The 55,558-nt window shown below is 58.2% G+C and carries 51 protein-coding genes and 1 riboswitch (1 of these 52 cut by a window edge); of the genes, 18 read left to right on the top strand and 33 right to left on the bottom strand.

Going from position 1 to position 55,558, the window contains the following annotated elements; all coding sequences use genetic code 11:
• Positions 1-354: 354 nt before the first annotated feature.
• On the top strand, positions 355-2,571 hold the full coding sequence (gene cobN, locus ACVWXE_RS06400) for a cobaltochelatase subunit CobN (RefSeq protein WP_457489870.1): 2,217 nt from the start codon (positions 355-357) through the stop codon (positions 2,569-2,571).
• 205 nt (positions 2,572-2,776) lie between these two features.
• Here the strand turns inward: cobN and ACVWXE_RS06405 are convergent, their stop codons facing one another.
• On the bottom strand, positions 2,777-3,100 hold the full coding sequence (locus tag ACVWXE_RS06405; protein ID WP_011431969.1) for an RNA recognition motif domain-containing protein: 324 nt from the start codon (positions 3,098-3,100) through the stop codon (positions 2,777-2,779).
• A gap of 224 nt (positions 3,101-3,324) precedes the next feature.
• Positions 3,325-6,063: a valine--tRNA ligase gene (locus tag ACVWXE_RS06410; RefSeq protein ID WP_457385622.1), complete on the bottom strand. Its 2,739-nt coding sequence runs from the start codon at positions 6,061-6,063 to the stop codon at positions 3,325-3,327.
• Positions 6,064-6,229: 166 nt separating this feature from the next.
• Between ACVWXE_RS06410 and ACVWXE_RS06415 the strand changes: the two genes are divergently transcribed.
• A complete protein-coding gene (locus ACVWXE_RS06415; RefSeq protein WP_457388260.1) occupies positions 6,230-6,880 on the top strand; it encodes a hypothetical protein in 651 nt (216 codons plus the stop codon).
• A 61-nt stretch (positions 6,881-6,941) separates the two neighbouring features.
• Here the strand turns inward: ACVWXE_RS06415 and ACVWXE_RS06420 are convergent, their stop codons facing one another.
• Positions 6,942-7,754 (bottom strand): phosphatidate cytidylyltransferase, encoded by an 813-nt coding sequence (locus ACVWXE_RS06420; RefSeq protein WP_457489871.1) that lies wholly within the window; start codon positions 7,752-7,754, stop codon positions 6,942-6,944.
• A 326-nt stretch (positions 7,755-8,080) separates the two neighbouring features.
• Between ACVWXE_RS06420 and pdhA the strand changes: the two genes are divergently transcribed.
• Both pdhA and ACVWXE_RS06430 read left to right on the top strand, forming a co-directional pair.
• Positions 8,081-9,082: a pyruvate dehydrogenase (acetyl-transferring) E1 component subunit alpha gene (gene pdhA / locus ACVWXE_RS06425; protein ID WP_414409499.1), complete on the top strand. Its 1,002-nt coding sequence runs from the start codon at positions 8,081-8,083 to the stop codon at positions 9,080-9,082.
• Positions 9,083-9,338: 256 nt separating this feature from the next.
• The gene (locus ACVWXE_RS06430; protein WP_457489872.1) at positions 9,339-10,925 is read left to right on the top strand and encodes an NAD(P)H-quinone oxidoreductase subunit 4; all 1,587 of its coding nucleotides are present in this window, start codon (positions 9,339-9,341) and stop codon (positions 10,923-10,925) included.
• Between the two features lie 204 nt (positions 10,926-11,129).
• Here ACVWXE_RS06430 and ACVWXE_RS06435 read toward each other — a convergent pair whose 3' ends face one another.
• Positions 11,130-11,309: a hypothetical protein gene (locus tag ACVWXE_RS06435; protein ID WP_011431964.1), complete on the bottom strand. Its 180-nt coding sequence runs from the start codon at positions 11,307-11,309 to the stop codon at positions 11,130-11,132.
• Positions 11,310-11,659: 350 nt separating this feature from the next.
• On the opposite strand from ACVWXE_RS06435, the gene ACVWXE_RS06440 reads away from it, so the two are divergent.
• The gene (locus tag ACVWXE_RS06440) at positions 11,660-12,283 is read left to right on the top strand and encodes a hypothetical protein (RefSeq protein WP_457489873.1); all 624 of its coding nucleotides are present in this window, start codon (positions 11,660-11,662) and stop codon (positions 12,281-12,283) included.
• A 453-nt stretch (positions 12,284-12,736) separates the two neighbouring features.
• Here ACVWXE_RS06440 and ACVWXE_RS06445 read toward each other — a convergent pair whose 3' ends face one another.
• The 4 genes from ACVWXE_RS06445 to argC form a co-directional block, all read right to left on the bottom strand.
• Positions 12,737-13,861, bottom strand: a complete 1,125-nt coding sequence (locus ACVWXE_RS06445; protein WP_457489874.1) for an FtsW/RodA/SpoVE family cell cycle protein — start codon at positions 13,859-13,861, stop codon at positions 12,737-12,739.
• Positions 13,806-15,248, bottom strand: coding sequence for a UDP-N-acetylmuramoyl-L-alanine--D-glutamate ligase (murD, locus tag ACVWXE_RS06450; RefSeq protein WP_457489875.1), 1,443 nt, complete (start codon positions 15,246-15,248; stop codon positions 13,806-13,808). The genes ACVWXE_RS06445 and murD overlap by 56 nt, the downstream gene beginning before the upstream one ends.
• A 299-nt stretch (positions 15,249-15,547) precedes the next feature.
• Positions 15,548-16,969: a hypothetical protein gene (locus ACVWXE_RS06455; protein WP_457385612.1), complete on the bottom strand. Its 1,422-nt coding sequence runs from the start codon at positions 16,967-16,969 to the stop codon at positions 15,548-15,550.
• Positions 16,970-17,007: 38 nt separating this feature from the next.
• Entirely contained in the window at positions 17,008-18,114 is a 1,107-nt protein-coding gene (argC, locus tag ACVWXE_RS06460; RefSeq protein WP_011431956.1) for an N-acetyl-gamma-glutamyl-phosphate reductase, read from the bottom strand.
• A 231-nt stretch (positions 18,115-18,345) separates the two neighbouring features.
• On the opposite strand from argC, the gene ACVWXE_RS06465 reads away from it, so the two are divergent.
• Positions 18,346-18,630 (top strand): hypothetical protein, encoded by a 285-nt coding sequence (locus ACVWXE_RS06465; RefSeq protein ID WP_011431955.1) that lies wholly within the window; start codon positions 18,346-18,348, stop codon positions 18,628-18,630.
• A gap of 136 nt (positions 18,631-18,766) precedes the next feature.
• Here ACVWXE_RS06465 and ACVWXE_RS06470 read toward each other — a convergent pair whose 3' ends face one another.
• A complete protein-coding gene (locus ACVWXE_RS06470; RefSeq protein ID WP_457385633.1) occupies positions 18,767-19,495 on the bottom strand; it encodes a 2-phosphosulfolactate phosphatase family protein in 729 nt (242 codons plus the stop codon).
• Positions 19,496-19,511: 16 nt separating this feature from the next.
• Positions 19,512-20,285: an ABC transporter permease gene (locus tag ACVWXE_RS06475; protein ID WP_414350495.1), complete on the bottom strand. Its 774-nt coding sequence runs from the start codon at positions 20,283-20,285 to the stop codon at positions 19,512-19,514.
• Positions 20,286-20,347: 62 nt separating this feature from the next.
• Here ACVWXE_RS06475 and purS point away from each other — a divergent pair, with 62 nt between their 5' ends.
• Both purS and purQ read left to right on the top strand, forming a co-directional pair.
• A complete protein-coding gene (purS, locus tag ACVWXE_RS06480; RefSeq protein WP_457395695.1) occupies positions 20,348-20,605 on the top strand; it encodes a phosphoribosylformylglycinamidine synthase subunit PurS in 258 nt (85 codons plus the stop codon).
• A 115-nt stretch (positions 20,606-20,720) separates the two neighbouring features.
• Entirely contained in the window at positions 20,721-21,398 is a 678-nt protein-coding gene (purQ, locus tag ACVWXE_RS06485; RefSeq protein WP_457489876.1) for a phosphoribosylformylglycinamidine synthase subunit PurQ, read from the top strand.
• 17 nt (positions 21,399-21,415) lie between these two features.
• On the opposite strand, the gene ACVWXE_RS06490 is transcribed toward purQ, so the two are convergent.
• The 3 genes from ACVWXE_RS06490 to psbB form a co-directional block, all read right to left on the bottom strand.
• The gene (locus tag ACVWXE_RS06490; RefSeq protein ID WP_457388270.1) at positions 21,416-21,826 is read right to left on the bottom strand and encodes a response regulator; all 411 of its coding nucleotides are present in this window, start codon (positions 21,824-21,826) and stop codon (positions 21,416-21,418) included.
• Positions 21,827-22,225: 399 nt separating this feature from the next.
• Entirely contained in the window at positions 22,226-22,324 is a 99-nt protein-coding gene (locus tag ACVWXE_RS06495) for a photosystem II reaction center protein T (RefSeq protein WP_011431949.1), read from the bottom strand.
• A gap of 106 nt (positions 22,325-22,430) precedes the next feature.
• The gene (psbB, locus tag ACVWXE_RS06500; protein ID WP_457395691.1) at positions 22,431-23,963 is read right to left on the bottom strand and encodes a photosystem II chlorophyll-binding protein CP47; all 1,533 of its coding nucleotides are present in this window, start codon (positions 23,961-23,963) and stop codon (positions 22,431-22,433) included.
• Positions 23,964-24,325: 362 nt separating this feature from the next.
• Here psbB and ACVWXE_RS06505 point away from each other — a divergent pair, with 362 nt between their 5' ends.
• Together ACVWXE_RS06505 and psbM are read left to right on the top strand one after the other, a co-directional pair.
• Positions 24,326-24,622 (top strand): 2Fe-2S iron-sulfur cluster-binding protein, encoded by a 297-nt coding sequence (locus tag ACVWXE_RS06505; RefSeq protein ID WP_414350488.1) that lies wholly within the window; start codon positions 24,326-24,328, stop codon positions 24,620-24,622.
• Positions 24,623-24,708: 86 nt separating this feature from the next.
• The gene (psbM, locus tag ACVWXE_RS06510) at positions 24,709-24,816 is read left to right on the top strand and encodes a photosystem II reaction center protein PsbM (RefSeq protein ID WP_071818137.1); all 108 of its coding nucleotides are present in this window, start codon (positions 24,709-24,711) and stop codon (positions 24,814-24,816) included.
• A 136-nt stretch (positions 24,817-24,952) separates the two neighbouring features.
• Here the strand turns inward: psbM and ACVWXE_RS06515 are convergent, their stop codons facing one another.
• The 5 genes from ACVWXE_RS06515 to tnpA all read right to left on the bottom strand — a co-directional run bounded on the left by ACVWXE_RS06515 (position 24,953) and on the right by tnpA (position 28,917).
• Positions 24,953-25,339, bottom strand: coding sequence for a VOC family protein (locus ACVWXE_RS06515; RefSeq protein ID WP_414355356.1), 387 nt, complete (start codon positions 25,337-25,339; stop codon positions 24,953-24,955).
• A gap of 206 nt (positions 25,340-25,545) precedes the next feature.
• On the bottom strand, positions 25,546-26,913 hold the full coding sequence (gene thiC, locus ACVWXE_RS06520; RefSeq protein WP_414384177.1) for a phosphomethylpyrimidine synthase ThiC: 1,368 nt from the start codon (positions 26,911-26,913) through the stop codon (positions 25,546-25,548).
• Between the two features lie 5 nt (positions 26,914-26,918).
• Positions 26,919-27,019, bottom strand: a riboswitch (TPP riboswitch).
• A gap of 76 nt (positions 27,020-27,095) precedes the next feature.
• The gene (locus ACVWXE_RS06525) at positions 27,096-27,869 is read right to left on the bottom strand and encodes a DUF1995 family protein (RefSeq protein ID WP_457489877.1); all 774 of its coding nucleotides are present in this window, start codon (positions 27,867-27,869) and stop codon (positions 27,096-27,098) included.
• A 40-nt stretch (positions 27,870-27,909) separates the two neighbouring features.
• The gene (locus ACVWXE_RS06530) at positions 27,910-28,374 is read right to left on the bottom strand and encodes a GUN4 domain-containing protein (protein ID WP_457489878.1); all 465 of its coding nucleotides are present in this window, start codon (positions 28,372-28,374) and stop codon (positions 27,910-27,912) included.
• A gap of 102 nt (positions 28,375-28,476) precedes the next feature.
• The gene (gene tnpA, locus ACVWXE_RS06535; protein ID WP_457489879.1) at positions 28,477-28,917 is read right to left on the bottom strand and encodes an IS200/IS605 family transposase; all 441 of its coding nucleotides are present in this window, start codon (positions 28,915-28,917) and stop codon (positions 28,477-28,479) included.
• Between the two features lie 57 nt (positions 28,918-28,974).
• Here tnpA and ACVWXE_RS06540 point away from each other — a divergent pair, with 57 nt between their 5' ends.
• Positions 28,975-30,219, top strand: coding sequence for an RNA-guided endonuclease InsQ/TnpB family protein (locus ACVWXE_RS06540; protein ID WP_457489880.1), 1,245 nt, complete (start codon positions 28,975-28,977; stop codon positions 30,217-30,219).
• A gap of 35 nt (positions 30,220-30,254) precedes the next feature.
• Here the strand turns inward: ACVWXE_RS06540 and ACVWXE_RS06545 are convergent, their stop codons facing one another.
• The 3 genes from ACVWXE_RS06545 to ACVWXE_RS06555 form a co-directional block, all read right to left on the bottom strand.
• A complete protein-coding gene (locus ACVWXE_RS06545; RefSeq protein ID WP_414343588.1) occupies positions 30,255-30,782 on the bottom strand; it encodes a hypothetical protein in 528 nt (175 codons plus the stop codon).
• 345 nt (positions 30,783-31,127) lie between these two features.
• Positions 31,128-33,080 carry a bifunctional metallophosphatase/5'-nucleotidase gene (locus tag ACVWXE_RS06550; RefSeq protein WP_457489891.1) on the bottom strand — a complete coding sequence of 651 codons (1,953 nt, stop codon included), beginning with the start codon at positions 33,078-33,080 and terminating at the stop codon, positions 31,128-31,130.
• A 212-nt stretch (positions 33,081-33,292) separates the two neighbouring features.
• Complete coding sequence (locus ACVWXE_RS06555) at positions 33,293-33,646, bottom strand: MGMT family protein (RefSeq protein ID WP_414329999.1); 354 nt, start codon at positions 33,644-33,646, stop codon at positions 33,293-33,295.
• A 62-nt stretch (positions 33,647-33,708) separates the two neighbouring features.
• On the opposite strand from ACVWXE_RS06555, the gene ACVWXE_RS06560 reads away from it, so the two are divergent.
• The 3 genes from ACVWXE_RS06560 (at position 33,709) to ndk (ending at position 35,479) form a co-directional block, all read left to right on the top strand.
• A complete protein-coding gene (locus ACVWXE_RS06560) occupies positions 33,709-34,221 on the top strand; it encodes a hypothetical protein (protein WP_011431939.1) in 513 nt (170 codons plus the stop codon).
• 49 nt (positions 34,222-34,270) lie between these two features.
• Positions 34,271-34,942 (top strand): HupE/UreJ family protein, encoded by a 672-nt coding sequence (locus ACVWXE_RS06565; protein ID WP_011431938.1) that lies wholly within the window; start codon positions 34,271-34,273, stop codon positions 34,940-34,942.
• 87 nt (positions 34,943-35,029) lie between these two features.
• On the top strand, positions 35,030-35,479 hold the full coding sequence (gene ndk, locus ACVWXE_RS06570; RefSeq protein ID WP_457489881.1) for a nucleoside-diphosphate kinase: 450 nt from the start codon (positions 35,030-35,032) through the stop codon (positions 35,477-35,479).
• A gap of 130 nt (positions 35,480-35,609) precedes the next feature.
• Here ndk and darG read toward each other — a convergent pair whose 3' ends face one another.
• From darG to ACVWXE_RS06605, 7 genes are all read right to left on the bottom strand, one after another.
• Entirely contained in the window at positions 35,610-36,680 is a 1,071-nt protein-coding gene (gene darG / locus ACVWXE_RS06575) for a type II toxin-antitoxin system antitoxin DNA ADP-ribosyl glycohydrolase DarG (RefSeq protein WP_457489882.1), read from the bottom strand.
• A 13-nt stretch (positions 36,681-36,693) separates the two neighbouring features.
• The gene (gene darT / locus ACVWXE_RS06580) at positions 36,694-37,344 is read right to left on the bottom strand and encodes a type II toxin-antitoxin system toxin DNA ADP-ribosyl transferase DarT (protein ID WP_457489883.1); all 651 of its coding nucleotides are present in this window, start codon (positions 37,342-37,344) and stop codon (positions 36,694-36,696) included.
• A 48-nt stretch (positions 37,345-37,392) separates the two neighbouring features.
• Positions 37,393-38,766, bottom strand: a complete 1,374-nt coding sequence (locus tag ACVWXE_RS06585; RefSeq protein WP_457489884.1) for an ABC transporter ATP-binding protein — start codon at positions 38,764-38,766, stop codon at positions 37,393-37,395.
• A gap of 28 nt (positions 38,767-38,794) precedes the next feature.
• Positions 38,795-40,522 (bottom strand): ABC transporter permease, encoded by a 1,728-nt coding sequence (locus ACVWXE_RS06590; protein WP_457489885.1) that lies wholly within the window; start codon positions 40,520-40,522, stop codon positions 38,795-38,797.
• A 67-nt stretch (positions 40,523-40,589) separates the two neighbouring features.
• On the bottom strand, positions 40,590-40,880 hold the full coding sequence (locus ACVWXE_RS06595) for a DUF7219 family protein (protein ID WP_414398879.1): 291 nt from the start codon (positions 40,878-40,880) through the stop codon (positions 40,590-40,592).
• An 82-nt stretch (positions 40,881-40,962) separates the two neighbouring features.
• A complete protein-coding gene (locus tag ACVWXE_RS06600) occupies positions 40,963-41,691 on the bottom strand; it encodes a hypothetical protein (RefSeq protein WP_457489886.1) in 729 nt (242 codons plus the stop codon).
• A gap of 808 nt (positions 41,692-42,499) precedes the next feature.
• Positions 42,500-43,948 carry a carotenoid oxygenase family protein gene (locus ACVWXE_RS06605; RefSeq protein WP_457489887.1) on the bottom strand — a complete coding sequence of 483 codons (1,449 nt, stop codon included), beginning with the start codon at positions 43,946-43,948 and terminating at the stop codon, positions 42,500-42,502.
• 166 nt (positions 43,949-44,114) lie between these two features.
• Here ACVWXE_RS06605 and ffh point away from each other — a divergent pair, with 166 nt between their 5' ends.
• Genes ffh through ACVWXE_RS06620 form a run of 3 tightly spaced genes read left to right on the top strand, consistent with a single transcriptional unit; the run spans position 44,115 to position 47,156 of the window.
• Positions 44,115-45,578 (top strand): signal recognition particle protein, encoded by a 1,464-nt coding sequence (ffh, locus tag ACVWXE_RS06610; protein ID WP_414398875.1) that lies wholly within the window; start codon positions 44,115-44,117, stop codon positions 45,576-45,578.
• Between the two features lie 9 nt (positions 45,579-45,587).
• Positions 45,588-46,046, top strand: a complete 459-nt coding sequence (locus ACVWXE_RS06615; protein WP_414342486.1) for a tRNA (cytidine(34)-2'-O)-methyltransferase — start codon at positions 45,588-45,590, stop codon at positions 46,044-46,046.
• A gap of 48 nt (positions 46,047-46,094) precedes the next feature.
• Positions 46,095-47,156, top strand: a complete 1,062-nt coding sequence (locus ACVWXE_RS06620) for a histidinol-phosphate transaminase (protein WP_457394778.1) — start codon at positions 46,095-46,097, stop codon at positions 47,154-47,156.
• Between the two features lie 27 nt (positions 47,157-47,183).
• Here ACVWXE_RS06620 and ACVWXE_RS06625 read toward each other — a convergent pair whose 3' ends face one another.
• Genes ACVWXE_RS06625 through ACVWXE_RS06635 form a run of 3 tightly spaced genes read right to left on the bottom strand, consistent with a single transcriptional unit; the run spans position 47,184 to position 51,957 of the window.
• A complete protein-coding gene (locus ACVWXE_RS06625) occupies positions 47,184-51,320 on the bottom strand; it encodes a hypothetical protein (RefSeq protein WP_457489888.1) in 4,137 nt (1,378 codons plus the stop codon).
• A gap of 55 nt (positions 51,321-51,375) precedes the next feature.
• Positions 51,376-51,666, bottom strand: a complete 291-nt coding sequence (locus ACVWXE_RS06630; RefSeq protein ID WP_457489889.1) for a 2Fe-2S iron-sulfur cluster-binding protein — start codon at positions 51,664-51,666, stop codon at positions 51,376-51,378.
• Between the two features lie 15 nt (positions 51,667-51,681).
• Positions 51,682-51,957, bottom strand: a complete 276-nt coding sequence (locus ACVWXE_RS06635; protein WP_414408606.1) for a (2Fe-2S)-binding protein — start codon at positions 51,955-51,957, stop codon at positions 51,682-51,684.
• 287 nt (positions 51,958-52,244) lie between these two features.
• Between ACVWXE_RS06635 and ACVWXE_RS06640 the strand changes: the two genes are divergently transcribed.
• Entirely contained in the window at positions 52,245-52,697 is a 453-nt protein-coding gene (locus tag ACVWXE_RS06640) for an Hsp20/alpha crystallin family protein (RefSeq protein WP_011431920.1), read from the top strand.
• Here the strand turns inward: ACVWXE_RS06640 and ACVWXE_RS06645 are convergent.
• Both ACVWXE_RS06645 and argZ read right to left on the bottom strand, forming a co-directional pair.
• Entirely contained in the window at positions 52,644-53,510 is an 867-nt protein-coding gene (locus tag ACVWXE_RS06645) for an SAM hydrolase/SAM-dependent halogenase family protein (RefSeq protein WP_414351982.1), read from the bottom strand. The genes ACVWXE_RS06640 and ACVWXE_RS06645 overlap by 54 nt on opposite strands.
• A gap of 68 nt (positions 53,511-53,578) precedes the next feature.
• Positions 53,579-55,558 carry the 3' portion of a bifunctional arginine dihydrolase/ornithine cyclodeaminase gene (gene argZ, locus ACVWXE_RS06650; protein ID WP_457473555.1) on the bottom strand. 153 nt of this gene lie beyond the right edge of the window, so 1,980 of the gene's 2,133 nt are visible here — the last part of the coding sequence; the start codon falls outside the window, past its right edge; the stop codon is at positions 53,579-53,581.

Below are 55,558 nucleotides of genomic sequence, written 5' to 3' on the forward strand. Positions count from 1 at the left end.
TCCGTCCCGCTAACGCGAATGGAAACAAACAGAATGCTATCGCTGCATAGTTGAACAGTGATGTTCAGCAGTGTTCAGCGTAAATGTATCAGCCTACGGTTCGCATTCAATCGAGTGGGCTCGCCAGTTCGGAACTCCTGCGAATGAGGTGGCTGACTCTATTGCTGTCGATCGCGCCAGCGGTGCGGAGCACTTTCGCGCCAGCGGTGCGGAGCACTTTGGACAGGGCAATGCTTGGGTAGCGGGAACCACTACGGGAGCCCTTCCTGACCAGTTGAGCGCTGGGAGCTGGGGTGCTTCTGTGCTTCAAGTACAGTCGCTAAGCCTGAGCTTCCTTCTCTTGGGAGAGCGGCCATGCACCGAATAGCTGCTTTGCCAGGGGGATGGGATCCCACCCAGTCCGGGGTCATTTTCCTGGAGCAGGATCCTGCTCCCATTGTTGTTCTCTCGGCAGCCGATACGGACCTGACGGCTTTGAGCGCGGCCATCCGTCTTTTGCCCCAAGACTTTCCGGCCATACGGGCAGCTAATCTGCTGCAGTTGCAACAGCCCCTCAGCCTGGATGACTACGCCGAGAAGGTGCTGCGGCAGGCCCGGCTAATCTTGATCCGCCTGTTGGGGGGGAGATCCTACTGGAGCTATGGCCTGGAGGTGGCCAAGCAGGTGGCAGCCGAGGAGGGATGCACCCTGATCGTCATTCCTGGGGACGATCGCCCCGACTGGGATTTGGTGAGCCATTCCACTGTGCCCCTGGCGGTGGCGGATCGGGTGTGGCGGTACTGGCTGGAGGGGGGAGCGGAGAATGTGGCTGCCTGTCTGCTGTTGCTGGCTAGGGAGTTTCTGGGGGGCCAATATTCGGTGCCGGATCCTCAAGTGCTGCCTCGTCTAGGGATCTATCAACCCCCCATAGCTCCGCTGGCGGATCCCCAAGCTCCCAAGGTGGGGATTTTGCTCTACCGAGCCCATGTTCTGGCGGGGAATACAGAGCCGGTGGATCAATTGGCAAAAGCCTTGGTGGAGCGGGGGCTGCAGCCTCTGTGCCTTTACACCTACAGCCTTCAAGATCCCGACTTGCCCCAGGCCATTCGGGATCACTTTGGCAGCCAGATTGACCTGTTGCTCAACACCACCAGCTTTTCTCTGGCGCGGTTGGACAGCCACCAGCCCGACGTGAGGCTGTGGCAGGAGTTGGATGTGCCTGTTTTGCAGGTAATCCTCAGCGGTGGATCCCGGCAGAGCTGGGAGAACTCCACGCGAGGACTGGGAGCGCGGGATCTGGCCATGAATGTGGCTTTGCCGGAGGTGGATGGGCGCATCATCAGCCGCGCCGTTTCCTTCAAGGCGGTTCAACAGCGGGATCCCCACTTGCAAACGGAGGTGGTGGCCTACGTGGCTGTGCCGGATCGGGTGGAGTTTGTAGCCGATTTGGCGGCCAACTGGGTGAAATTGCGGCGTACCCCCCCTTCCCAGCGGCGACTGGCTTTGATCCTGGCCAACTACCCCAGTCGGGACGGGCGACTGGCCAATGGGGTGGGTCTGGATACCCCTGCCAGTTGTGTGGAAATTCTCAAAGCTTTGGCGGGAGCTGGCTACTCAGTAGATCCCCTGCCCCAGACTGGAGATGAACTCATCCATTGGCTAACCGAAGGCCAGACCTACGACCCCTTGGGATCCCTGCGCCCGGCTCGGCAATGCCTTTCTGCTGCCCTTTATCGAGAGTGGTTTGCCCGCTTGCCTGAGCCCATCCAGACCGACCTCGTCCGGCAGTGGGGGGATCCGCCCTCTCGAGATATTCCCGTGGTGGGACTGCAGTTAGGGCAGGTGTTTGTAGGCATTCAGCCCCCGCGAGGCTATGACCGGGATCCGTCCTTGAACTACCATGCCCCGGATCTGGTGCCCCCCCATGAGTACCTGGCTTTTTACCTGTGGCTGCGGCAGGTCTTCGCCGTTCAAGCGGTGGTGCATGTGGGCAAGCACGGCAACTTGGAATGGCTGCCTGGCAAGGGATCCGCCCTTTCCGCCACCTGCTACCCGGAGGTTGCTCTGGGGCCAATGCCCCACTTCTACCCCTTCATCGTCAACGACCCAGGAGAGGGATCCCAGGCCAAGCGGCGAGCCCAGGCAGTGATTATCGACCACCTCACCCCGCCCCTTACCCGCGCCGAGCTGTACGGCCCCCTGGCGGATTTGGAACGGCTGATGGATGAGTACGTGCAGGCCCAACAGTTGGATCCCAGTCGTTGTCCCCTGATTCGCGCCCAGATTCAGGAGCTGGTTCGAGCCGAGCATCTAGACCAACAGTTCAACCTGGAAAAAGAAGAAGATTGGAATCGCCTGGATGGCTATCTCTGCGAGCTAAAAGAATCCCAGATTCGCGATGGGCTGCACATCTTTGGCCGGATCCCTGCCGGTGAGCAGCTTGTTGATCTGGTGGTAGCCCTGGCCCGCTACCCTGGCCACGGGCAACTGGGGATTACTCAGGCCATTGCCCGCGATTGGGGATGGGATTGGGATCCCTTGACCGCCGACCTGACAGATCCTTGGCCAGAGGGATCCCCGAACTCGCCGTAACCCAAGCCAAGCGTTTTATTTTCCTCTCTCAGGGAGCAAGGAAGAATCTTAAGAGTAAGAGGAGTTGATCGGGATCCCTCATCAACTCCTCTGTTGGAACAATGGAAGCAGGCTAGAGAAACAGCTGGATCCCGGAATCGTAGCCCAAGACCGGCTCGCGCCTAGGTGCCCCCTGGCCAGCTACCGGGAAGCCCTAGCGGGCGTTTCAATAGCGAGATTGAAAACTCCGCCGCCGCTCGCCGCCACTGTTCGCGTTACCAGAGCGGAAACCTGAGGTGGGGCGTTCTTCCCGGGGACGAGCTTTGTTCACCTTGAGGTCGCGCCCCATCCATTCTGCCCCATCCAGAGCAGCAATGGCAGCCTGCTCCTCTGCTTCAGAGCTCATTTCCACAAACCCGAAGCCTCGAATGCGGCCTGTCTCGCGGTCAGTGGGGATCTGCACCCGCTTCACAGAACCGTACTCAGCGAAAACAGCGGTCAAATCCGCTTCTGTCACCTTAAAGGAAAGGTTGCCAACATAAATCGACATAGACGATCTCCGAAAGAGAGAGTAACAAAGGGTGAGATGTTCGGAGAGCCGTCTGCCAATACAAAACGTGAAAATCCGTCAAGACTAGAAGAAACGAGCACTACAACCGACAACGATCTCGTCCCCTATCCTAACACAGAAGTAGGGGCTCGCCACTCCGATTTTTCCAAATCCTGGGAAGATTGCCTTCATCACCCCGCCGCTCTGCCTGCGCTGATACCATCTCAGCCCAGCTTCTCCAGCCTGGATCCCAGCAATCTCATCTGGGCTTCCAGCTCCGCCAGTTGTTCCTGACTGGCTTGCACCACTTCAGGGTTGGCCCGGTTGAGAAAATTGGGGTTCTCTAGGCGAGCGCGGATCCCTTGGGCCTCTTTTTCCAGTTTGGCCAGGTCTTTTTGCAGCTTGGCCCGCAGCGCTTCCACATCCACCAGTCCTGCCAAGGGCATCAGCACCTGCACCGTGCCCACCACTGCAGCCGCCACCTGCTTGGGCTCCGTGGCCAGGGATCCCGTAATCTCCAAAGCCTCGGCCTTAACCAGATCCCGGATATAAGCTTGGGCAGCCGTCAGGATCCGCTGCTCGGCGGGATCGGTAGTGAGCAAAAGGGCCCTGATGGTCTGATGGGGCTTGAGGCCGGTTTCTGCCCGCAGGTTGCGCAGGCTGGTAATGGTTTGGATCACCAAGCCAAACTCCCGCTCCAGTTGGGGGTCGATCCAGGTGGGATCCGGGGTGGGATAGGGCTGCACAGAGATGGAAGTGGTTTGATTGACCTGGGTGAGAAGCTGCCAGATCTCCTCGGTGATGTGGGGCATCCAGGGGTGCAGCAGTTTGAGAATGGTTTCCAAAACGATGGCCAGCACCTGCTGCGCTGTGCGCTTGGAAGCCAAGTTTTCTCCCCGCAGCCGGGGCTTGACCAGCTCGATGTACCAGTCGCAAAAGTCATCCCAAATGAGAGAGTAGAGCAGGCGCGCCCCCTCGCCCAGGCCATAGGCTTCCAGCTCGGCGATAACTTGGGTGGCCGTGGAGTGCAGCCGCGACAGGATCCAGCGATCGGCCAATTCCAGCGCTTCAGGAACAGGGGATCCCAGTTGGGCAGGGGTTTGCCCCTCCAAGTTCATCAACACAAAGCGGGAGGCGTTCCAGATCTTATTGGCAAAGTTGCGGGCGGCCTCCACGCTGGCGCTCTCCCCCGTCTTGCGGTCGTAGGCCAGGCGGATGTCTTGCCCTGCCCCCACCACCTCTTTGACCAGGGCATAGCGCAGGGCGTCGGTGCCGTATTTGTCCAGCAGCTCCAGGGGATCGATGCCATTTCCCTTGGTTTTGGACATTTTCGCCCCGTGCTCATCCCGCACCAGGCCATTGATGTACACATCTTTGAAGGGGATCTGGCCGGTAAATTGGGATCCCATCATGGCCATGCGGGCCACCCAGAAGAAAATGATGTCAAAGCCCGTGGACATCAGGGAGTTGGGATAGTAGCGTTTGAAATCCTCGGTCTCTTCCGGCCAGCCCAGGGTTGAAAAGGGCCACAGAGCAGAGCTAAACCAGGTATCCAGCACATCCGGATCCTGCTCTACCCGCTCAACTTCTGGGCCAAACTTTTCCCGTGCCTTGAGCAGCGCTTCCTCGCCGTTGCGGGCCACCACAAAAGCTTGGGGATCCTCGAGAAGCTGGCCATTGAGGACTGGATACCAAGCTGGGATCTGATGGCCCCACCACAACTGCCGAGAAATGCACCAGGGGCGCAGCTTTTCCAGCCAGCCCGTGTAGACTTTGGTCCAGCGCTCAGGGATAAAGCGGGGGCTATTTCGTTGGTATTCCTCTTCCAAACAGCGAGCCCCCATCCCCGAGACATCGCAAAACCACTGAATGGAAAGCAAAGGCTCGATGGGCACGCCGCCGCGGTCGCTGTGGGGAACGGTGTGGGTGTAGTCCTCCACCTTCTCCAGCAGGCCATGTTCGGCAAACCACTGCACCACCTTTTCTCGGGCCACAAAGCGATCTAGGCCGGTGAAGGGATCCCCGTTCTCGTTGAGGGTGCCGTCCTTGTTGAGGATGTTGATCAAGGGCAACTGGTGGCGCTGGCCCATCTCAAAGTCGTTGGGGTCGTGGGCTGGGGTAACCTTGACGCATCCAGACCCAAAGGTAGGATCCACATACTCGTCGGCAATGATGGGGATAAGGCGATCCTTGATGGGCAGCCGGACAAACTGGCCGATGAGATGGCGGTAGCGCTCGTCTTGGGGGTTGACCGCCACGGCTGTATCCCCTAGCATCGTCTCAGGGCGGGTGGTGGCCACCACCAGGTACTGGCTGGGGTCGGCAGCCAAGGGGTAGCGGAAATGCCAGAGGTGGCCCTTGACCTCTTTGTTGTCCACCTCGATGTCGGAGACCGCTGACTGGGTGGCCGGACACCAGTTGACCAGATACTCGCCCCGATAGATGAGCCCTGCTTCGTAGAGGCGGACAAAGGCTTCCGTAACGGCCCGGCTCAGCCCCTCATCGAGAGTAAAGCGATCCCGTGTCCAGTCCAGCGACAAGCCCAGCCGCCGCAGTTGGCTTTTGATGGTGCCCTGCGACTCCTCCTTCCAAGCCCAGGCCCGCTCTAGAAAAGCCTCGCGGCCCAGGTCAAAGCGGCTCTTGCCCTCCTGGCGCAGTTGGTTTTCCAGAATGGTGTGCACGGCAATGCTGGCATGATCCGTGCCCGGCAGCCAGAGGACGTTGTAGCCGCGCATGCGCTTGTAGCGCACCACCACATCTGGCAGGGTAAAGGCAAAGGCATGGCCCATGTGCAGGCTGCCCGTAACATTGGGCGGGGGCAGCACCATGCTGAAGGCTTCCCCCGGCGCCTTGGGATCCGCCACGTAAAACCCCTTTTCCTCCCAAAAGCGCTGCCACTTGGGCTCGGTCTCAAAGGGGTTGTACTGGCTGGGCAGGTTGGCGAGGGAAGGTGCAGCAGTCATGGGGAGAACAGGCCAACGGCTGAGAAGGATAAATCACTTTATAGAGTAGCAGTCTAACCCCTTGCCCTTCGGGGTAGAGTGGCCCGTTGGTCTTGACCCCGATCACACAGCCAGAGAGGGATTTCGAGCTAGGGTACTGCTGTCCTCAGCGTTTGGGTACTGCGTTATGTCCAGATCATTGACGGCAACGGTACTGATGGCCCTGATGGCTCTATCCCCTGGGATCCCTGCCTTGGCGCAACAGGACCAGGAGAGCTTAGATGGTGACGTCCTGATTTGTCAGGGGGTACCTCATCTAGACTCTTTGGCAGGTTTTGAGGCTTGCTTGAGTTTGGGTTCCTACACCTACTCTCAGTCTGATAACCAATCCGCGACCCAGTTGTTAGCAGATTTGTTGCTTTCGCACCTCCTCGAGCGAACCCCCTCTCAGTCTAATAGCCAATCCCAGTTGGTAGGCCTGTATTTCATCCCATACACCACCTATAGCTTTTGCTTTGTGGGTACAGAGAAGTTCGATGACTCAGAGAAGATTTATGTGTATGTGGGTCGAAGTGGACGGCTATTCTTCGGTTTGGATCGCCCCCTGACCCCTTCTGAACTGGAGGTAGAGACCCCCCAAGTTATCCAGCGGAAGGCCCGTATTCTCGAGGTGGCGGCAGATCCCATTTTCGGTATCAGCCAACTGGTGGTTTACGACGAGACTGAGTTTCGCCTGAAGCAGCCAATAATAGTGACCACACCTCTAGGATACTTTGGAGACTCCATTTCGCGAGAGGTGTTTTTAGAGAGTCCCGACTGCCAAGCCATTTTGAATTGAGGATCCCCTGCACCTGTAACTGGTGTGCGTTCTTGGGTTTTGGCAGGCTTACGAAACGGCCCTAGAGGCCAGAGTAAGCGTTGAGCCATTCCATGAAGTAAAACACCAGTGGCGCGGTGAACACATAGCTGTCTCCCCGATCCAAGATGCCACCGTGGCCCGGGATCAGATCCCCGGAGTCTTTTACTCCCGCATCTCGTTTCATGAGGGACTCGGTGAGATCCCCCAGCAGGCTAGTTAACCCAATCAAAAACCCCAGCACGCTGCCGCTCAGCCAGCTCCAGGGCCAGCTCAGAGCGTGGGCTCCGGCCACGGCCAGGGTCATGCTGGCGGCAATCCCGGCTACCGCCCCTTCCACCGTTTTCTTCGGGCTGAGGATGGAGAGCTTGGTGCGCCCAAAGGCCCGACCACACAGGTAGGCCCCCACATCGGCAGCGATCACGCAGCCAATGGCCAGCAGCGTAATCCATAGCCCTTCGCCCAGCCCTTGCGCAAAAGACAAGGCCCTGACCCGAATCCAGAAGCTGGGCAGCAACGCACAGTAGAACAACCCCAAAATCGAGGTGGCAATATCGGCAATGGTGGCCACCTTGGGCTTAAAGAGCAAATAAAAACAGATGATCGATCCCGCCACGATAAAGGCAGGGCTGGTCCACTCCGGCCTCACCTGCTGCAAAATCACCAGCACCTGGCTGGAAAACATGGTGGTGCGCATGGCCGGCGCATTGCCTTTGGCTTGCACCAAGCGAAAAAACTCCAACTGGGCCAAAAAAATGATCAGCCCAATGGCTGCAGTAAAATACCAGCCCCCTAGCAGGGTGACCGCCAACGCAAACAACACCGCCGCAAAACCGCTAACCCAACGGGCTCCCATGGGCGCACCCCGTCACGTTGGCTGGCCAAATACCTCTTGCCCCCGGCTCCAGCAGATCGACGTCCAAGCCGAGAGCAGAAGAAACCCCCCCTCTGGTGTTCAAGATTCGCGTTTGCGGGACGGAGTCCTGATGCGGCTGCTGCAATGGAAACGCCTCTTGCCCTAGCCTTTCAGTTTAACTCCCTTGGCCTCGAAACAACCGCTTTCGGCCCTGCAGGATGGGATTTCCAGGTAAGGTGGCAGACAGACTGGAGCATGAGATAATGGGCAAACCGCAAAGCTCACTGCTGACCGCCTAAGATACCTCTGATTCGTTGCACCGCAGCATGGTTCAAGAACTCACTTCGCGCTCCACAACTGCTCGCATTTCTGCCGAAGAGGCTCGTCTTCTCTATGAAGACATGGTGCTGGGCCGCCTGTTTGAAGACAAGTGCGCCGAAATGTACTACAAGGGCAAGATGTTCGGCTTTGTGCATCTGTACAACGGCCAAGAGGCCGTCTCTACGGGGGTGATCAAGGCGCTCAAGCCCACCGACTATGTGTGCAGCACCTACCGCGATCATGTGCATGCCCTCAGCACAGGGATCCCACCGCGGGCGGTGATGGCGGAGCTCTTCGGCAAGGCCACTGGCTGCAGCAAGGGTCGGGGCGGCTCCATGCATCTGTTTTCGGCAGAGCACAACTTTTTGGGAGGCTATGCCTTTGTGGCCGAAGGGATCCCGGTGGCGACGGGGGCTGCTTTTTCTGCCAAATACCGGGGCACTGACCAGGTAACCGCCTGCTTCTTCGGGGATGGAGCCTGCAACAACGGCCAGTTTTACGAGTGCCTCAACATGGCTGCCCTCTGGAAGTTGCCCATCATCTATGTGGTGGAAAATAACTTCTGGGCCATTGGCATGGCCCATGAGCGCTCCACTTCCGACACCGATATCTACCGCAAGGGCCCGGCTTTTGGCATGCCCGGCTACCAGGTGGATGGGATGGATGTGCTGGCGGTGCGAGAGGCGGCCCAACAGGCCATCGCCCGCGCCCGCGCCGGAGAAGGCCCCACCTTGCTAGAGTGCATCACCTATCGTTTTCGGGGCCATTCCCTTGCCGACCCTGACGAGCTGCGCAGTCCTGAGGAAAAAGAGTTCTGGCGGCAGCGGGATCCCATTAAACAACTGGAACGCTATGCCCTGGAGCACAACCTAATGTCCGAGGCAGACTTCCAAGCCATCCACGCGGAGGTCAGCGCCGTGATTGAGGACGCGGTTCTTTTTGCTCTGGAAAGCCCAGAGCCAACCCTGGACGAGCTGCACCGTTTTGTCTTTGCCGAAGACGAGTAGATCCTGGCCACTTCCCCGGTAGCGGGGGAGTCGCTTGCCGGGGGATCCCCACAAGGTTCTCTGGCCAACTCGGGTGGCCCATCCACCTGGCGGAGTGCTGTCCTGCTGGATCCCTCGAGGCTCCTCGAGGATCGGCATCAGAGAAACTTTCTCGAGATCTGCGCGATGGCGCAGATTTTTTTGTAAATATCGCTTCCCATTTGTTTACACAGCTTCATATCATTGAGGTATCGAGCATGAGTATTTATTCCCGGTCATGAGCAATTCTCTTGAGTTTCCCTGGCTGTCGGTGCTGGTGCTCTTGCCTCTGCTGGCAGCCTTCGGGATCCCCTTGATCCCCCAGAGCCGTTGGGTGCGTTGGTATGCCCTCGCTGTGGGGGCTTTTGATTTGGGCCTGATGGTCTATGTCTTTGCGCGGCACTATGACCTGCAGGACTTTTCTCTGCAACTGGCGGAGCGCTACGCCTGGGTGCCCCAAATTGGGTTCCACTGGTCGCTGGCGGTGGACGGCCTCTCCTTCCCGCTGGTGTTGCTGTCCGGTTTGATCACGACCCTGTCGATTGTGGCGGCTTGGAATCTCTCCCACAAGCCGCGTTTGTTTTTCTTCCTGCTGCTGCTGATGTACGGCGCCCAGGTGGGCGTATTTCTGGCGCAGGACATGCTTCTATTCTTCCTGATGTGGGAGATTGAGCTGGTGCCGGTCTATCTGCTCATCTCCATTTGGGGTGGGCCGAAGCGCCAGTACGCCGCCACCAAGTTCATCCTCTACACCGCCGCCGCCTCCATTTTTATCTTGGTGGGATCCCTGGCAATGGCCTTCTATGGCGAGGGCTTTAGCCTGGAGATGGCAGAGCTGAGCGCTAAGTCTTACCCGGTGGCCTTGGAGCTGTTGGCCTATGCGGCTTTGCTGATTGCCTTTGGGGTGAAGCTGCCGATTTTCCCGCTGCACACCTGGCTGCCGGATGCCCACAGCGAAGCCTCTGCTCCCATTTCCATGATCTTGGCGGGAGTTCTGCTCAAGATGGGGGGCTATGGCCTGATCCGCATGAATGTGGGCATGTTGTCGGAAGCCCACGTGTACTTCGCCCCGGTGCTGGCGGTGTTGGGTGTGGTGAACATCATCTACGGGGCGTTGGCCGCCTTCGGTCAGAACCATCTCAAGCGGCGCTTGGCCTATTCGTCCATTGCCCACATGGGCTTTGTGTTGATCGGGATCTCCGCCTTCACGGAGCTGGGCATCAATGGGGCAGTGCTGCAGATGATCTCCCACGGTCTGATTGCCGCGGTTCTGTTCTTCCTGACGGGGATCACCTACGAGCGCACCCACACCCTTGCCCTCGACAAGTTGGGAGGGTTGGCCAAGCAGATGCCGAAGGCTTTTGCCCTGTTTACAGCGGGATCCCTGGCCTCTCTGGCGCTGCCGGGGATGAGCGGATTTGTGGGTGAGCTGACGGTGTTCTTGGGCTTGACCACCAGCGATGCCTATGCGCCGACCTTCAAAGCTGGAATTGCCCTGCTGGCGGCAGTGGGCATCATTCTGACGCCCATTTACTTGCTCTCCATGCTGCGTCAGGTGTTCTACGGGGCTCAGGATCCCGGCCTAGTTTTGGAAGATTACCTGGGGGATGTGCGTCCGCGAGAAATGGCGGTGGCCCTCTGTCTGCTGTTGCCGATTCTCGGCATTGGCTTCTACCCGCGCCTGGCTACCCAAACCTACGATGTCACGACGGTGGCGGTAGCTGCCCAGTTGCGCAGTGTGTTGGCAACTGAAATCGTGCAGCGGCCTTTCTTCCCCTCGCCAGTGCAACCGGCCCAGGTGGCAGCTCTGCCCCTGGAGGATTGAAAGGAGGTCGAGGGCTCGGCTTCCCTTTGTTCGGTCTTTCTCTATCTACTTCTTCTCTGTCCAGAAGAGCTGGTGTTTGAGGAGCAGCCCCACTCAACATTCAGCTCTTCTTTTGTTTTTTTTAAGTTTTAAGGTTGGGTTTGGGATCCGGGATATCCCTGGGCTGGGATTTTCTTGTGGCCGATTGTTCTTGCGCCGTCCATTCTATCGGTGATCGGTATGAATAGAGTTTTGTTCCATCAGGTTTAGCTGCACCACCAACCACCAGAGGGTTACATCGGAATAGGTTGCCCGGCGCTTGAGCCGAGAAATGGAGTGTACCGGGTTTTGGCTGTCGATCATCCACTCAGAAGCGATGATTTGGCCGCGTTGCTGAGCATTCATTGTTTCTCCCTCCGCTCGCCAACTGCTCAATACTTAGAATGGCTAATATTTAGGATGGCGAATTTGCACGGGAGCGTGTGAAAAAATATATTACGCAGGGATCCCCAAAATCGGCTAACTTTCTTAGCAATGAGGATCTCATAAGCCGTTGAGTTGCCGATTTGCCGTCCGGGGATCGGACAAAACGTTGCAAAAGGGGCAAAATGTTGGGCGAGGGGATTGCCCCTATCTTCACAAGTCTTAAAACCTAGAAAAAAGATTCTATTTTCTCTTGACTTGTCTGTGGGTCTGAATTCCACCTCCCTTCGCCGGCCTCTGCAGCAGCAACCCTTGAGGAGCCTGAGATCGCGATGAGAGCCAAGGCCATCTCTCCCCAGCCAGCCTCTGCTTTTGGAGAAGTGGTGGAAGCCAACACCACAACCTTTGTGGCCCAGTGCTTCGAGCCGGAACGCCTGACCTTCCCGCCCATGCCTGCTCTCGGCAGTTGGACGCGCTCCCAAGACGAAGAGACCGGCAACCTGATCTATGGCGTGGTTTGCTATGCCGCCATTGCCCCCATCGACACCGTCCATCGCGCCAGGGCTTTGGGCCTCTCCCCTCAGGAGCTGCGGGAGCAACAGCCCCAGATTTTTGCCATGTTGCGCACCCATTTTCGCGCGGCCATTGTCGGCTTTGTCAGCGGGGGACGGGTCTATCAGTACTTGCCGCCACGCCCTCCCCAGATTCACCAGCCGGTTTATCTCTGCTCCGATACGGAAGTGAGGGAATTTTGCCGCTCTTTCGAGTTTTTGCGCACCCTGCTACAGGTTAACGGGATCCCAACCGATGAGCTGGTGGCTGCCGTGATTCGCCAAACTTACCGAATCCTGAACCGAGATCGCAACTGGCTTCTACAGGCAGGTCGGCAGTTGAGCTGTCTGTTGCGGGGTGATTATGAGCATCTCAGCGCAATTTTACGAAAGATTGAAGCCTAAGCGAAGAAATATTGAGAATGGCCTTGGATCCCTCTGGAATCGAGTCGGGGGGTGATAACCTGAGGCCGTTTCCTATGGAATTGATTCCCTTTGAATCCTCTTTCTGCTGTAAAAATGTTTAACAAATTCAATCCTTCTGACAAACCCTCCAAAGGCAATTGGGCAGGTCGTACCTTTTCTGCAGCTGCGGGCGCTTCGGTGGCAGCCGGTGTTTGCATTGCCCACGGTCAGCCGGCTTATGTGTCGCTGTTGGTGGCCTGTTGCGCGACGGTGTTTACCCTCGTTTTGGATGAAATGGGCTGGATCTAGGCTCGGTTTCAACGTCAGCTCTGGATTTTGCCGCGTAAGAAGCCGGTCTAAAGCAGAGGCCAACCAATAGGGATCCCTGGCCCTCTGGGTTTGCTGCTTGCGTGAAAGGATCCCTTTGCTGGGTTGGCAACATGCAGCCTTACTTTACCCTGCTTCGCGGGCTGCCCGCACCAACAATCCTGCTGTGATCAGCCCTGCCAGAATGGAGCTACCCCCATGGCTGAACAAAGGCAGGGGCACGCCTGTGGTGGGCAGAACCCCGGTGACCACGCCGATGTTCATCAGCGACTGCCCCACCAGAAACATCAGGCAGCCACAGGCTACTAAGCGAATGGTCAGCTCCCGACAGCGCCCCATCACCCGCCAGCCCAGCAGAGTGTAGAAGGTCAGCAACCCCAGAAAGAACAGGGATCCGGCCAAGCCAAACTCTTCTGCATACACCGAGAAGATAAAGTCGGTGTATTGGATGGGCAGGTAGAACAGCTTTTGCTGGGAGAGGCCATATCCCTTGCCCCACAGGCCGCCAGAGCCAATGGCCAACAGGCTTTGCACCAGCTGGTAGCCATCCCCTTGGGCGTTACCCCAGGGATCCAAAAAGGCCAAGATGCGCCGTCGTTGGTAATCTTTGCTGAGAATGCTCACCACAGCCGCCAGAATCCCCAGCCCCGCTGTGGCCAAAAGGGTGAAAGCTGGGATCCCGGCAGTCCAAGCCATAGCCCAGAGGGTGAGGCCGCAGATGGCCGTGGTGCCCAGGTTGGGCTGGGCGAGGATCCCCAAGAGCGCAAAGGCGAAGATAACCACCCAGAGGATGCGGAACCAGGGAGGATGGTGAAACCAGCGGCCAAAGATCCAGGATCCCTGCAACACCAACAGGGGCTTGAGCAATTCTGAAGGCTGGATAACAGGGATCACCTTCAAATCCAGCCAGCGGCTGGCTTCCAGGCGGGAAACCCCCAACCCCGGCACCTGGGTGGCCCACACCAGGCCAACTCCCAGCAAGCAGAGGATCCCGGCCCAGGGGAACCAGCGCCGCAACGGGATCCGCACCAGAACCCAGAAGCAACCCAGACCCAACCCGGCCCAGAGCAATTGCCGCTTGAAAAAGTAGAGGCCATCGCCAGTGATCCGCTGAGCCACCGGGTAGGAAGCGGAAAACAGCATCAGCAGCCCCAGCACCAGCCAGATCAAGGTGAGCCAGCGCAGCCAGCGAGCTTCAGCATTCCAGGGATCCCTGAAGGGCTTGGCAGCAGGCTCGGAAATGGTTGCCACGGTGTTCAAAGCTGGAGTACTGGTCAAAACTGGCACAGGCGGGGGACAGCAAAATGGTGATGGGTTGAGCGGGCTTCCCCAACCTCTGAGCTTGACGGGAAAGGGAACAAGCCGCTGCAAAGGCTCTTTCCACCGCTACATCTAGGGTTGGCACCAGCTCAACGTCAGTATAGTGGATCCCCTGGAGGGCCTCCGCCAGGGCTGGGGCAGACTCCCCCATCAGCACCACGCGGGCCACCTTGGCCCGAATCAACTGCAGCCAGGCACTGGGATCCCCCTGCTTAGCCCTTCCTCCGGCAATCAGAATAATGGGTGGGGAAAGGGCGTTGAGCGCCACCCAGCCGGCCTCGTAGTTGGTGGCCTTGCTGTCGTTGACAAAGCGGATAGGGGTGGATCCCACCTGGATTTGTGCCACCCGCTCCAGTCGATGGGGCATGCCGGCAAAAGATCGGATGGCTTTTTGAATGGCAACGTTGGGGATCCCGGCCAGACGCGCTGCTGCTGCCGCCAAGAGCAGGTTTTGCAGATTGTGTTGGCCAGGGCAGCGTTCTGCAAAGTCCTCCAGCTCCGCCACCATCTCCCCCTGGATGTAGAGGAGGTTTTCCCGCAGGTCAACGGTTGCAGTGGGATCCCGGTCACAACAGCCTTGGGTAGCAACAAGGGAAGTCCAATAGGTATTTTCCCAGTCCTGCCGGCGGCGGCACAGGTAGGGATCCTCGCCGTTGAGCACCCGCCACTGGGCCCGATCCAAAAGGCGAGCCTTAAAGCTGGCATAGCGCTCCAGCGTCCCATGCCGTTCTAGGTGATCGGGAGTGAAGGTGGTCCACACCCCAATGCGCGGCGGCCCTCCAGGAGTACTGCTCATGAGGCGGCTGCTGGCTTCCAACTGATAGCTGCTCAGCTCCGCCACGATCCAATCCGGCTTGAGCTTTCCCTGGAGCGTTGCCAAAGCCACTTGCGACAGGGGCAGGCCAATGTTGCCGCAGGGGATCCCTTGCAACCCCGCCGCCTTGAACATTTCCGCCACCAGAGCCGTGGTGGTGCTTTTGCCGTTGGTGCCGGTGATCCCCACCCAGGGTAGGTGGTCAAGATAGATCCAGGCCAGCTCCGCCTCCCCCACCACCGGGATTCCCTGTTGACGCACCTCCTGCAGCAGCGGGTGATCCCAAGCAATACCTGGACTGACCACCACCTGCTTCACCCCTTCGGCCAGTTGAAAAGGCTGCCCCAGCCGAACCGGGATCCCTTCTTGATTGAGCTCAGCCTGCCGCTGTCTGAGAAGAGGGGAATCTTGCTCATCCCAAACCAGCACTTCATAGCCCTGGGCCCGCAACAGCCGCGCCGCCGCCAGCCCCGCAATGCCTAACCCCAAAACTTGATGTTGCACGTTGGTTTCTACTTCGTTTCTTTATTTGGGGATCCCTGCTTGGATCTTACCGGTCACGTCCTTGACCCGCATGTTTTTGTTCGACACTCCCCTTGCTTACGGGGGTGGCCAGTTGGTGGCGTGGATGGAGTTTTCCTAGCCGCCTGGATGGCTAACTTGGGAATAGGTTGGAAACCAGTCCGCCGGCCACCCTCTACAACCCGTGCAGATTTGTCTTTGGCGTAGAAAAGATTCCACCTAGCCTGCCAGCCTCACTTTGTGGATGCTGTAGGAAATTTTCTTCCCTATGCATCATCTACTCAATCTTCCAAGGGATCCAACTTGGGATCCAGACTCTTGGCCGTTAGACGCAGAGCCTCCGCCTGCTCCATTACCCGTGGAGCTTGCGCTGCCGTCTCAACGCCCTGGCGATAGCTCTCCCACAGGGGCATTTCCGGGTAGGTCTGCTGCAACTCGCTGATCTGATCCAGAAGGGCCTCCAGCCAGCCGGCCGTGCTCCAGGTGAGCAAAAACTGGAAGGGGTTCCAGAGGTTGAGCTGCCGACCCAATTCATTTAGGCTCTCGTTGCGAATGGGCGGATCGAAGATGTCCGCCACCGTCATTAACTGGCGGGCCAGCAGGGGTCTGAGGATTTTCTCGGCAGCTTCCACCACAGCGGGGATGGCAGCCTGGATCTGGTTGGGTCTGGGAATGTTCCGCGCCTGGGGCAAGGCTTGCAGCACCAACTCCAGTCGCCGCCCTGCCTCTGCCGATTCCAAAGCCGATTCCAGGGTGGTGCCCACGCTGAGAAACACTTCTCCCGTCAGCAGCCGCACTGCATCGATGACCAGGTGATACAAGGGGGGGATCACGAGCTTAATCCACTCACTCTGGAAAAACTCCCGCAGCCGCCGTGCCGCATAGTCCCCCACTTGGGTGGTCTGGATCCCCACTTGGGTCAGATTGAGATACCAGTCGGGGGGGGATCCCTTGGGATCCAGCCAACGGCGCAGCGTTTGCCATTCTTCTTCTGTGAGGGCAGTTCGTCCCTGTTTTAAGCCAGTTCGCCGCAGCTTGCCCTCGGCATTCAAGAGCTTGCGCAGCTCCGGTGTGCCCAGCAAGGACAAGGCACCTGCCGAACCCACACTGCCGATCTCGATGGCGATCAAGGCGGCCAACAAGGCGGCTGAGGCCTTTACTTGAATCTGGCCGCTTTTGTCCATCACCAAAGGTAGGCGGCTGTTGCCATAGGCACGAGCACTCATCGCCTCCAGAGCAGAGCGTTGGTCAGAGGTCAGCGTCCGAGCCCAAGAAGGGATCCCATCTGGATGGGCCGGTTCCTGCAAGCCGTGATACAGCAAGCTGGCCACCCAGGCGCGATCCGCAGCCTGCCGCAAAGAGCCAATGACCACTTCCCATTGGCAGGGGTTAAGCAGGGGCAAGAGCGCTTGCAGCTCTCGGTGGACGGGCTCTGGGGATCCCGCCGTTCTCGACTGTTCCAGAGCGCTTTGCAGCCGATCCCGCGCCTCTCGGCACAGCCCGCCCCACTCCAGTTGCAGGCGAGCCAGGGTCTGTTGCACCGTCTCTTCGGAGCGACGGGGTAGATCCTGCCAGCCCGCTTCCAGCTGCCGCCACAGCTCCTCCCAGTTCAGGCCCTCAGCAGCGCCATTGACGGCATCTGAGGCAACCTTTGCGCTGGGCGAGGCATTTTGGGGCAAAGCGGGATCCAGAGGTTCAGACATGGACAGAACCGGCCTCAAGGGGATTACCGGCATTATAGCTAGGGGTAAAACGCCAGCCGAGGCAAACCCAACGTTTCCGGCCATCCCATCATCAGGTTGAGACACTGCACCGCCTGCCCGGCTTGCCCTTTCATCAGGTTATCGATCACCGACAGGACAATAACGCGGTTGGTGCGGCTGTCCACCTCCACCCCGATCATGCAGGTGTTGGTGCCGGAGACCCATTTGGTTTGCGGGTAGACCCCCCGCGGCAGCACCTTCACCCAGGGAGATTGGCGATAGAAAGCATTGTAAATGGTGAGCAAATCTTCCCCCACAAAGCCGGGATCCCGCAGGGTGGCATACAACGTGACGTGGATCCCCCGCACCATGGGCACCAGATGGGGCGTAAATTGCACGGTGATGGGGGTGTGGGTCAGGTCGGTGCAGGCTTGCTCGATCTCGGGCGTATGCCGGTGCTGGGCCACTCCATAGGCTGCCAGAGAGCCGTCCACTTCGGCAAACAGGGATCCCACCTTGGGGGTACGACCTGCCCCCGAAACGCCGGATTTGGCATCGAAAATGAGGCTGTCCAGCTCCACCAACCCCTGCCGCAGCAGAGGAGCAACCGCCAACAACGAGGCAGTGGGATAACAGCCGGGACAGCCCACCAGTTGGGCTTGGGCAATCGCCTCGCGATAAAGTTCCGGCAACCCATAGACCGCCTGCTCATTGGCCTGGCGATAGGCAGGGCTGGGCCAGTTGGGATCCGTCTGACCCATGCGGTACCAAGATTGGTAGGTGGCCAGGTTGCGAAAGCGGTAATCCGCCGACAGATCTAAGACTTTGCACCCCTTGGCCAGCAAAGGCGGAGCCAGCTCAGCAGCCAGCCCATTGGGGAGAGACAAAAACACCACATCGCTGTTGGCGGCAATGCGATCCACCTCTACCGGCTGAACGGTCAGATCCACCGCCTGGGCCAACTGGGGATAGAGATCCCCGTAGCGCTTGCCGGCACTGTCTTGCCCGGCCAGGTAGGTGATCTGCACGCCGGGATGCTCGCTCAGTAACCGCACCAACTGTACCCCTCCGTAGCCGGAAGCGCCGACAATGCCAATGCGGACAGGCTCTGTGGGGTGGGGTGGGCGGGGCGCCATGTTGGCCATGGGGGGTTGCCTGTGCAAGAGGGTTGCGTGATGGCTTGCCTTAAGTTCTACCGCATTTTTCTGCTGCATTTGACGCTGCATGGGTGCGGATCCCATCTTGTTCATTCGCGTTGGCGTTGCCTAGCAATCCAAGAGGATTTGTTATGCTGAGTTAACTTGAGCCGCTCGGGCCTTGGCAGCGGCTTCCGTAATATCTGTCTATGTTCTGTGTAGCTTTCTAATCTGCGGTCTATGCACTATGAGCGATTGATCAACATGGTCTTGCGGGCCTATGGCCAAAGCAGCCGCCATGGCCTGGATCAGGAAACTCTGACCCTCTACTCAGAAGGCCCCTACACACTCTACAAACTCACTTCCCATTTCGATCGCCGCTCCATTTTTGTGTTGGCCCAGAATCAGCGGGATATGTTTGTTTCTGGCGATGCGTTTAACAACAAGCTGATCCCAGGGGAATGGCAGGCGTGGCTGCACCAGAAAGCGCTGGGCATCGCTCCCGACACGGCACAAGCAGGTTAGCCGAAGACCATATCTGGCGTGGAAGGATCCCCAAGCCTACGCCCGGCCTGTTGAGATCCAGCCCATGCTGACAATGGCCGCCTACTTCCAGCTCAGAGGGTGGTGGGATCCACAGGTCGCTCCACCTGTCCAGAATCTACCCGCCACTGGCCAAAACCCCTGGCTGAACCTGTCGGGGCACCACCGAGAGACGATCCAGCTGGGCACAATAGGCCAGATCCTGATCGTTTTCCGGCCCCAGACCCAATAGCCGTTGCCCGTGGCTAGAGCGTCTCAACAAACCCAGCAGATCGTCCTGCCAAGTTTGGTAGAGGGCCAAGGCCGCCAAGGTCTCGTCGTTGCCCAACTGGTTCAAAGAGCAGCCCAGGCGATGCAAGATGGCTCCGGCACAGGCAGTATCTTCCAGCGAAAAGGCCCCTTCCCACCCGGATCCCACCAGCCACACCTCGGCAAAGGAGCCCCGTCTGAGAAAATCCACCACGGCTCCCAAGTTCACCAGGGCTGCTGTAATCACCACTGGGATCCCTTCCAGGCGCTGTAGGCTGCGCGTGCCGTTGGTGGTGCTCAGGAAGATGCGCTTGTCCCGCACGCGGTCGGGAGTGTAGTCGAGGGGGGAATTGCCTAGGTCGAATCCCGCCACTGCTTTGCCCCCCCGTTCCCCGGCCAAAAGCCGCTGGGAAGCCGGCCAGTTTTGGCTTGCCTCTTGGAGCTGCTGCAGGTGGGCAAACACCTGTACCGCTTCTGCTCCTGCTGCCAGCGCTGTGGCAATGGTGGTGGTGGCCCGCAGCACATCAATGGCCACCGCACACTCCGGGATCCCAGATGAAGGCACCTGTTCGGGCGTATAGAAGTGGAAAAAACGCATGGGGGAAGAGGTAACGTCAGAACTCACGCCGGGCGAACACCAACACTGCCAGAATCAGCAGCAAAAGGGTGTAAACCAAGCCGTACAGTGCATCTCCGAGAAGTTCTGCTGGGGGCGGAACTTGGCCGTAAACCGCAGCATCTCTCAAATTGAGGCGCTCCAAATCCGGCAGGATCAAATAAATCACCTCAAACAGTTTGCCAAATCCGGCATCTTTCACCAGCTTGCTCAGTTGCAGCAGGGCGCGGCTGGCATGGCCCATCAGGAACAGGGCAATGGTGTAGAGGGTGGCCAGAATCGAGGAAGTGAAAACCCCGAACAGCAGGGCTGCGGCAACAATCAGCACCAGCTCTAAGAAAGTGAAGACTGTTGCCCAGAGAATGGCCAAAAGGGGGATCGGGGCCTGCACCAGCAGCAAGCTCAGCAGAAACACAACCGTCATCAGCAGCACCAGCACCGACAGCAGCGCCGATAGGCCCAGATGCTTGCCGACAATGAACTCTGCCCGGCTCATGGGTTTGGCGATCAGCACATACACCGTGCGTTTTTCAATCTCCTTATTCACCAGCCCTGTGCCCACGAAAATGGCCACGATCAGGCCGAAGAAGTGAATGGCCGCCAACCCCAGGTCGGCAATGATTTTGTTGTGGGCCTGGTTGGCCACCTGCGGGATCAAAACAGCGGCTCCCAGCATGGCCACCGCAAATACCATCACCAGGTAGAGAATCCGATCCCGAATCGTTTCCCGGAAAACGTTGTGGGCAATGGCCACCACGCGCGACGCATCCATGACTGAACCCAAAGCTGTGATGATCCGACTGATACACTGGTAACAGATCCAGCCTTTATTCTATGCAGTTCCAGGCCCAGATTCAGATTCACCTACGCCCCTCTGTTCTCGATCCCGCCGGGGCTGCGGTTCAGTCCAGCTTGCATCAGCTGGGGCATACCCAGGTACAGCAGGTGCGCATTGGCAAGCATATCCAACTGCAGCTAGAGGCCTCCGACGCCGAGACCGCCCACCGCCAGGTGGATGAGCTGTGCCATCAACTGCTGGCCAACCCGGTGATTGAGACTTATCAAATCCAAGTGGCTGCCATCGGTGGTTAATTTGATGGGTTCACGCGATTTGGGGTTGATCTGATGGCCATTCCAAAAATACCCCCAACCCCTCTTCCATCCCTCTAATCTGACCATCTTCTTTCCTCTCACTTAAGGGATCCCAATGGCTGGCGTGAGGTTTGGCGTTGTTGTTTTTCCGGGTTCCAACTGCGACCGAGATGTAGCCTGGGTAACCCGCGGCCTCTTGGGCTGCCCAACGCGGCTGATCTGGCACCGAGAGACGGATTTGTCGGAGCTGGATGTGGTGGTGCTGCCGGGGGGCTTCAGCTATGGGGATTATTTGCGTTGTGGGGCCATCGCTCGTTTTGCTCCGGTGATGGGATCCCTGAAGGAGCACGTAGCGCGAGGCGGCTATGTGCTGGGCATCTGCAATGGCTTTCAGATCTTAACAGAGGCGGGCCTGCTGCCGGGGGCGCTGGTGCGCAATGCCAACCTGCACTTTATCTGCGACCGAGTGGGGATCCGTGTAGAACGGCAGGATCTCCCCTGGACAAGCGCGTATCCCCAGGGATCCACCCTAACCCTGCCCATCGCCCATGGGGAAGGCCGCTATACCTGCGACCCGGATACCCTCAAGCAATTGCAGGATCAAGGGCAGATCGTCCTTCGCTATGCTCCGGTTGCGCCCAACGGCTCTGTGGATAATATTGCCGGCATTTGCGATCCCAGCGGTCGGATTCTGGGTTTAATGCCCCACCCTGAGCGGGCAGCAGATCCCGATTTGCCAGGGCAAGATGGGATCCCCTTCTGGCAGTCGATTTTGCACAGCTTCGCCGCCTAACTCTTCTCCAGGAGAACTCACCCCTGCCCCGGCCCTCGAGACAACACCTGGCGAACTTGATTCACCATCTCCTCATGATCCACCACCGGCTTGGCGATATAACCATCCGCCCCGCTCTGGGCCAAGAATGCCTCGCGGTCGCCGCGCATGGCGTGGGCCGTCACCAAAATAATGGGGATGGAGCGGCTTTTTGGATCCCCCTTCAACAGTTGGGCAATGCGGATCCCGTCCACCGCCTCGCCGCGAAAGGTGCTCTGGGACAGGGAAACATCCAACAAAATGACATCCACCTCGTGCCCCTGGGCCAGCTTCAAAATCTGCTCCACATCCTGGCTGTGAAAGACCTCAAAACCTCCCCGCCGTCGCAACACCTTCTCAAAAACACGGGCGTTGATCGGATCATCTTCCACCAGCAGCACTGTTGCCATCGTTAACCCAATCTTGAATCTGAACCCAAGCTAAGCTGTCTCTGGGATCCCAAAAGCCATCCTAAGGCATCCTTAGCGAGTTCAATTTGAGCAGTAGGACAAGCGTTCTCCTACAGAGTACTGAAGAGTACCGAAAAGGGTCTCAGTAGCTCTGAGAACTCCCCCCTCCTCTCCCAAAAGGAAGGATCCTCAGGTTGCCGCTACTTGACTATTTATTTTGGAATCTTATTTTGGAATCACTCCATTCCGAGTTGCCGCTACCCAACCGCAAATAGGAAAGCCGGAGAGAGCTCCGGCCCCATCCAGAACTAAGCCTAAACCACAAATCTCAAAAGAGACTGACCTTCCCTCTGCCTTGCTTGAGCCCGGCACAGCAGGAACGGCAGCCACTACCCTGGGTTACTTCTTGGTAATTCTCGGAGTTTCCCGAAAGGCGACCGCGAAAAACAGAAGGCCCAACGTCAAAAACAGGATAAAGGTGTAGGTGATGGCTTCCATACAAAACCTCCATTTCTAAGGGGGCTTGATTCCAGATTAACTCGGAGCCGCCAGCACCCCATCTCCAAAGTGAAGCAGAGTGCCGACGGCATCGCCGAAAAGGGCTCTAGGCTTCCTGCACCTTGCGAGTGGTGGGATCCCCTACTTTCTGGAAGACGCCGAACTCCACCATTTCCTCGCTCATATTCGGGTCAATACCGGCGAACACATCGCGGAAGAGAGTGCGAGCGCCGTGCCAGATGTGGCCAAAGAAGAACAGCAGGGCAAAGACCGCGTGAGCAAAGGTAAACCAACCGCGGGGGCTGGTGTGGAAGGTGCCGTCCGCCTTGGGAGTTTCTCGGTCGAACTCAAACAACTGACCCAACTGGGCCTGGCGGGCATATTTCTTGACGGTTGCCGGGTCGGTAAACACCTGGCCGTCCAGCTTGCCGCCGTAAAACTCCACCGTCACACCCACCTGCTCAAAGCTATAGCGAGACTCTGCCCGACGGAAGGGAATGTCTGCCCGCACCACCCCATCGGCATCCCGCAGAATAACCGGGAAGGTTTCGAAGAAATTGGGCATCCGCTGCACCGTCAGCTCCCGCCCTTCGCGGTCACGGAACACCGGGTAGCCCAGCCACTCGATGGCAATGCCATCCCCTTTGTTCATGGGGCCAGCTCGGAACAGTCCCCCCTTGGCCGGGCTGTTGCCCACGTAGTCGTAGAAGAGCAGAGACTTGGGCAGGGAGTTGTAGGCCTCGCTGCGGGTCATCCCGGCTTCCATGGCCGCATTTACCCGGCGGTTAATCTCCTGGTTGAAATAGCCAGAATCCCATTGGTAGCGGGTGGGACCAAACAGCTCCACAGGGGTAGTGGCGCTGCCGTACCACATGGTTCCGGCCACCACAAAACCGGCAAAAAACACCGCCGCGATCGAGCTGGAAAGCACCGTCTCGATGTTCCCCATCCGCAGAGCGCGATAGAGGCGCTGGGGTGGGCGTACCGTGATGTGAAATAGACCTGCAATGATGCCCACGATGCCTGCAGCAATGTGGTGGGCCACCACCCCTCCGGCGTTGTAGGGGTTAAAACCAGCTGGCCCCCATTCCGGCGCCACCGGCTGGACGTGCCCCGTCGTCGCATAGGGATCGCTCACCCACATTCCCGGGCCAAACACCCCCGTCAGGTGAAAAGCTCCAAAGCCAAAGCAGAGGATCCCGGCCAGCAGCAGGTGGATCCCGAACATTTTCGGCAGATCCAAAGCCGGCTCGCCGGTGCGGGGATCCCGGAACAGCTCCAGATCCCAGTACACCCAGTGCCAGCAGGCAGCCAAGAAGAGCAAGCCGGACAAAACGATATGGGCAGTGGCTACCCCTTCAAACGTCCAGAAGCCCGCATTGGCAACGCTCTCGCCGTAGATATTCCAACCGCCCCAGGAGTTGACCACCCCCAGGCGAACCATAAATGGCATGACAAACATGCCCTGACGCCACATCGGATTCAGGACAGGATCCGACGGATCGAAAATGGCCGTTTCATAGAGCGCCATCGACCCGGCCCAACCTGCTACCAGAGCGGTATGCATCAGGTGAACCGCGATCAGGCGACCTGGGTCATTCAGTACAACCGTATGGACCCGATACCACGGTAGTCCCATAAAGCTCGGTCCTCCACGTTCTCCAACACTTGCGCGATATCCAGTCAAACAATTAAGCCGACATCTTACCTGGGATCCTGACCTGAGCAGTTTCTTCAGAGTCGAGGGGTGCCGCACCCGCTTGAACCCCTGAGCGCACCCAAGAGGATATCGCTCTCAGAATTTCCATCACGGGCATCAAACAGTATAACGAAACGCTACCGACCTGAGTGGCTTCAGGCAGGATGCCGTCTCACTTTAGGCATCATCATCCCAGATCTCTCGCCGGAGATTAAAAATATGACTTAAAATGTTACAATACTTAGCAACTGTGACCGCTCTCCTGGCTCAGTCTGAAAGGTGTCGTGGTTTCTGGCAGGGGTATGGCAACGATCCGCTTCGTCAACGAGAACCGAGAGATCTTCGTCGCTGAAGGCGCTAACCTGCGCCTGAAGGCTCTGGAAAACCAGATCGATCTCTACAAAATGATGGCCAAGCTGCTCAACTGCGGCGGCAACGGCCAATGTGGCACCTGTGTGGTGGAGATTGTCGAGGGATCCGAGCATCTCTCCCCTCGCACCGAGGCAGAAAACCGCAAGCTCAAGCGCAAGCCCGATAGCTACCGCCTTGCCTGCCAGACCAAAGTGCTGGGGGATGTTTCCGTCAAAACAAAGCCCTAGCCTTGGCCCGCCTGTTTTCCCTTTGGGCAAGTCGCACCTCAGAGTGGTATGCTGACTGCCAGTTGGGCTTGTGGCATTTGTGAGTTATGGAGACGAACTACCTGGGCATCTTGGCCACCCTCTTAGTTGTTCTGGTGCCCGCCATCTTCCTGGTGATTTTGTACGTGCAAACCTCCAGCAGATCTGGCGACTGACCGGGCAACTCCCACTGGCTCAAGTCGGGTAAATGCTGGTCAAAAGGAGGGATTCCCTGTGTAGGAGGGGATCCCTTCGTCTTTTGTCGTCTAGGCTGGGCGAATTAAGGGTATTTGGTATTTGGAGCTCTATCGGTCAAGCTGTTGCTTGAGCTGACCTAGCCCTGTCGAAAGTCCCCGCAGGCTCATACAAAAACTCAAACAGGTTGCCGTCGGGATCCTTGCCATAGAAAGAGGCAGTGCCATCCCGGTGGGTGTGAATGGCCCCTACCGGGATCCCTTGGGATTTCAGGCGTTGGTGTTCTTGCTGGAGCTCCTCTATGCTGTCGAAGACAAAGCCAAAGTGAGGCCCTGCCGCGCGGTAGCCCGGCCCCAATAGCGCCAGCCCATCCTCTCCTGCCTTCATGTAGGCCCAGTCGGGATCCTGCCAGACGTTGACCATGCCCAGCTTTTGGTAGAACTCCACCGCCTTGGGGATGTCTTCTACCCGGATGGCGACATGCCCGAGTTGTCTAAGTGCCATGTCATCCTCTGTGCTCAAGTGAGCCAACTGCAATGGTTCTTCTACAGATCAGCTTGACACACTCCCCGCCGCAAAGGGCAGGGATCCCTGCGGTAGGACAGAACTTTAGACCCAACTTTTTGACAGCTTGAGGCTGGGATCCCAATCCAGTCCATAGGCAGGACAGAAGATGGTTTCAACCCATTGGATTGGGGATGAACCAAGACTTATCCTGTTGGCTGCGCGGCCAAGAACCGCTCCAGCTCGCTCAAAGCCTCTGCATCCATCTTGGTTTGCATGGGGCAAAACTTTGGCCCACACATGGAGCAGAACTCTGCCGTTTTGTAGATATCTGCCGGCAAGGTTTCGTCGTGATATTCTCTGGCGCGTTCTGGATCCAAAGACAATTCAAACTGCCGGTTCCAGTCGAAGTTATAGCGGGCCCTCGACATCTCATCATCCCGATCCCTGGCACCGGGGCGATGACGGGCAATATCGGCAGCATGGGCGGCAATTTTATAGGCAATTAAGCCGTTGCGCACGTCCTCTGCATTGGGCAAACCCAGGTGCTCTTTGGGGGTGACATAGCAAAGCATGGCTGCCCCGTACCAACCGGCTAAGGCTGCTCCAATGGCGGAGCTGATGTGGTCATAGCCTGCCGCAATATCGGTTACCAAAGGCCCCAAAACATAGAAGGGAGCCTCATCGCACTCTTCCATTTGCTTGCGCACGTTGAATTCAATTTGATCCATCGGCACGTGCCCCGGTCCTTCCACCATGACCTGCACATCGTGCTCCCAGGCCATGCGGGTCAACTGGCCCAGGGTTTTCAACTCCGCCAGTTGTGCTTCATCAGAGGCATCGTGCAAACATCCCGGTCGCAAAGAATCTCCCAGACTAAAAGAAACATCGTATTTCTTGAAAATCTCGATAATGTCGCGGAAGTGGGTATAAAGCGGGTTTTGTTTGTGGTGGGCCAACATCCAACGGGCCAGGATCCCACCCCCACGAGAAACAATTCCCGTCAGGCGGTGGCGTACCAACGGAAGATATTCGATCAGGATCCCGGCATGGATGGTCATGTAGTCCACCCCCTGCTGGGCCTGTTTTTCGATAACATGCAAGATGTCTTCTGCAGAAAGTTTTTCGACGTTGCCGTGCACACTTTCTAGGGCTTGGTAGATGGGCACCGTGCCAATGGGCACTGGAGAAGCTTGGATAATGGCTGTGCGAATTTCATCCAAATCGCCCCCGCCGGTGGACAGATCCATAACGGTATCGGCGCCGTATTTGATGGCCAATTTTAGCTTTTCCAGCTCTTCGGCCAAGCCGGAAGAAGTAGGGGAAGCGCCAATGTTGGCATTGACTTTGCACCGGGAAGCGATCCCAATGCACATCGGCTCGAGGTTGGTGTGATTGATGTTGGCAGGGATGATCATGCGACCCCGGGCCACTTCCGAGCGGATCAGTTCCGGCGGCAGGTTTTCCCGCTGGGCCACGTACTCCATCTCTTCGGTAATCACGCCCTGACGGGCAAAGTGCATCTGCGTTACATTTGCTTGCCCACGGCGACGGGCAACCCATTCGCTGCGCATGTTGTCAACTCCAGTGCTCGCTTTCCTACGCTGGTATGAACCAGATCAGGTTCTGAGGATGTAATCTCAGCCTGGGGATAATCCCCAGACACTCCTAGCGTGGTGTGATCATATCACCGAAATAGAGATGAGGCGGGGAGCTTTATAGTCTTTATTAAAAGAGTTTGAGATAGTACTAACCCTCACCCCTGGCCTTTCTCCCCATGAGATCCTGACCCTCGCAGGGATCCCAGCCAGCGCCGCCAGCTCCACCAGGGATCCTTTCCCTTGCTGGCCCTGAACAGTTCGGCCACTTCCTCGCCGGTGGGCTGGGCAATAAAAGTCTTCAAGACGCTGTAGAGGCCGGGCTCTTCCTGCTGCCACACGCTCCAGGGATCCGGATAGGCCCGAAACAGGGCCCCCTCCACCAGGGAGCGCAGGTAGTAGCTGGTCTCAAAGGTGCTCAGGAACCGCTGACGCAGACGGCGACCGGCCAGACCCACCCCCACGGTGGCGGCATCCTGCAATTGGGGGTTGAGCAGCACGACGGGCTTGGGATCCCGTCCTTTGGAAGTCAGCCCAGAGGGATCCCCACCGCTGACCGCTTGGCAAACCCGCTCCACCTGATCCAAGCTGTAAACCGCGGGCATCACCAGCAGGAGGCTCTGTTCTGGGGTAGGTTGAGTCCGGGAAGTCAAGCTCTGCAATTCGATCCCTTCGGGTAGGGATCCCCATTCCCGCTGGGCCAGGGCTGCTCCGCCGGCATCGCTGAATAGCACCAAAGCAGGCGGTTGCAGCAGCTCCAAGAACGGGCGGGACAATACTTCTGGCTTGATGTCGGGGGCCAGGATCTCGATGAGCAGGCGGCGATATCCTGCTTGCATAGCCAGCCGTGTAGCCTGGATGGCCTGCTCACAGGCCTGGGCCAGGTCGATGGGCAAGTTGGGAAATTGGGTTAGTTGCAGTTGCTCGGCCACAGTCTAGTCCAATTATGATTCAGCCAGTAACCAGGGATGCTCAGCCAGACACTTCTTCCCAAGCCTTGTGGGTGAGCAACTCCTCCAGAACCCGCACCCCCCGCAGTTGGTTGGAAAGGGGCAGGTGGCCCTTGGGGGCGGAGAGATCCCAGATGAACTCGTCAGGGTAGCGAGTCCAGTGGTAGCCCTGCTTCCAGCCAATGAGCGGCCAGAGGCGCTCCCAGTTGCGGTTCACCCCCAGCCACAGTTGCCGCTGCACCGAGTAGCCAAAGCGATCCCCAGAGGCCGCTCGCCACAGGTGATCAATCGTGCGCAGATCCTCTGCCGGGATCCGGCTCACCTCGGAAAAATACAGCCAGCCCCGCCGCGCCGCCCCCTCTCCTGCCGCCCGACATAGCAGTTGTAGGCTCAGCCGATCCGCCTCCAGCCAGGCTCCCGCCGACAACAACTCCTGCAAAGGCCGGTAGTCGATATTCAGGGCTGAAGTCAGAGGGACGGTCACCATTGCCAAGTTGCAAAAGGTCTCCCTTGATTTTAGCTAGTCCGCCGAGAAGCCCCGCCCTCTGTCCGCAGGACGTATGGCCTACGGCCCGCTGAAGCGAACGCGCTAGCGGCGCGGAGCGCTTGGGTCGGGATGAGAGGCGGGAGTTCCTTGGTTTTCAATGTACTGGCACAAAACCGAGACCGTCACCCCACCACATGAAGCGATGAAATAAGATTCATTCCACAGTACATTTTTCCGATATATCTTGCTGATGTAGTCCGCAAACTCGCTTCTCATCCTACGGCTAGAGACGGATTTAATGTTGTTTACCAACTTGGACAGATCTATCTGCGGATAGTACTGGAATAGCAGATGAATATGGTCTGCCTCGCCGTTAAACTCGATAAGTTTGCAGCCCCACTTTTGGCAGAGGTCATACATAACTTCATGCAATCGCTGCAACATTTCTCTAGTAAATACCTTGCGTCGGTACTTGGTGGTTAAGACCAAGTGTGCCTTCAAATCAGATACGGCTCTGCCGCTGGAAACAAAACCATGCTTCATGGCCGGTAATCCCTGCTGGCGCTATAATCAGTGTAGCGGTTTCTAGGCACGCTTAAGATGAGGACTGCTTATCAGTACCGTCTGCGGCCTACGCCCAGCCAATCTGCCCTGATGGATCAGTGGCTGGAGCTGTTGCGCAAGCAGTACAATTATCGGCTGGCAGAGCGGTTTAACTGGTGGGAGCAAAACCGCTGTGATATCAACGCTTGCCCCTTAATCTGTCATTTGCCTGAACTGAAAGACAGGCCTGATTACTACTCCCAAAAACGGGATCTGGTGAATACCAAGGCAAGGTTCCCCGAATACCAAACAGTCCATGCGCAAGTCCTCCAAGATTGCGTAGGGCGAGTGCACAAAGTATTCGACCGCTGGCTGAAAGGCGACCACAACGGCAAGAGGACAGGGAGGCCGAGATTCAAGGGGGTGGGCCGGTATCGTTCCTTCACCTTTCCCCAGATGAAACAGGACTGCCTTCAGGGGAAGTTCATTCACCTGCCCAAAATCGGAGCAGTAAAACTGATTCAACACCGTCCTTTGCCTGACGGTTTTGTCATCAAGACTGCTACCATCACCCGCAAAGCGGACGGGTGGTATGTGACATTAAGCCTGCAAAATACGTCTGTCCCCGAGTTCACTCCTGACCTGCCAACACTAGAGAACACCATGGGGATCGACATGGGGCTGGACTCCTTTTTGGTGACAGATACGGGAGAGTCTGTCCCAGTGCCAAAGTATTACCGCCGCGCCCAAAAGCGGTTGGAGAGGCTGCAGCGGGCCCTGTCTCGCAAGAGGAGAGGATCAAACCGTCACAAGAAAGCCCTGAAGCGGGTAGCCAAGGCTCATCTCAGGGTGGCCAACCAGCGTAAAGACTTCCACTACAAAACAGCCAAGAAGCTGGTAAGCAAGGGAAAGCATATTGCGTATGAGGCGCTCAACATCAAAGGTATTGCCAGAACCAAATTAGCGAAATCTACTTATGATGCCGGGTGGGGGCAATTCCTGCGGATTCTCGCAGTCAAGGCTGAAAGAGCTGGGCTGAGGGTGATCGCAGTGGATCCAAACGGCACAAGCCAAAACTGCTCTCGGTGCGGCCAAAAGGTACCGAAGGCCATTCAAGACAGGTGGCACTCCTGCCCGCATTGTGGCCTGGAACTACACCGAGACCACAACGCGGCGATAAACATCAAATACAGAGCGGTGGGGCATCCCGTTCTTAAAGCTCAGGAAACGTCCTTCACAGGAGTCACTGAGAAGCCCGCACTCTCTCGCTTTAGCGGCGCGGAGCGCTTTGCGTCAGCATGAGTGCGGGAGTATGTCACTCCCTGCTGTCCGTCCCCTCAGGTTTCAGGCGGGTACTTGGGCGGATCCCCGAAGATGATGCGATAGCCGATGTACGCCACCCCCAACAGCCCTGCCAGGATCCACAAGAAAGCCGAAAAGGGTAGGCGGGAAAAGAAGACAAGATAAACCCGGCGACTGAGCCAAGAAAAAATAAGATAGACTGCCGCCAAAATGCCGATCCCTTGCAAGGTGCGAAAAGCCGGCACCCGCGAGAGAGGCATGCGCTGGCGTGCCACCCAGATGGAGCTAAGAAAAGTCCAGGGAGGCACCAGCAGCAAGAACATATCCGCCTGCTTCACCACCGCCTGCCAGCCGGCGGTGTTGGTGGCATAGGCCAAGTAGCCCGCCCAGAGGACAAGAGTTACCGCTCCCAAGCCGATACTTAAGCTGAGCAAAAAAGGCTCCTCCCATTGGCCTGGGATCCAGTCGCAGAGAACCCAAACCACCCAAGGGGTGGCAAAGAGCAAAAGCGCAATGGCTAAGCCATTGGCGTTGAGCTGGGTAAAAAACGTCTCCAGAGTCATGAACAGCAAAAGGAGCGAACGTCACCCTTGATGGTAATGATTCCTCCTTGAGGAAGCAATTCAATCCGTATACAAATCCACCTATTGTGGGCAATGCCCGCAAGGTTTACAGCCCGCCTGGGCACCCCGGTAAACGTTGCCAAGTAACACCAGCAGGGATAGGAGTAGGAAAAAGAAAAGGGATCCTTGACGCTGGCCAGGGATCCCTTCCTAAAAAGCTCAAGACATTTCTCCGGCACGCTGCTGAGGCAACTCATCCAAGCCAATCTCCCCTTTGGCAAGAAGGAAGCCCGGCACCGGATTACCACTCCTCTGGACCAATCTGCCCCAGTCTGTTAACCCAATCTACAGACCTTGCAGCACCGTATCTGGGCGGGCCGACAGGTTCTGGATGCGGGTATCCTGGGCCGGCGGGGTGTCCGGTTCGGTGAACACGCCGATCTGCCGCAAATACCGAGCCAAGGCATCTTGTTCGCTGCCGGGGGTATCGAAGGTGATGCCGGAACTGGGGGCCAAGTTGACCCGGTTGGGGTTAGACAGGCGAGGGAAGGGATAGTCATCCCCACCATTGGCCAAGAAGTCCAGGGTCACCAGGCGGAAGGTGCGTCTGGGATCCCCTTGCACTTGGCCGTTGCGCACCACCACATCCCGACCTGTGGGCGTATCCACCCGCAAGGAGAGGACGCGGGATCCCGGTGGCCGCGAGGGATCAAAGCTAAAGGCAAAGCCGCCAATTTGGGGGAAGCGGCCCGGCGTAGCTCCCGGCTGGGTTTGCGCCACCCCGTGTTCCACTATCTGCTTCAGTTCCTCAGCGGTGACGGTCAACAGAGAGAGGCCGTTGTTAAAAGCAAGGGCCGTTTCGATGTCCAGCTGAGAGATTTGACCGGACTGCTTGCCGGCTTCAGGGTTAGCCACCGGTGGGATGCGCCGCACCGGCTCACCGCCGCCGCCGCCGGTGGTAGCCCCAATGGGAGCGCGAATGCCACCGCCATTTTTCAGGGAGATAACCGTAGAAGGATCGACCGTTCTGGCGTAGGCCAAGTTGGCATCGGCAGTGAGGTTGCCCAGGTTGGTTTCCTCGGTGCGCACCTCTGCCCGCAGGCCGTTGAGAAATTGTGTGGTGGAGCCAAAGGTGCGGCCATCCTTGGTGCGGATGATGTTGCCGATCTCATTGGCCACCCGAACCACGTCAGGATTGGGGGTGCCCCTGACAGCTGCTACCCCTTGGTCGTCGGTGGCATAGGCACCGCTCACCGGGTCAATGCGGGCAATAACCCCGTTGGCGTCAAAGCTGACCACCAGGCGGCCCACGTAGCGATAGTTGGAGCCGGTGTTGACCACCGCCACCGGTTGACCACTGGCGGAGGAGCGCAAGATGGGGTAGTCACCCGTGCGGGTATCGGGCAAATCAGTGCGCAGGCGATCGGTGGGCTTGGCGATCACCCGGTGGGATCCGCCGGCAATGATGATGTCCACATTTCGCAATTGGCTGGCCAGGGCTACCTCGTTTTGCAACTGTTGCAGATGGGCTAGGAGGATAATTTTGTTGATGCCCTGAGCGGTGAGTTGATCGACGAAGCCCTGGATTAGAGCGGCACTCACCTGGTCAGTATCGTCCACCCTGCCTTCTACCCTCACCTCGGGGCCGGGGCTAGAGATGGCCGCCAAACGGGTGGTGGTGGCTCCCACCAGACCGATCCGCTGCCCTCCTACCGTGATCACCGCCGTCTTGGCGATCTTGCCGCGGATAGAGCTGGCCTCTTGACCATCAGCAGCAAAGTCAGAGCTAGCCAATTCGCCGGTACCGCTGAAGCTGAGGTTGGCGCTCAAGTAGGGAAAACGAGCCCCAGCGTAGCCGCGGCCAGTGTCGGGCCGGATGAGGTCGCGAATTTGGCGCGTACCCTGGTCGAACTCGTGGTTGCCGAAGGCAGCCGCCTCAAAGCCAATGGCGTTGATGATCTCGATATCGGCTTTGCCAGGGGTGAGGTTGTAACGGCCTTGCAGAGACCGATCCGTGCTGGCGTTGTAGAAGGGGCTGGGAATATAGTTGTCCCCACTGGAGAGCACCACCGTGTTGGGAAATTGGGGGCGCAGAGCATTCACCACCGCCGAGAAGCGCGGCGCATCTTGTACGGCAGCGATCGAGGCTTCCAAGTCGCTGGCATGTAGGATTTGCAGGGTAAAAGCGGGCGGCTGAGTCGAGAGAGCCACATTGGGATCCGAGGCGATAAACCCAGCCCCTCCGCCGGTTGGGGGAACCGAGCTGCTGCTACCGCAGGCGCTGGCCAGGCTCAGCACCAAACACCACAACCCGACCCACAGGGACCTGGCCAGAGGGTTCAGCCAATCCGGGAGCCATCTCTTGGCAGGGGCAGACCCTCGAGCACGGCAAGCTGGTTTCATGACAATTCCTTCACTCCATCCGCAAGAGAGGACGCATCCGCGTTCACGTTACCAGGGGTGGGATGGGGGTTTCGTTATGGCCTGTCTAAGGTTAGGTCAAGCCTAGGTTAAACTTCCCCTGGATCCCAGCCAAATTGTTGCAAGTCCACCTGGCCCTCGGCGTCGAAGTGGATCCCTTCGGCTTGCAGCAGCGCTTTCTGCAGGTCGTCGTAGCCCAGGCGAAAAGGGGAGTAGGAAATGCAGCCCTGGGCGTTGATCACCCGGTGCCAAGGGATGTCGGTGTTTTGGCCTTGCAGGCGAAACAAAGCATAGCCCACCTGGCGAGCATAGCCGGGGTAACCGGCAACCCGCGCCACCTGCCCATAGGTGGCCACTCGGCCCGGCGGGATCCGCCGCACCACTTCGTAAAAGCGCTGGTAGAGGCTAGTAGATGGAGCGCTAGTGGAGCCAGACTGGGTCACAGGGATCCTCGCTCAAACTTGGCAGACAATTAAGATGTGGAACGGATTGGATCCCCGGGTCCATGAGCTATTTAATCGCGGTACTGCCGGATCGCATAGCCGCTGAGGCGGCCTACAGCGCCCTGGAACAAGCCGGCTTTTCCCTGGAGCGATTGCATCTGCTGGGGCGGGGCTACAAGAGTGCCGACGAGTTTGGGCTGATTGACCCGGCCCAAGCGGCCCGCCGTCAGATGCGGCGCCTGGCCATTTGGTTGGTGCCCTTTGGCTTTTTGGCCGGGGTGGGGTTCAGCGTTTTGAGTGGTTTGGATACCTTTGCCTGGGCGGGACCTATAGGCAACCACCTGATCGGCGGCCTATTGGGCGCGATGGGCGGGGCCATGGGCAGCTTTTTCGTCGGCGGCGGAGTGGGCTTGTCTGGTGGCTCCGGCGATGCTTTGGCTTACCGCAACCGCCTCGCTGCGGGCAAGTACGTGCTCATTGTGGAAGAAGAGAACGAAACCCGCCTCCGCGAAGCCACGCGGATTTTGCGCCAGTTTGAGCCGGAAAATCTGCAAGGGTACAGAGAGCGCCCCTAGACTGGGAGATCTGGGCAGCTATTGAGAGAACTCAGGGAGGTCCAAAAGCATGTCTTGGCTGTGGCAGCAAGTCCCATCGCCGCTTGGGCGGTGGCGGAAGGAAGGGATCCCCAGCTTTGCCGCTGCTGGGGGTGCACTGGCAGTTACGGGGTTTTTTTCGCCGGCTTTTGCCCACCACGCCCTGGGAGGGAAACTGCCTGCAACGGCCTGGGAGGGATTTCTCTCCGGGCTGGCTCACCCTGTCATTGGCTTGGATCACCTGGCCTTCGTCGTGGCCATCGGTCTTGTGGCGGCGGGGCAGCCCTGGCGCTATGGGATCCCGCTGGGCTTTGTGCTAGCGGGTCTGGTGGGCACTGGGATCCACCTGGCCGGCTGGGATCCCCTGGGACTGACGGAGCTGGCCATTGCCTCTTCCGTGGTTCTCTTCGGCTTGCTGCTGGTGCAACCGCGGCAGATCCCAAGTTGGCTCTTGCTAATAGGGGGATCCCTGGCGGGGCTATTCCATGGCTATGCCTACGCCGAAACCATTATCGGCGCCCAACCCATGCCTTGGGTGGGATATCTACTGGGGTTGAGCACCGTCCAGTATGGGGTAGCTCTCCTGGCCCTTTGGGCAGCAGAACGCTGGGGGTTGCGGATCCCTGGCTTAACTCGCTGGGCCGGCTGGGCGATTACAGTGGTGGGGGCTGCCTTCCTGACCTTGGCAGTGGTGGGCGCGTAAAAAGCGCTAATTTTGCTCCCTTGCGCTCGGGATCCCCGATCCGGTACAAGGATAGCGGTGAAGATCTGTAAAACGAGGGGAGATCCCATGGAGCGCACCTTTATTGCCATCAAGCCAGACGGCGTGCAGCGGGGGCTGGTGGGCACCATCATCCAGCGCCTGGAGAGCCGAGGCTACCAATTGGTGGGCCTGAAGCTGATGCAGGTGAGCCAAGAGCTGGCGGAAGCCCACTATGCCGAGCACAAAGAGCGCCCCTTCTTCCCCGGTTTGGTTCAGTTCATCACCTCTGGGCCGGTGGTGGCCATGGTTTGGGAAGGCAAAGGAGTGGTGGCAGCCGCCCGCAAGCTGATCGGCAAGACCAACCCCCTGGAGGCAGAACCGGGCACCATTCGCGGCGATTTTGGCATCGATATTGGCCGCAACCTCATTCACGGCTCCGATGGAGTTGAAACCGCGCAGCGGGAGATCGCCCTTTGGTTCGATGAGTCGGAATTGGTGAGCTGGACACCGGTTGCCCAAAGCTGGATTTATGAGTAAGTATGGCTATTGCAAATCGCCAACCTCATCTCCAACGGCAGTGCTATGATCCCCAGTTCTCCTCTGCCTTCGGCACAAAGGCTAGGAGCAAAGTCTGTGCAGCACTCCGGGGCAATATCTCAAACGGGCTTCAATTGGCTGTGAACTGCTGCCCTGGAAGCGCCTCGACCCACCCCTTCTCTGCCAAAACTTGAGCGGCAAGCAGGATTTGTTTCTTGCTGAATTGCCGTTTCCTTTCTGCCCAGGCGTGGAAACCCTCCACCAGCGCCTCCGCCGTGGCAGGGTGCTCCCGAGTCAAAATCCAGTGAGCAGTAGCGAGCAGTTCTAAACCGTACGGCGACTCAAAGCCCTCCACGAGGTCACTGACACGCTCAAAGCGTTCTCTCGTCTCTGGCTGATCGGCGAGATAGCTGTGGGCCTCCTCGATGGCGCCAGGCACCAGCTCCAGCTTCTTGTCTGGTCGGTCACTCCCCGATCCGTACCCAGAGATGTAGTAACCCTCGATTTCCTTAAGAACATGCCGCAGGTTCTCAGCGTAGGGGCCATAAACGCCCTTTGTAAACCTTAAGCGAAGGGGCTCCCCAGCTTCCTGCAGGAAGTACATCAGCTTGTGCAGCTCGAGCAGGGAAACGAAGGGAACCAGTAGGCCGTTGGTGTAACGTTCCATGAGGCCCACCAGCACCGCCCTTCCCGGAGTTAGGGTAGGAACCTGCCCACGGCGCATGCTCTTCGGCAAAGGCTGAACCTCAGTCGGCTCAAAAACAAGAATGCGCACATCTGGGAGCGTTGCCAGCGCCCACTCGATGCGGGAGCGAACATCCGGCCAACTGAGACCACCGAGGCCACAACCCAGGGGTGGCAGAGCAACCGAATGTAGGCCAAGACGCCTGATCTCTTCCACAAGGGACTGTAGCCCGGCCTCGATGTCCTCAATCCTCGACTTCCCCCGCCAGTGGCGCTTGGTGGGAAAATTGATGATATAGCGAGGATTAGTCAGCTTTCCCGTCTCGAAAACCAATAGTTTACCGGGCTGAACTTCCCCCCGTCGGCAAGCTGCCGCGTAGGCCTTGAAGTTCTCAGGCCAGGCCTTCTTAAACTGCAGGGCAATGCCACGGCCCATGGCGCCAACGCAGTTAACGGAATTGACCAGCGCCTCCGCATCCGCTTCCAAGATATCTCCGGCACGGTATTCAAGAACCATGGGCCTCCCTTGGTCAAAAATACCAATCAGCACGTACTTCCACCGTAGGAGTGTATTGACTCCTCGCCAGCACTTGGTTAACTTTGCACCTAAGGTTAGCCTGGCACACTCCAATTCTTTCGACGAGATCAAAGGGAAAGTAGCCGTAAAGAAGAAATTCTGCCTGCTTGCGTTCCTTGACCTCTGGGTTGCGGAAATCCCTGGCGGCAATAGCGCCCCAGTCTAGCTCACCAAGACAGCCAAGCTGGGAGCGGAACTCAGTGTAGCGGGCACCCGCGTTGGAGAGGGAGAAAGCCCACCGAACTTGATTGTGATCAGCCCAAGCGATGACCCGATGCAGATCTGCCTCGAGATGCACGATCCGAGTCTGGCCACCGCGATAGGTCAATTCGGGATGGTTTGCGCAGTGGATGACATAAAGCATGATCGAGCGGGGGCAAAAGTAAAAAGGAACATAGTCGCCGACTTTTGTGCCAGGGTGGCATGAAACTTCCAGCTCCTCGATTCGACGTCGCTTGATTTTGGACATGCCAATGGCTTGCGTCGGCCCCCCTTGTTGAAGTATTGCCGCGTCAGAGAGTAGCCCACCAGTGGTTACAATCCCTTGCAAGTTGTCTACATGGGTAATGTGGTAGATTTTGGGACTTTCTGGAATTGGCGCCATACCTCCGCTCTACGATGCAGCTTTGAAAAAGGCAGAGCCAGATGCGCTTCAGTCGGAACGAGAGTTGAGACCGACAGGCTTTTGAGCAGTGGAGCTCTCGCTTGGCTCGGGCAGATAGAGACGTTCTTCCGAGGCGTCGTACTCAAACAGCTCTGCATAGCGTCCCCAGTCAATGGCGGTGGCAAACTGCCGTTCGGCTTCAGCGTGGGGGAAGTGTTCGTCCCAAAGATCCAAGAAGAAGTCCGCTCGCATGGAGCGGCTGCCTTTTTCTTCCAGGGTCTGCAAGATGCTGCGGAACACGGGAACCCGTGCCAATAGCTGTTGTCGGAAGAGATCCTTGCTGCGCAGGATGGTGGTGTTGGCAAAGTCCTGGCCAATTTCGGTCAGTTGCACCACCCCGCTGGCCACCTCGGCAAAGCCCAACAGCACCGCCGCATCCAAAATCGGCAGCAGATCGTCCACGGCCAGTTGCAGCCGCTCGGCCAAATCGGCAATCTCCGCCCGCCCTTGCGGCCACTCCACGATCAACTCCAGCAGACCGCTGATCCCGCCCACCCGCGCATGGGGCAGAGGCAGGGCATAGGGGGAAGTGGCCTTATCACCAGCCAGCGCAGGCAGAGCCACCTCTCCGGTAACAGCAATTTCGGGGTTGGTCATGATCTCGTAGATGTAGTCCACCAAGGACTTAAAGCGGGGATCCGTGCGCTCGTGAGGCCGCGGCAGATCTATTCTCACCTCCCCCCGGATCCGCCCCGGGTTGGATCCCAGAATCACCACCCGATCCGCTAAAAACACCGCCTCTTCGATGTTGTGGGTAACGATGAGGATGCTTTGGGAAGAGAAGGCTTGCGCATTCCACAGCTCATCAATTTCCCCCCGCAGGTTTTCCGCCGTCAGCACGTCCAAAGCGCTAAAAGGCTCATCCATAAACAGCACCTTGGGCTCTAGGACAAAGGCGCGGGCAAAGCCCACCCGCTGCTTCATCCCCCCCGAAAGCTCCTTGGGGTAAGCGTTCTCAAACCCATCCAAGCCCACCAAGTCAATGGCCTTCAGGGCCTTTTGCCGGCGGATCTCGCGGGGGATCCCTCGGGCTTGCAGCCCCAGCTCCACATTTTCTTGCACGGTCAGCCAGGGTAGGAGAGCAAAGCTCTGAAACACCATCGCCACATCGGGGTTAGGCCCACGTAGAGGCTGGCCGTTACTCAGCACCCGCCCTTGACTGGGGGGGATCAGGCCCGCCATGATGCGCAAAAGGGTGCTTTTGCCACTGCCGCTACGGCCCAGCAGAGCCAAGACCTCCCCTGCCCGCACTTGCAAATCAATTTGGCTTAAAACGGTAAACTCCCCCTTGCCCTCTGGCAAAGGAAAGCGCTTGTAGACTTTCTCAGCCTCAATTAAAACGGGGGAAGCTGCAGAGCTCATAGAGAGATTACCTCAGAAACTGAAAAGACTAAAGGTGATACTTTTCTTCCGCCAACTGATACAGCCGTCGCCAGAAGAGGCGGTTAAGGCCCACCACAAACAAGCTCATCATGCCAATGCCCAAGGTAATGCGGGGCCAGTCTCCCACCGCCGTTGCCTCAGCAATGTAGGTGCCCAATCCTGTAGCCTTGAGGGTGGTGGATCCCCAGGCCACAATCTCCGAGACAATGCTGGCGTTCCAAGCGCCGCCGCTGGCCGTGATTCCCCCGGTGACCCAGGCGGAAAAGATCCCTGGAATGATCAGCTTTCGCCAGCGCTGCCATCCTCGTAAGCCCACATCCACAGCCATTTCTCGCAAGTCTGTGGGGATGCTCTGGGCGCCGGCAATGGAGTTGAAAAGGATGTACCACTGTGCCCCCAACGACATGAGCAAAATGCTGCCCCACTCAATGCTGATCTGGGCGCGGATAAAAAACAACGTGGCAAAGGGAAAAAGGAAATTGGCCGGGAAAGCTGCCAGAAATTGCACCACCGGCTGCAGCAGTTTCGCCAGTTTTGGATTAAAGCCAATGGCCACCCCAATGGGAGTCCAGATCACCGTGGCGAACACCAGCAACACGCTAACCCGCAGCAAGGTGAGGATCCCTAGCCCGAAGGTCAGCATCACCTCTCCAAAGCCCACAGTGGTAGCCACAAAATCAACAATCCAAATCCCAATGCCGCCAATAGCTGCCCAGGAAAGCTGGGTTAGCAGCCGCTCGCGGCGTCGCTCGGCCTCAGGACTAAGGGGATCCACCCAGTGCGGGCGAGTCAGATAGGACAACAGCCGATCCACCAACTCTGCCAAGGGGGAAAGCCAACTGCCGATCAGCCGCGGGATCCGCGCCGTGGTCAGCAGATCGTACAGCCAGGATTCGGGGGCGGCAGCCCCGCTGCTCTGTTCCAGGCGAAACTTATCCGACCAAGCCACCAAAGGCCGCCAGAAGAGCTGATCCACCAGCAGGATGACCCCGGCCATGGTCAGGAGCGCCCAGCCCAGCTTGGGCAGATCCTCCGCCTGGACGGCCGCTTCCACATAGGATCCCAGGCCCGGCAGCGTGTATTCCTGGTTGAGCACGCTGATGGCTTCGCTGGCTGCCACAAAGAACCACCCTCCGCCAAAGCTCATCATGGCGTTCCAGATGAGGCCCACCATTGCCGCCGGCACTTCCAACTGGGTAAAGCGCTGCCACCCCGACAGGCGATACAAGGTAGCCGCTTCCACCAACTCTTGAGGCAGCGTGCGCAGGGATTGGTAGAAGGAAAAGGTCATGTTCCAGACTTGGCTGGTGAAGATGGCAAAGATAGAAGCCGCCTCCAGCCCCAGCAAGCTGCCAGGAAACAGAGCAATGAAACCGGTAACCGTAATGGAGAGAAATCCCAACACCGGCACCGATTGCAAGACATCCAACAGAGGGATCAAAATGCGCTCGGCCCAGCGACTTTTGGCAGCAATGTAGCCATAGATCAAGGTAAAAAGGGTGGAAAAGGCCAAGGCAATGAACATGCGCAAGGTGGAGCGGGCCGCATAGTAGGGCAGGTTGCGCGGATCCAAGTCGATCCGGGGCACCACCGCCGGAGGCTGAAACCGCTCAAAAGCCCCCACTCCCACCTGCGCCACCAAGGCCAGGAGAACCAACGTGCCCAGAATGATGGCCCCATCCGCAGCCCCTGCTGGCAGCCGACGAAGCGCCTCCGGCGAAGGAAAAGTCCTCATCTTCCCTGACCAAGCCCGGCATCCGCGCCCAGTGTACACCGTTTGCGGTTAGCCAGGATCCAGCCGGCTACTCTTCCGGCAAGTCGGGGGGAGACTCCTTCCACTGGGGATTGTCCAAGATGGCTTTTTTGGTCTGCTTGAGTTGTTTCCACAGCTCCTTGATTTGCCGGTAGGCTTCTTCCGGGGTAATTTTGCCCCCGGTTTCCAAGCTACAAATCAAGGACACTTTATTGCTAAATTCCTGCAGGTTGGCATCAAAAACTAGGTTCTGCGGCTTCACTTCGCCCCAGTAGGGATAGCGAGGCGAAATGAATTCATCTTTGTTGGGAGGTTTGTTGGGAGGAGTTGGTTCTGCCACGGCCTAGCCAGGGTAAAAGAATGGTTCACAACAAGAAGGTCAACATGAAAAGCTCCATTAAAGCAGGATCTACTAGCCCAGTTTATGGGCGTTTTCTCTTAACCGGCTTGGGTACTTTTGCGGGATCTCGCAGAGGATAAAACGGCTCTTGAATAGACGCTTCCCCACGTGTCGAGGGGGTGGAACTCTTCCTGGCTTTGGGTTGGGGGGGGGAACGCTTCAGGCGTGGGCGCGGCGGCGTTTTGAGCACAGGGCCGATGGGAGTGCCCGCCTCCACATAGAGCAGGGATCCGCGGCGGCGCACCTGCAGATCCCAGAAATTGCCTACCCCTTTGCCCGGCAGGGATCCGATCAGGCGCAATTTGAAGGCTTGGGGCTTGGGGGCTGCGGCTCCATCCTTCTGGACTCGCTGAGAGGGAGAGTTGGCGGAAGCTTTTTTGCCCGATTGACGGATCTTGACAATGATGAACCCTTTCTCCTGGGATTGAAAAACGACCTCGCCCCGGATGGAAAACCAATCCGGCACCACCGTCGGACGGGATCCCTCGGGGAGAGTTCGCCCCATTTCTTCTGGGGCCCACACCCCCAGCAACTGCACGTGCAGATCTTCGGTTTTGTCGCGGGTGCGAGGATAAACCACCCACAGATAGTTGCGTTCCGGCTTCAGGTGCTTCCGTACCAGGCTCATCACCCGGCCCAGCAATACGGCATTGAGATCCAGGCCATCCGAGGTGCGCAAAATCCCGCGGGTAAAGTGCTCTGGGGAGGGGATGTATTGCCCTTCGATGAGGCCGATGGCTCGGTATTGCATCTTCTCCCCAGGCGGGGGGATGGGTTCCAAACAGACTCGCTCTTTCTTTTCTTCCAAGCTAGCAGTGGTACTGACAACAGGCTGCAAGGACTCCGTCCCGCTGTCGCGAACAGCACCAGGAGCTGCCGCAGGATCCTGAGCTTTCGCTGATGACAGGGATCCCTTGGCCTCGCCGGTTGAGCTGGGTCTGGGGGGCCGTACAGGTCGAAAGGGAGGTCTCAGATCGGAGGACATTGTGACGGTTCCGTTGCTGTCAATTCAGAATGCTCGGCGGCAGACATTTACCGTTGCAAAAACAGGCCATAACTTTGCTCTTGACCCAAGACCTGCTCAACACACCATTCACTAGCCTAACAACGCCCAACAGCGTCTTTCCATCCTGCTTCCATTGACAAACTCCCAGCAGGTGCCCTCGTCGGGAACTGGGGAGCCAGCAGTTGTCAACACTGTAGCCGACGTGTAGCCAATACTAGCAACTGTTCCAAGGGAATGGTTCTCAGGCCGCAGAATGTTTATCCCCCAGACAGAACCATTTCATCTTTATGGTCATTTCGATTCGAACTAGGACATTATACTCACACCCAAAACATTGAAGGTGCAGAGCCAGAAGGCTTTTCTCAGTAGCCCAGGCGTCTCACCCTAAGCTGAAACGAATAGAGTACCTGTAGTTTTTTCCGGCAACGCTGACTGGAGGTGTTTCTGCACAGCCGGGATCCGACTGACCGATCCCCAGGGCTCCCGCAAAGGCTGGGGCGCATGATCTTTCCCGAGCCGATGGGATCCATTAGCCATTCCTGGGGTTCACCGTTTAGGCGGGCGTTGCCCACACCTGGGGAGTAAAACTGCCGTGTAGGCCATAGGGAATGTGGTGCCGCAATGGGATCCGCGCAACCGGGCCGGCTGTCAGGTCGGCTGCTTCTAGGATCACCACTTGAGAGCGCTGGCTGGCCGCATCAAAAACCACCGTCACGATCCACCCTGCCTCTTCGCCCTGACCTTCTGGATCGGGGATGAACACCGGTTCTCCCACAAAGCCGCGAGGGGCAAAGCTGTACTGCTGTGTGCGACCTGTGGCGGTATCCAGCTTGAGGATGGCTTGCAGAGGAGCATTGGGGCCAGGAGCATGGGTGGCCCCGATGTATATGTAGCGGTGGGATCCCCCCATTTGAGCCGGGTGGATGGCCGGAAACTCCACCGAGCGATCCAGCAGCAGTTCCCGCTTCACGCTGCCCCCCTTGGGATCCAGATAGAACCGCCACAGCTTGCCCGCCGGAATCTGGGCAAAGTCAATCTGCAGGTAATCGGCATCCGTCTCCAGGGCAGGGTAGTTCTCATAGAGGACGGCATCCACCACCACCTGATCCCCGACTTCGTAGCCGTTGACAAAATGGAAAACAAACCCCGGCTCCGCTTCCAGTTGCAGCGGCTTATCGCCCTGGGGAAAGAGCCAGATGCGGGTCGGCTCCCCCGGTTTCAAGGTCAAACAGGTGCCCGCCGGTTGCCAGCCCAACACAAACGGCAGGGGGTTGAAAGCCAAGGGATTTTGGAAAAAGATACGGTAGCGGGGTGTCCAGACAAAATCGTGCAGGAAGGCAAAACCGGGCAGGCGGTAATCCCGCTTTTCCACCAAGCGCCCGCGCGAGTCCAGACGGTAAAACAGCAACGTGGAGTTCTGGGCAGCCCGCACCCCAAAGGCGATGAGATCTCCCGTGTGGGGATCCCGCCGGGGATGGGCGGTAAAAGGCTGGTTGGCTGAGATCCCTCCTGCAAACGTTTCGATCCCCTCGGTGGCCAAGGTGGCCGGGTTCAGCCGGTAAGGGGCACTGGCCTCCCACAGGGCCAGCAGCTTATCTCCCTGGTAGATGACGTTGGTGTTGGCGGGATTTTTGAACCGCAAGTCGAGAAAGTTGCTCCACCAGCCGCCCGGCTTTTGGGTGCCAAACACCCCTCGGTAAAGCACCCGACCGGCTTTTTCCTCTGCTTCAAACTCGCGGGTGCGCACAAACCGGTTGCGAAAATGAACCTTCCCCTCCACAAAGGTGATGGCGCAGACCATGCCGTCGCCATCGAACGGGTGTCCGTAGCGCTGGGATCCCGCCTCCAGCTTGCCCGGGCCGTTGCGAAACAGGGTTCCCCGCAACCCTGCCGGGATCCGTCCTTCGATCTCCGTAATCCAATAGTCGTACTCCTGGGATAGGGAGCGATAGCCCAATTGCCAGTCGGTGGTGCTGTAGGGAAGGGAAGCGACGCTGACCATGGAAGATCTGCATGCAACGCCCTCTATTGTTGCTTAAACTTTTGTGAAGTCGCCAGTTTTTCTGGGCCGGGATAGCCACCTTGGTTGGGATCCCCAAGATGGAGTCGCCCCGATTCGACTATGGTAGGAAATGCCCCCAAAGCGCCTGACAGGATCCACAGTACCCATGTTTGATGCCCTCTCCGAGAAGTTGGAATTGGCCTGGAGAAAGCTGCGCGGCCAGGACAAGATCACCGAAACCAACATTCAAGAAGCTCTGCGGGAGGTGCGGCGAGCCCTGCTGGATGCGGATGTCAACTTGCAGGTGGTGAAGCAGTTCATCGAGGATGTGCGGGAAGCTGCCCTGGGATCCGAGGTCATCCTGGGGGTGACGCCGGATCAGCAGTTCATCAAGATCGTCCACGACGAGCTGGTGAAGGTGATGGGGGAAGCCAACGTGCCCATCGCCCAAGCGGAGCAGCCTCCCACCATTGTCCTCATGGCCGGTTTGCAGGGATCCGGCAAAACCACCACCTGCGCCAAGTTGGCTCTGTACTTGCGCAAGCAGGGCAAGAAGTCCCTGATGGTGGCCGGAGACATCTACCGCCCGGCGGCCATCGACCAGCTCAAGACGCTGGGCCAGCAAATTCAGATCCCCGTTTTCGACCTGGGCAAAGCAGATCCCGTCGAGATTGCCCGGCAAGGGGTGGAGGCGGCCCGACAGCAGGGCTACGACTACGTGATTTTGGACACTGCCGGTCGTTTGCAGATTGACCTGGAGATGATGGCGGAGCTGGAGCGGATCAAGGCGGCGGTGCAGCCCCACGAGATCCTGCTGGTGGTGGATGCCATGATCGGCCAAGAGGCAGCCAGCCTTACCCGAGCCTTCCACGAGCGCTTGGGCATCACTGGGGCCATTCTCACCAAGCTGGATGGGGACACCCGCGGTGGGGCCGCCCTTTCCATTCGCCAAGTGTCCGGTCAGCCCATCAAGTTCATCGGTGTTGGCGAAAAGGTGGAAGCGCTGGATCCCTTCTACCCGGATCGCATGGCCTCCCGCATTCTGGGTATGGGGGATATCCTCAGCTTGGTGGAAAAAGCTCAAGAGGAAATCGACCTGGGAGATGCCGCCAGCATGGCGGAGAAGATGATGACTGCCCAGTTTGATTTCACCGATTTCCTCAAGCAGATGCGCCTAATTAAACGCATGGGATCCTTGGCAGGGCTGCTGAGACTGATGCCGGGGATGGGCAAAATCAGCGAGGAACAACTGCAAAAGGGACAAGACCAACTGGCCCGCGCCGAAGCCATGATCAACTCCATGACCCCCGAAGAGCGGCGCAACCCGGATCTGTTGGCCCGCAGCGTCAGCCGCAAACGACGGGTGGCCCGCGGATCTGGCCACAAGCTGGAGGATGTCAGCCGACTGGTCAGTGATTTTCAACGCATGCGCGACATGATGCGCAACATGGGCATGGGTGGCGGTTTTCCCGGTATGGGTTGGGGGGGTGGGCGTACCTCTCTTCCCGGCGGGGATCCCAGTTGGCGCGGACGTTCAACGGCCTCTCCCTCTCGGCAACAGCCCAGCCGCAAGCCGGGCAAAGGTGGGGGTAAAAAAGGGGGCGGCAACCGCGGATTTGGGGGCAAGTAGGATAGGATTATGCCCTTCCACGTTGTTTTGGTTGCCCCAGAGATCCCGGCCAATACGGGGAATATCGCCCGCACCTGTGCAGCCACCGATACGCCTCTCCATCTGGTGGATCCTCTGGGGTTTCGCCTTTCGGATCGCTACCTCAAGCGGGCGGGGCTGGACTATTGGCAGCACGTCCAACTGTATCGCTACCCCTCTTGGTCTGCTCTGGTGCAGGCCCACCCTGAGGCCCGGTTCTGGTGTTTTAGTGTGCGCGGCAAAGCCCTTTATACGGAAGTAACCTATCAGCCGGGAGACTGGTTGGTGTTCGGCAGCGAAAGCCGGGGGTTGGATCCCATGTTTTTGGAAACCTATCCCAGCGTGCGCATTCCGTTGCGGGGGCCGGTGCGCAGCCTGAACCTCAGCAATGCCGTAGCGATTGCCCTTTTTGAGGCGCTACGTCAGCAGGGATCCCTGACCAAAGAATAGGGGGTCGGGTTGACCCTGTTATGATAGGTGTTTCGCCCCGTCAGGAAGATGTGTGCCTTGCAGTATCTGCGCCCCGATTTGCTTCACCTCAAGCCCTACGACGCCGTGCCTGCCCCGGCTGCCGACAAGCTGGATGCCAATGAGTTCCCCCTCGATTGGCCGGTGGGCTTCAAGCAGAAGCTCTCCCTCCTTTGGGAGAAAGGGATCCCCAGCAACCGCTATCCCGATGCCCACCACCGGGGCCTGAAGCAGGCCATCGCCGCCTATGCCGGAGCGGAGCCAGAGCAGATCAGCTTGGGCAATGGGTCGGATGAGCTGATCCGCTCCCTGCTGATTGCCACTTGTTTGGGCGGGCGGGGCGGCATTTTGGTGGCAGAGCCCACCTTCTCCATGTACGCCATCCTGGCCCAGAGCCTGGGGATCCCAGTGGTGCGGGTTCCCCGCGATCCCGAGACGTTTGCTCTGGATCTGGAGCGCTGTCAACAGGCTTTGAGGGAGCATCCCATTCGGGTGGTGTGCCTGGTGGATCCCAACTCGCCGACGGGGAATGGCCTGACGGCTGCAGAGTGGGAGTGGGTGGAAGGGCTGCCCGAAGAGATTCTGGTGATTTTGGATGAGGCCTATTTTGAGTTCAGCCGGCACACAGCCCTGCCCAAGTTGGCAGAGCATCCCAACTGGGTAATCTTGCGCACCTTCTCCAAAGCCTTTCGCCTGGCGGCCCACCGGGTGGGCTATGCTGTGGGTCATCCACAGCTTATGCAAGTGTTGGATGGGATCCGCCTGCCCTACAACCTCACGGCCCTTTCTCAGTGGGCGGTTCAGATGGCTTTGGAGCATGCCGAGGAGCTTTTGGCCGACGTGACGCTAATTTGTCAGGAGCGGGAAGCCCTTTATCAAGCTCTGCAGGAGCTGCCAGGGGTGCGGGTGTGGCCCAGCCAAGCCAACTTCCTCTACTTCCGGGTGGCCGGCTGGGATCCCCAAGAGCTGCAGCGGGCCTGGCAGGAGCTGGGGACTGGTGTGCGCTACACGGGTGGGGGGCTGCGTCTGACGGTGGGCACCCCTGAAGAGAACCGACGGGCCTTGGAGCGCCTGCGCCAAATCCTGCAATAGGCCTCCCGGCCTGCGTTCGGAGCCAGCCTAGGTGGATGGGTCGGCGCGCGAAAAGCGCTGGATCAAGCTGTGCACCTGCTGCAAGTGTCGTTCGTTCAGATGCTCCAGCGCCTGGGCGATTTCCGCTCTGAGTCGGCTCTGGGTATCGGTTTGGGCCTGCTGCAGCAGCCAACTTTGGACAGGGCTGGGGTGCTCCACAAAGTCAAGCGCCCAGGGATCCCGTTCGTCCAGCTCAGGTTCTGCCTGGGGCAGCTGCTCCCTCCAACGCTCTTGAGCCTGTCGAAACTCCTCCGCCAAACGATCTGTTGGGCGCCCCTCCGCTTGGAGAACCTCTTGATACCTTTGGTGGGTCACCAGCCAGCGCTGCCGAATTTGAGAGCGTTGCTGCCAGGTCAGTCTGCCGGTTCTGCTTTCGGTAAAGCGCTCGTAAAACCTGAGCGTGTCTCGGTAGTGGCCCAATCGCTCACAAGCCAAGCCCACCTCCAGGGGCTGTAGCCACCAGGCCCGCTCCATCTGTGTGCTGGTAACCACTTCCTGCAGAAAATCTCGCAGCCCAGGGGATTTGCGCCTTAAGTCTTCCCAGTTGGTCCGGATATCCCGGGCCATGGCAGCCACCAGCTCGTAATCGTGTCCCCGCTGCCACGCCTGAGGATGGGCCTGCACCGTTTTCCAGAGCTTCTCCCACTCTCGGCACTGGATCAGAACTCGCAGCATCAGCGGCCAGTCTTTCAAGCGCTCCAGACTGGTGACGACGTCGCCGATGTACTCTGCCCACTCGCCTGTGAGGGGACGTCCTGCCTCTTGCCATCGGTCCAGCACCACCGAGTCTTGGCGGTCTTTGGATAGCCACCTCACCTTGCCGGGAAGGGGTTCCAGGTGGATCTTGGCCCGGTAGTAGGGGGAATGCTCCGTTTGGCCCCCCTGATCCCAAACCTCTACCGCCCGCTCAAATTCCTGCCGATAGAAGTGACAGATACCCCAAATCTTGTAGTACTGATTCGCGAACGGCTGCCGCTGGCCGAGAAAGGCCAGACGTCCCTTCAAAGCCTCAAGGGTCTCTTGCAAAAACCGGCTGCGGGCCTCTTCCTGGGGGCAGAAAGTTCCCAAGTTGTTGAGAACTTGCTCAAGCTCTGCCAAAAATTGCTGTACACACTCTTTCCAGGTGGAATCCGTTCGTGTAAGCGGGACGAAGTCCCTATCTTTGGGGCTGACTTCAACGCTCAGCCAATCTCGCACCCGCACCACCTGTCGGAAGCGCTCCATAGACTTGACAGAGGTTCTTTGGGTCGCCACCATCAAGTCCACCAAGGGGCTGTAGTCTGGGATCCCAGGACATCCAGCAAAGTAGGCGGCGTTACGCTGCAGCTCCAACCAGGCCTTCCCTCTCCAAAAGCACTCCCAGGCTTCTCGTTTAAGATTTTTGTTGGGCAAAGCAGACTGCTCCAGGCTCAGGAACTTTTGCCCTGCGGAAACGTAATCCCTCTGGAGCTTGAGGAGCCAGGCCTGACATTCCTGTTCTAAAGGTGGTTTTTTTGCCTTCCGCGCCAGAGTTTGAACATCCTCCAGAAGTTTGAGGTTGCCCTCCTCGATGCCGCGCCTGAGAAGCTCAAGAGCTGCCTCCTGCAGATCTTCCAAGCTTGTATTGGTCCAGTACTGGATATTGATGCCTTTGACAGGGTAACCCAATACCGGTGGGTCGGTCTCCCATTCCGACCGATCCGGTTGCAGAGAAGGATGATCGAGCCAAGAGTTGGATTCTAAGCTTGGATCCCAGAACTCCCGCCAACCGGCAGAGGTGTCCACAATGGCCAGGGCCTCGATGGGGCGGGTAATGCCGACATACAATTGGTTGAGAAAATAATGGAGCTGCAGGGATATCGCCTCCCCAGCTCCTCGGGCGTAATCATTAAGCTTTCGGTTAAAGTTTTGTCGATAGGCGTTTCCAAACTTGTAGAGGATAACTTTTTTGAACTCCATTCCCTTAACAGACGTAGCAGTTTGCAGGAGCGGTGGTTTAAGATTCTGCTTCAATTCCTCGGCAAAGATCTTCTGGAGTTCGGGATCCTGACGCACGTAGTTCAGCTCCTCTCCCACAGGACAGGGTAAGATACAGACTGTTCCTGTGAGATCACTAAGCATTTTTCTAAGCTCATCTTCGATTAAGTTTCTTTCCTGACCATCCAGCACAAACCTTTGAACCGGCATGCCCTGCTCATGGGGACGCCAGGGCTGTTGGGGATAGATTTCTCGACTCTTGCTGAGAACTCGCCGCCACAGGTTGACTACATTGCTAAAACGAGTAACTTGTGGATTGCTGCGATAGTTGTTTCTCAGCTCCTGCGGGCCTGCAATCTCAAAGGGATGGCTCGGCAACAAGTAGGCGCGGATATGCTCGTAGAGATATTTTTTCAGAGCAGCCCAACGAAATCCCGTCGGGTTAATGGTTTGCAAGGGATCCCCGGCAAAGGCATAGGGCAGGCGATCAATAGCCCAATCCAACTTGTATTTTCCCCAAGGAGATAAGCAAAAAATGATATTCAGCTCAAGTTGGGTAAAGTCCTGAACCTCATCGCAAAAAATGACTGGATGAATAGGATTAAGAGTGCCATTCTGCAGCACATCTCTGGCCAAATCTTGGTCATCCCAGTAGCCCTCGTGGGTGGTTCGATCCCGGTAGCCTGGCCAAATCTCTTCGTAAATCCGCTCGAAGGCTTCTTCATCCACACTGCGGTCGGCCTCAGGCAATTCTCGGTAGCTATCGGGATCCAAATAGTCACTGACCTCATAGCCTTTGATCAGCGTGCGAATGGTGTGCCAAGCCAGCTCTACATCGCGGCGACCACAATACCAGCTCTGAAATCGATAAAAATTGACATACCGATCCGGTTGGTAGCGTTCTTGCCGCTCGGCAGGAAGGCAGTTCAGCAGGTAATCCTGAAAAGTGCTAAAAAAAGTTTGACATTGCTGAATTTCCTCCGTGGAGAAGCTGCACCCCTCCTCCCGATAGCGGTGGCTGATGCGCAAAATTGAACTTACCCTGTCGCGGGCTTGCTGCACCAAGCTTGGGCTATAGGTCAAAAAGAGAGGGCGGTACTCAAGAGGTCTCTGTTTTGAAGTTTTGAGGTAGTGGCTGCAATAGTCGGCAAAGCGGTAGTACAACATCAGAGATTTGCCGCTCCCGGCCCTTCCGTTGATCAGTAGGGGCATGGATGTACTCTGCAGGATTTCTTCCTCCTCCATGGACAAAGCCAAATTTCCCTCTGTGATCTCCTGCATTTCCAACCAAATGGTCTCATCCGCCACCATGTAGTCGGGGTAGGCGCGACGGGCGTACCGCTTCCACACCTCCAAAGGTTGCGGGTGCTGGAGAATGTCTGGCTGCTTGGCTTTCATCCCAAAGAGGCAGGTTTGGCATCCCAGCTCAAACCGTTCCTTTTGCTCTGGGGCGTGGTCGTAAACTCCAATGAGAAATGGAAACAATCTCCCTGGCTGCTCGCACGCTTGTACCAAGCTGACGGCCAGATACAGGGATCCCTCCTGCCAGCATTTGACCTCTGCCTCCAGATAAAACGGCGGGAGCTGCCGGTAGAGCCTGCCTTCAATGTCATCTACCAAGCGGGATACTGCTTGGTAAGCCTGGCGCCGCTGCTCTGGAGAAAGGGCCCGTACTTGCCGAACCCATTCCCCACTTTCCAACACCAGCCGCTCCTGCGGATTGGGAGCATTCAAGAACTGTGTCCATTCATACAGCTCGTCGGGCAGAGGGGGGAGATGGTTTGGCGGATCCCCTGGTTCGTGCCGCTGCGCCAGCCACGCCTGCAAACGGTCATCGGGCACCCAGCTCCGCACCCGTTCTTGATAATCCGGATCTCGCCGTCGGTCTAAGAACTCCCGGTATTCGTGACTGCCTCTCGGCCAGAGGCCAAACAAAACCAGAACGGGTACTTCGCCTACATAGCGCAGCTCCCCCACCAAGCGAATGTTGTTGCGGAGATTACGCTTCCAGTAAGGGTAACGAACGTCGAACAACTGGCTCAAAAGGGTGCGACCCCCCTCTTCCAGCCGTTCTATCAATGCTTCTAGGTTGCACTGGGTTCTGCTTCCCAGAAACTCCTCCGGGCAATATACATACATGGGATCCCGCCGGGTATACCTGGAAGCCATCCTAGTGCCGGACTACTGGCGAAAATTGCCGCTGTGCCAAAAGTCTTAATTTTTTTCATAATCCCCACGTAGCCCACACACTCTCCAGCTCTGATTCAGGGAAAGTGCTCCCCACCGCTAACGCGAACGAGGCCGGGATCCCTTGAATGCTGTCCAAGATGGCTTGATAGCCTGTACGGCGGCAAAGGTTGCCCCGCAGGTGATCCCGCAGCTCCGCCAAGGACTCCGTCCCGCTTACGCGAGCGGATGGGATCCCTTCCCCACAGAGCTGACGAGCACTCAAGATCATCCCCGGCGTGCAAAAGCCACACTGGAACCCCTGTCCCTCTAAAAAGCGGGCCTGCAAAGGACTCCGTCCCGCTTACGCGAACGGATCCCATTCCCCGCCTCTGGCCAACCCCTCGATGGTGGTGATGGCTTGGCCCTGCAAGCGCGCCGCCGGGTACAGGCAACTGTGGACGGGATCCCCCTCCAACAGCACCGTGCAAGCCCCGCAATCCCCCGAGTCGCAGGCACGGCGTACCCCCACCCAGCCCAGCTCCCGCAACAAGCTCAGCAGAGTGATCCCCGGCGGAACCACCTGCCCATAGGGTTGGCCGTTCACCTGAAATCGGATGGGAATGGGAGTGGGATCCATAACGGTCTTCTTTTTTCACTCACATCTACCCCATTCTGTTTTGAGCAAAATGTTTCGAGTGAACCATTGGATTGCCCTGTTTGTTTTCATCCCTCTTCCCCATGAGGTGAGGGGATCCTGCCTATCGCAGATCGGTTTGCCCTCCCTCGCTGGGATGGCTTTCTTGGATGATCAGAGCAGGATTTTGTGAATTCAAATCCCAAGTGCAGGCCAAGCCTTCTTTGCCGAGATCTCTTCGCTTCCCTCAACTCCATTGATGACTTAGCCTATTTACCCTAGGAGACACTATGGCAACTCTTTACTTCAGCCCGCTTTTCGAGGTACAAGCTCTGCAAGCGGAGCCCAACCGGGGACGCTCTCGCTCCTTCCTGCCCACTCCTCTGCAGGTTTGGGAGAGCGGCGAAGCCTACACCGTCCAGTTGTGGGTGCCCGGTGCCAATCGGGAACGCTTCCACATCGAGGCCACGGCTCAACAGCTCTCCATCAGCGGCGAGATCCAGGTTCACGGCCCTGAAGGTGCTGAATTGCGCTACCAAGAAGTGGAGCCCCAACCTTTTCAACGCATCCTCAAGCTGGCCCGCCGCATCCAGCCGGAGAAAGTCTCGGCCACCTATCGCGACGGCATCCTCACCCTCACTCTGCCCAAAGCCGACGCAGCGCGGGTGATCAAAGTCCAAGTGGGCGCCTCAAACCCCACTACTCCGACGGAAGCCGTGACGGTGGAAAGCCAACCTGCCTAGGATCCCCCTCTTTTCGGGAGAGGGGCTGGGGGTGAGGATCCACTGCACGCGCACCTCATCTCCCACCTTAAAATCCAGCGCCCGGCTGGCATTGCCTCGGTTTTGCACGATCTCCACCCAGCCGGAGCTGCCCACCAGGGCCAGCACTTCCCCAACTTCTCCCTCAGCGAAGGTGGCCACGGAGCGGACGGGGATCCCTTTGATCCAGGCGCTCCAGCTTCGACCTTCCACCCACTGTCCGGGCAGGTTGGTGATGCCGTTGCCGAAGTGGTCGATGGCCTGGACCAGGCCGCGACAGCCGTTGGTCTCCATCTGGGGTGGCGGCCACTCCCAGCGGGTTAGTTCTGCTACGTCTAGGGGATCCCCCAGCTCCGCCAAAGGGATCCCGTTGGCCAGATGAGCGGCAACCGGGGCAAAAATATCCCGCCCATGAAAGGTGCGGCTGGGAGAGGGGGTGCGCCAATAGCGGGGCCGGTTGAGTTCCACAGCAGCCAGCGCCGGAGTTTGGGCCAAAACGCCGCTGAACAGGCCATTGTCAGGGCCAACCAAAAAGCCCGTCTCGGTTTGGATGGCTACCGCCCGGCGGCTACTCCCCACCCCTGGATCCACAACGGCCAGGTGAATGGTGCCCGACGGCAGATAGGGGTAGGCCGTCATCAGGGCAAAGCGAGCCGCCGCCACATCCTGAGGCGGGATCCCATGGCTGAGGTCGATGAGTTGAGCCTGTGGGGAAAGGGTATGAATCACCCCTTTCATAATGCCCACATAGGGATCCTGCAGGCCAAAATCCGTCAACAGGCTAATAAAAGGCATACCCTTTTGAGGCTTGAGGATCCCAGTTTAAGGATCCCAAAAGATAACAGCGCTTATGGATGGGGTGGCTAGCGGGCAGCAAGAGCAGGTTGCGGGCGCTCATACACCTGCCCCAAACGCGCCAACTGCTGCACCAACAAACTCAAGAACAGGCCCACATCGGTAACAATCCCCACCGACTCCAGGGATCCCCGATCGGCCAGCTTGGTCACCACCGCCGGGTTGATGTCCACGCAGATCAGCTTGACCCCGGCAGGCGTCATGTTCCCGGCTCCAATGGAGTGCAACATGCTGGAGAGCATCAACACCATGTCGGCCCCCTGCAGCAGCCGTGCGTAATCCTGCTGGGCCTTGATCAAATCCATCTCCGTATCCGGCAGCGGCCCATCGTCACGGATGGATCCCGCCAGGGAGAAGGGCACCTGAGCGCGAATGCACTCGTAGAACACCCCACCGGTAATCACGCCCGCTTCCACTGCGGCCCGGATGCTGCCGTACTTGCGGATGAGGTTGATGGTTTTGAGGTGATGTTTGTGGCCGCCCTTGACCGGGGTGCCCCGCGACAGATCCACCCCCAGCGAGGTGCCGTAGAGATTCTGCTCCAAATCGTGAACGGCAATGGCATTGCCCCCCAGCAGCGCCTGCACATAGCCTTCGCGGATGAGGGTGGCCAAGTGGGATCCGCCGCCCGTGTGGATGACCACCGGCCCTGCCACCACCACCGTTTTGCCGCCCCGCTCCTTGATTTGCCGCAGCTCCCAGGCAATCTGCTCCACCAGGATCTCCACCCGCCGCTCGCTGGAGACCCCCGATCCCATAAAGGTAAACTCCTGGGAAGAGCGCTCTTTGCTGGCCTGGCGCACGGTGCGGATCCCTTCCACCCCACACACCACGGCATCCCCCACCTGCAGGTCTCGAATCAGGGTGCAATAGGCTGAAAACTCCGTCTTGCCATTGCAATCGGATCCCTTGACCACGATCACCCCATCCATGCGCTGCCGCTGCACCGGGATCCACTGGCCGGCCACCCGCACCTGCGTGGGATAGATGGTGGTGACATAAAAATCGTCGGGCGCTACCCCTGCTTTCTCTACCCGCTCCAGACGGGCATCTTGCTGGGTTTCTTCCGAGAGACGGGCCCCCTGCTCGATCAAGGCGCTGAGAATGGTATCCAGGGTCTCTTCGGTGGGAGCGGAAACGGCCAGTTCCACCGTGGAAGTGCTCTGCCGTTTTTCCCCAAGCTGAAACTTGAGGATCTGGAAGCTGCCGCCATTGTCGACAATGCAATCGACGGCTCTGGTGAGCAGGTCGCTGTCCACCAAGTGTCCCTGGAGGGTCACCGTCCGGCTGAGCACCGTGGCCACCGGATCGGTTTGGGGAGCCACCGTCTCGTCGAGGCGCAGCGTCAGGCACTTGGCCGCCCCACCGGCTTTCAGGAACTCCGTCAGCTCCGTCTGCACCACCGCAAATCCCCGCTCCTGTAGGGTGGCTTCCAGCTCTGGGCTGACCCGATTCACCAAGATCGTGCCGTTCACATCCACGGCATTGCAGGCAAAGTGAATGGCATCCGCCTCCTGAACCGGGATCCGCTTTTCAGGGGGCACCCGCATCTCGATCAAACGGTTGGAATAGGTATCAAAAGCCGGTGGATAGTAAAGCAAATAGCCTTCGGAGAGGGGGCAAAAGCAGGTGTCTAGGTGGTAGAACCGCTCGTCCACCAGCCGCAAAGACAACACCTCGATCCCCAGCCACTTGGCCAAGTAGGGGTGAGACTCCAACATGGAGCGAAAGCCGTAGCCCGCCCACAGCCAGCGCCCTGCCCGATCCAACAGAGCATCTCCCGCCCCCTCAAAAGCCAGGGCTGGCGGCAGCTCATAGACGGTGTAGCCCTGTTCCTCAAACCAAGCCTTGAAATGGGGCTGTTCCCCCTGCCGCTCTGGGTGATAAAAACGGCTCAGCACCACCTTGGATCCCAGGATGAGCCCGGCATTCGCCGTAAACACCATATCCGGCCATCCCGGCACCGGCTGGATTAGCTTCACCTCCGC

Source organism: Thermostichus sp. MS-CIW-41 (assembly GCF_054058915.1).

What these genes read in the sequence shown, in the direction of transcription:
- purQ (WP_457489876.1), top strand. Translation starts at nt 20,721, where the DNA reads ATGGCTGGCGTGAGGTTTGGCGTTGTTGTTTTTCCGGGTTCCAACTGC.
- ACVWXE_RS06405 (WP_011431969.1), bottom strand. Translation starts at nt 3,100, where the DNA reads ATGTCGATTTATGTTGGCAACCTTTCCTTTAAGGTGACAGAAGCGGAT.
- ACVWXE_RS06635 (WP_414408606.1), bottom strand. Translation starts at nt 51,957, where the DNA reads ATGGATCCCACTCCCATTCCCATCCGATTTCAGGTGAACGGCCAACCC.
- ACVWXE_RS06640 (WP_011431920.1), top strand. Translation starts at nt 52,245, where the DNA reads ATGGCAACTCTTTACTTCAGCCCGCTTTTCGAGGTACAAGCTCTGCAA.
- pdhA (WP_414409499.1), top strand. Translation starts at nt 8,081, where the DNA reads ATGGTTCAAGAACTCACTTCGCGCTCCACAACTGCTCGCATTTCTGCC.
- ACVWXE_RS06560 (WP_011431939.1), top strand. Translation starts at nt 33,709, where the DNA reads ATGAGCTATTTAATCGCGGTACTGCCGGATCGCATAGCCGCTGAGGCG.
- ACVWXE_RS06565 (WP_011431938.1), top strand. Translation starts at nt 34,271, where the DNA reads ATGTCTTGGCTGTGGCAGCAAGTCCCATCGCCGCTTGGGCGGTGGCGG.
- tnpA (WP_457489879.1), bottom strand. Translation starts at nt 28,917, where the DNA reads ATGAAGCATGGTTTTGTTTCCAGCGGCAGAGCCGTATCTGATTTGAAG.
- ACVWXE_RS06585 (WP_457489884.1), bottom strand. Translation starts at nt 38,766, where the DNA reads ATGAGCTCTGCAGCTTCCCCCGTTTTAATTGAGGCTGAGAAAGTCTAC.
- ACVWXE_RS06435 (WP_011431964.1), bottom strand. Translation starts at nt 11,309, where the DNA reads ATGAATGCTCAGCAACGCGGCCAAATCATCGCTTCTGAGTGGATGATC.
- ACVWXE_RS06490 (WP_457388270.1), bottom strand. Translation starts at nt 21,826, where the DNA reads ATGGCAACAGTGCTGCTGGTGGAAGATGATCCGATCAACGCCCGTGTT.
- ACVWXE_RS06645 (WP_414351982.1), bottom strand. Translation starts at nt 53,510, where the DNA reads ATGCCTTTTATTAGCCTGTTGACGGATTTTGGCCTGCAGGATCCCTAT.
- ACVWXE_RS06420 (WP_457489871.1), bottom strand. Translation starts at nt 7,754, where the DNA reads ATGGGAGCCCGTTGGGTTAGCGGTTTTGCGGCGGTGTTGTTTGCGTTG.
- ACVWXE_RS06620 (WP_457394778.1), top strand. Translation starts at nt 46,095, where the DNA reads ATGTGTGCCTTGCAGTATCTGCGCCCCGATTTGCTTCACCTCAAGCCC.
- psbM (WP_071818137.1), top strand. Translation starts at nt 24,709, where the DNA reads ATGGAGACGAACTACCTGGGCATCTTGGCCACCCTCTTAGTTGTTCTG.
- ffh (WP_414398875.1), top strand. Translation starts at nt 44,115, where the DNA reads ATGTTTGATGCCCTCTCCGAGAAGTTGGAATTGGCCTGGAGAAAGCTG.
- ACVWXE_RS06530 (WP_457489878.1), bottom strand. Translation starts at nt 28,374, where the DNA reads ATGGTGACCGTCCCTCTGACTTCAGCCCTGAATATCGACTACCGGCCT.
- ACVWXE_RS06430 (WP_457489872.1), top strand. Translation starts at nt 9,339, where the DNA reads ATGAGCAATTCTCTTGAGTTTCCCTGGCTGTCGGTGCTGGTGCTCTTG.
- darT (WP_457489883.1), bottom strand. Translation starts at nt 37,344, where the DNA reads ATGGCGCCAATTCCAGAAAGTCCCAAAATCTACCACATTACCCATGTA.
- cobN (WP_457489870.1), top strand. Translation starts at nt 355, where the DNA reads ATGCACCGAATAGCTGCTTTGCCAGGGGGATGGGATCCCACCCAGTCC.
- ACVWXE_RS06495 (WP_011431949.1), bottom strand. Translation starts at nt 22,324, where the DNA reads ATGGAAGCCATCACCTACACCTTTATCCTGTTTTTGACGTTGGGCCTT.
- ACVWXE_RS06465 (WP_011431955.1), top strand. Translation starts at nt 18,346, where the DNA reads ATGCACTATGAGCGATTGATCAACATGGTCTTGCGGGCCTATGGCCAA.
- darG (WP_457489882.1), bottom strand. Translation starts at nt 36,680, where the DNA reads ATGGTTCTTGAATACCGTGCCGGAGATATCTTGGAAGCGGATGCGGAG.
- ACVWXE_RS06410 (WP_457385622.1), bottom strand. Translation starts at nt 6,063, where the DNA reads ATGACTGCTGCACCTTCCCTCGCCAACCTGCCCAGCCAGTACAACCCC.
- ACVWXE_RS06545 (WP_414343588.1), bottom strand. Translation starts at nt 30,782, where the DNA reads ATGACTCTGGAGACGTTTTTTACCCAGCTCAACGCCAATGGCTTAGCC.
- ACVWXE_RS06540 (WP_457489880.1), top strand. Translation starts at nt 28,975, where the DNA reads ATGAGGACTGCTTATCAGTACCGTCTGCGGCCTACGCCCAGCCAATCT.
- ACVWXE_RS06440 (WP_457489873.1), top strand. Translation starts at nt 11,660, where the DNA reads ATGAGAGCCAAGGCCATCTCTCCCCAGCCAGCCTCTGCTTTTGGAGAA.
- thiC (WP_414384177.1), bottom strand. Translation starts at nt 26,913, where the DNA reads ATGCGCAGCGAATGGGTTGCCCGTCGCCGTGGGCAAGCAAATGTAACG.
- argC (WP_011431956.1), bottom strand. Translation starts at nt 18,114, where the DNA reads ATGGCCAACATGGCGCCCCGCCCACCCCACCCCACAGAGCCTGTCCGC.
- ACVWXE_RS06515 (WP_414355356.1), bottom strand. Translation starts at nt 25,339, where the DNA reads ATGGCACTTAGACAACTCGGGCATGTCGCCATCCGGGTAGAAGACATC.
- ACVWXE_RS06590 (WP_457489885.1), bottom strand. Translation starts at nt 40,522, where the DNA reads ATGAGGACTTTTCCTTCGCCGGAGGCGCTTCGTCGGCTGCCAGCAGGG.
- ACVWXE_RS06415 (WP_457388260.1), top strand. Translation starts at nt 6,230, where the DNA reads ATGTCCAGATCATTGACGGCAACGGTACTGATGGCCCTGATGGCTCTA.
- ACVWXE_RS06605 (WP_457489887.1), bottom strand. Translation starts at nt 43,948, where the DNA reads ATGGTCAGCGTCGCTTCCCTTCCCTACAGCACCACCGACTGGCAATTG.
- ACVWXE_RS06625 (WP_457489888.1), bottom strand. Translation starts at nt 51,320, where the DNA reads ATGGCTTCCAGGTATACCCGGCGGGATCCCATGTATGTATATTGCCCG.
- ACVWXE_RS06455 (WP_457385612.1), bottom strand. Translation starts at nt 16,969, where the DNA reads ATGTCTGAACCTCTGGATCCCGCTTTGCCCCAAAATGCCTCGCCCAGC.
- ACVWXE_RS06505 (WP_414350488.1), top strand. Translation starts at nt 24,326, where the DNA reads ATGGCAACGATCCGCTTCGTCAACGAGAACCGAGAGATCTTCGTCGCT.
- ACVWXE_RS06615 (WP_414342486.1), top strand. Translation starts at nt 45,588, where the DNA reads ATGCCCTTCCACGTTGTTTTGGTTGCCCCAGAGATCCCGGCCAATACG.
- purS (WP_457395695.1), top strand. Translation starts at nt 20,348, where the DNA reads ATGCAGTTCCAGGCCCAGATTCAGATTCACCTACGCCCCTCTGTTCTC.
- ACVWXE_RS06600 (WP_457489886.1), bottom strand. Translation starts at nt 41,691, where the DNA reads ATGCAATACCGAGCCATCGGCCTCATCGAAGGGCAATACATCCCCTCC.
- ACVWXE_RS06475 (WP_414350495.1), bottom strand. Translation starts at nt 20,285, where the DNA reads ATGGATGCGTCGCGCGTGGTGGCCATTGCCCACAACGTTTTCCGGGAA.
- ndk (WP_457489881.1), top strand. Translation starts at nt 35,030, where the DNA reads ATGGAGCGCACCTTTATTGCCATCAAGCCAGACGGCGTGCAGCGGGGG.
- psbB (WP_457395691.1), bottom strand. Translation starts at nt 23,963, where the DNA reads ATGGGACTACCGTGGTATCGGGTCCATACGGTTGTACTGAATGACCCA.
- ACVWXE_RS06470 (WP_457385633.1), bottom strand. Translation starts at nt 19,495, where the DNA reads ATGCGTTTTTTCCACTTCTATACGCCCGAACAGGTGCCTTCATCTGGG.